Annotated in this window: 51 protein-coding genes and 2 riboswitches (2 of these 53 running past the window's edge); of the genes, 28 read left to right on the top strand and 23 right to left on the bottom strand. The window is 56.3% G+C overall.

Annotated elements, in window-relative coordinates; genetic code table 11:
* Positions 1 to 1536, top strand: the 3' portion of a protein-coding gene (locus A936_RS04965) for an ABC-F family ATPase (protein ID WP_008455235.1). The gene continues 60 nt to the left of window position 1, outside the view; only the last 1536 of its 1596 coding nucleotides appear in the window; the start codon falls outside the window, past its left edge; it ends in the stop codon at positions 1534 to 1536.
* Between the two features lie 102 nt (positions 1537 to 1638).
* Here A936_RS04965 and A936_RS04960 read toward each other — a convergent pair whose 3' ends face one another.
* The gene (locus tag A936_RS04960; protein WP_008455233.1) at positions 1639 to 4002 is read right to left on the bottom strand and encodes a glycoside hydrolase family 31 protein; all 2364 of its coding nucleotides are present in this window, start codon (positions 4000 to 4002) and stop codon (positions 1639 to 1641) included.
* Between the two features lie 14 nt (positions 4003 to 4016).
* On the bottom strand, positions 4017 to 5318 hold the full coding sequence (locus A936_RS04955; RefSeq protein WP_008455232.1) for an MFS transporter: 1302 nt from the start codon (positions 5316 to 5318) through the stop codon (positions 4017 to 4019).
* 295 nt (positions 5319 to 5613) lie between these two features.
* On the opposite strand from A936_RS04955, the gene A936_RS04950 reads away from it, so the two are divergent.
* Both A936_RS04950 and A936_RS04945 read left to right on the top strand, forming a co-directional pair.
* Positions 5614 to 6684, top strand: a complete 1071-nt coding sequence (locus A936_RS04950; protein WP_008455230.1) for a LacI family DNA-binding transcriptional regulator — start codon at positions 5614 to 5616, stop codon at positions 6682 to 6684.
* Between the two features lie 91 nt (positions 6685 to 6775).
* A riboswitch (M-box (ykoK) riboswitch) is annotated at positions 6776 to 6948 on the top strand.
* Positions 6949 to 7020: 72 nt separating this feature from the next.
* On the top strand, positions 7021 to 8067 hold the full coding sequence (locus A936_RS04945) for a magnesium transporter (protein ID WP_008455228.1): 1047 nt from the start codon (positions 7021 to 7023) through the stop codon (positions 8065 to 8067).
* 35 nt (positions 8068 to 8102) lie between these two features.
* Here A936_RS04945 and moeB read toward each other — a convergent pair whose 3' ends face one another.
* Positions 8103 to 8849, bottom strand: a complete 747-nt coding sequence (gene moeB, locus A936_RS04940) for a molybdopterin-synthase adenylyltransferase MoeB (protein ID WP_008455226.1) — start codon at positions 8847 to 8849, stop codon at positions 8103 to 8105.
* A 1-nt stretch (position 8850) separates the two neighbouring features.
* Positions 8851 to 10083 carry a molybdopterin molybdotransferase MoeA gene (gene moeA / locus A936_RS04935; protein WP_008455225.1) on the bottom strand — a complete coding sequence of 411 codons (1233 nt, stop codon included), beginning with the start codon at positions 10081 to 10083 and terminating at the stop codon, positions 8851 to 8853.
* A gap of 243 nt (positions 10084 to 10326) precedes the next feature.
* Here moeA and A936_RS04930 point away from each other — a divergent pair, with 243 nt between their 5' ends.
* The 7 genes from A936_RS04930 (at position 10327) to A936_RS04900 (ending at position 19598) form a co-directional block, all read left to right on the top strand.
* A complete protein-coding gene (locus A936_RS04930) occupies positions 10327 to 12270 on the top strand; it encodes an autotransporter outer membrane beta-barrel domain-containing protein (protein WP_442892837.1) in 1944 nt (647 codons plus the stop codon).
* A 214-nt stretch (positions 12271 to 12484) separates the two neighbouring features.
* Positions 12485 to 13438, top strand: coding sequence for a beta-aspartyl-peptidase (gene iaaA / locus A936_RS04925; protein WP_008455221.1), 954 nt, complete (start codon positions 12485 to 12487; stop codon positions 13436 to 13438).
* Positions 13438 to 15312, top strand: coding sequence for a glutathione ABC transporter ATP-binding protein GsiA (gsiA, locus tag A936_RS04920; RefSeq protein WP_008455218.1), 1875 nt, complete (start codon positions 13438 to 13440; stop codon positions 15310 to 15312). The genes iaaA and gsiA overlap by 1 nt, the downstream gene beginning before the upstream one ends.
* Before the next feature lie 12 nt (positions 15313 to 15324).
* Positions 15325 to 16863 (top strand): glutathione ABC transporter substrate-binding protein GsiB, encoded by a 1539-nt coding sequence (gene gsiB / locus A936_RS04915; protein WP_008455217.1) that lies wholly within the window; start codon positions 15325 to 15327, stop codon positions 16861 to 16863.
* A 123-nt stretch (positions 16864 to 16986) separates the two neighbouring features.
* On the top strand, positions 16987 to 17907 hold the full coding sequence (gsiC, locus tag A936_RS04910) for a glutathione ABC transporter permease GsiC (RefSeq protein ID WP_008455214.1): 921 nt from the start codon (positions 16987 to 16989) through the stop codon (positions 17905 to 17907).
* 2 nt (positions 17908 to 17909) lie between these two features.
* Positions 17910 to 18821, top strand: a complete 912-nt coding sequence (gene gsiD / locus A936_RS04905) for a glutathione ABC transporter permease GsiD (protein ID WP_008455211.1) — start codon at positions 17910 to 17912, stop codon at positions 18819 to 18821.
* 36 nt (positions 18822 to 18857) lie between these two features.
* On the top strand, positions 18858 to 19598 hold the full coding sequence (locus A936_RS04900; protein WP_008455209.1) for a MipA/OmpV family protein: 741 nt from the start codon (positions 18858 to 18860) through the stop codon (positions 19596 to 19598).
* A gap of 100 nt (positions 19599 to 19698) precedes the next feature.
* On the opposite strand, the gene rimO is transcribed toward A936_RS04900, so the two are convergent.
* Positions 19699 to 21024 carry a 30S ribosomal protein S12 methylthiotransferase RimO gene (gene rimO / locus A936_RS04895; RefSeq protein WP_008455208.1) on the bottom strand — a complete coding sequence of 442 codons (1326 nt, stop codon included), beginning with the start codon at positions 21022 to 21024 and terminating at the stop codon, positions 19699 to 19701.
* A gap of 243 nt (positions 21025 to 21267) precedes the next feature.
* On the opposite strand from rimO, the gene A936_RS04890 reads away from it, so the two are divergent.
* Both A936_RS04890 and A936_RS04885 read left to right on the top strand, forming a co-directional pair.
* Entirely contained in the window at positions 21268 to 21651 is a 384-nt protein-coding gene (locus A936_RS04890; RefSeq protein ID WP_008455207.1) for a biofilm formation regulator BssR, read from the top strand.
* Between the two features lie 111 nt (positions 21652 to 21762).
* Positions 21763 to 22884 carry a PQQ-dependent sugar dehydrogenase gene (locus A936_RS04885; protein ID WP_008455206.1) on the top strand — a complete coding sequence of 374 codons (1122 nt, stop codon included), beginning with the start codon at positions 21763 to 21765 and terminating at the stop codon, positions 22882 to 22884.
* Between the two features lies 1 nt (position 22885).
* Here the strand turns inward: A936_RS04885 and A936_RS04880 are convergent, their stop codons facing one another.
* Positions 22886 to 23512, bottom strand: a complete 627-nt coding sequence (locus A936_RS04880; RefSeq protein WP_008455205.1) for a glutathione S-transferase family protein — start codon at positions 23510 to 23512, stop codon at positions 22886 to 22888.
* 248 nt (positions 23513 to 23760) lie between these two features.
* Here A936_RS04880 and dacC point away from each other — a divergent pair, with 248 nt between their 5' ends.
* Positions 23761 to 24966, top strand: a complete 1206-nt coding sequence (gene dacC, locus A936_RS04875; RefSeq protein ID WP_008455204.1) for a serine-type D-Ala-D-Ala carboxypeptidase — start codon at positions 23761 to 23763, stop codon at positions 24964 to 24966.
* A 4-nt stretch (positions 24967 to 24970) separates the two neighbouring features.
* Here dacC and deoR read toward each other — a convergent pair whose 3' ends face one another.
* The 3 genes from deoR to A936_RS04860 form a co-directional block, all read right to left on the bottom strand.
* Entirely contained in the window at positions 24971 to 25735 is a 765-nt protein-coding gene (gene deoR / locus A936_RS04870) for a DNA-binding transcriptional repressor DeoR (protein ID WP_008455203.1), read from the bottom strand.
* 73 nt (positions 25736 to 25808) lie between these two features.
* The gene (ybjG, locus tag A936_RS04865; protein ID WP_034807788.1) at positions 25809 to 26417 is read right to left on the bottom strand and encodes an undecaprenyl-diphosphate phosphatase; all 609 of its coding nucleotides are present in this window, start codon (positions 26415 to 26417) and stop codon (positions 25809 to 25811) included.
* A complete protein-coding gene (locus A936_RS04860) occupies positions 26414 to 27136 on the bottom strand; it encodes a phosphatase PAP2 family protein (protein ID WP_008455200.1) in 723 nt (240 codons plus the stop codon). The genes ybjG and A936_RS04860 overlap by 4 nt, the downstream gene beginning before the upstream one ends.
* A 193-nt stretch (positions 27137 to 27329) precedes the next feature.
* Here A936_RS04860 and A936_RS04855 point away from each other — a divergent pair, with 193 nt between their 5' ends.
* The gene (locus tag A936_RS04855; RefSeq protein WP_008455199.1) at positions 27330 to 28562 is read left to right on the top strand and encodes an MFS transporter; all 1233 of its coding nucleotides are present in this window, start codon (positions 27330 to 27332) and stop codon (positions 28560 to 28562) included.
* 37 nt (positions 28563 to 28599) lie between these two features.
* Here the strand turns inward: A936_RS04855 and metG are convergent, their stop codons facing one another.
* Entirely contained in the window at positions 28600 to 30636 is a 2037-nt protein-coding gene (gene metG / locus A936_RS04850; protein ID WP_008455197.1) for a methionine--tRNA ligase, read from the bottom strand.
* A gap of 163 nt (positions 30637 to 30799) precedes the next feature.
* Here metG and apbC point away from each other — a divergent pair, with 163 nt between their 5' ends.
* On the top strand, positions 30800 to 31912 hold the full coding sequence (gene apbC, locus A936_RS04845) for an iron-sulfur cluster carrier protein ApbC (protein WP_008455195.1): 1113 nt from the start codon (positions 30800 to 30802) through the stop codon (positions 31910 to 31912).
* Between the two features lie 84 nt (positions 31913 to 31996).
* Positions 31997 to 32620, top strand: coding sequence for a glutathione S-transferase family protein (locus tag A936_RS04840; RefSeq protein ID WP_008455193.1), 624 nt, complete (start codon positions 31997 to 31999; stop codon positions 32618 to 32620).
* Positions 32621 to 32681: 61 nt separating this feature from the next.
* Here A936_RS04840 and A936_RS04835 read toward each other — a convergent pair whose 3' ends face one another.
* Positions 32682 to 33107 (bottom strand): GNAT family N-acetyltransferase, encoded by a 426-nt coding sequence (locus A936_RS04835; RefSeq protein ID WP_008455191.1) that lies wholly within the window; start codon positions 33105 to 33107, stop codon positions 32682 to 32684.
* 168 nt (positions 33108 to 33275) lie between these two features.
* Here A936_RS04835 and A936_RS04830 point away from each other — a divergent pair, with 168 nt between their 5' ends.
* Positions 33276 to 33749, top strand: a complete 474-nt coding sequence (locus A936_RS04830) for a YehS family protein (RefSeq protein WP_008455188.1) — start codon at positions 33276 to 33278, stop codon at positions 33747 to 33749.
* A gap of 68 nt (positions 33750 to 33817) precedes the next feature.
* Here A936_RS04830 and A936_RS04825 read toward each other — a convergent pair whose 3' ends face one another.
* Positions 33818 to 34747, bottom strand: coding sequence for a LysR family transcriptional regulator (locus A936_RS04825; RefSeq protein WP_008455185.1), 930 nt, complete (start codon positions 34745 to 34747; stop codon positions 33818 to 33820).
* A 71-nt stretch (positions 34748 to 34818) separates the two neighbouring features.
* Here A936_RS04825 and A936_RS04820 point away from each other — a divergent pair, with 71 nt between their 5' ends.
* The 3 genes from A936_RS04820 (at position 34819) to A936_RS04810 (ending at position 37541) form a co-directional block, all read left to right on the top strand.
* Positions 34819 to 35820 carry an aldo/keto reductase gene (locus tag A936_RS04820; protein WP_008455183.1) on the top strand — a complete coding sequence of 334 codons (1002 nt, stop codon included), beginning with the start codon at positions 34819 to 34821 and terminating at the stop codon, positions 35818 to 35820.
* Positions 35821 to 35890: 70 nt separating this feature from the next.
* Positions 35891 to 37114: an MFS transporter gene (locus A936_RS04815; RefSeq protein ID WP_008455182.1), complete on the top strand. Its 1224-nt coding sequence runs from the start codon at positions 35891 to 35893 to the stop codon at positions 37112 to 37114.
* A 10-nt stretch (positions 37115 to 37124) separates the two neighbouring features.
* Positions 37125 to 37541, top strand: coding sequence for a GlcG/HbpS family heme-binding protein (locus A936_RS04810; RefSeq protein ID WP_008455181.1), 417 nt, complete (start codon positions 37125 to 37127; stop codon positions 37539 to 37541).
* Positions 37542 to 37578: 37 nt separating this feature from the next.
* Here A936_RS04810 and A936_RS04805 read toward each other — a convergent pair whose 3' ends face one another.
* Positions 37579 to 38592, bottom strand: a complete 1014-nt coding sequence (locus A936_RS04805; protein ID WP_434082307.1) for a LacI family DNA-binding transcriptional regulator — start codon at positions 38590 to 38592, stop codon at positions 37579 to 37581.
* Positions 38593 to 38793: 201 nt separating this feature from the next.
* On the opposite strand from A936_RS04805, the gene ascF reads away from it, so the two are divergent.
* Both ascF and A936_RS04795 read left to right on the top strand, forming a co-directional pair.
* Entirely contained in the window at positions 38794 to 40251 is a 1458-nt protein-coding gene (gene ascF, locus A936_RS04800; RefSeq protein ID WP_008455179.1) for a PTS cellobiose/arbutin/salicin transporter subunit IIBC, read from the top strand.
* A gap of 12 nt (positions 40252 to 40263) precedes the next feature.
* A complete protein-coding gene (locus A936_RS04795) occupies positions 40264 to 41694 on the top strand; it encodes a 6-phospho-beta-glucosidase (RefSeq protein WP_008455178.1) in 1431 nt (476 codons plus the stop codon).
* Between the two features lie 89 nt (positions 41695 to 41783).
* Here the strand turns inward: A936_RS04795 and A936_RS04790 are convergent, their stop codons facing one another.
* Complete coding sequence (locus A936_RS04790) at positions 41784 to 43916, bottom strand: TonB-dependent receptor family protein (protein ID WP_008455176.1); 2133 nt, start codon at positions 43914 to 43916, stop codon at positions 41784 to 41786.
* A 190-nt stretch (positions 43917 to 44106) separates the two neighbouring features.
* On the bottom strand, positions 44107 to 45237 hold the full coding sequence (locus A936_RS04785; protein ID WP_008455175.1) for an ABC transporter substrate-binding protein: 1131 nt from the start codon (positions 45235 to 45237) through the stop codon (positions 44107 to 44109).
* A gap of 189 nt (positions 45238 to 45426) precedes the next feature.
* Here A936_RS04785 and hopBF1 point away from each other — a divergent pair, with 189 nt between their 5' ends.
* Complete coding sequence (gene hopBF1, locus A936_RS04780) at positions 45427 to 46038, top strand: T3SS effector protein kinase HopBF1 (RefSeq protein WP_008455173.1); 612 nt, start codon at positions 45427 to 45429, stop codon at positions 46036 to 46038.
* An 11-nt stretch (positions 46039 to 46049) separates the two neighbouring features.
* A complete protein-coding gene (locus A936_RS04775) occupies positions 46050 to 46505 on the top strand; it encodes a GNAT family N-acetyltransferase (protein ID WP_157141378.1) in 456 nt (151 codons plus the stop codon).
* Here the strand turns inward: A936_RS04775 and A936_RS04770 are convergent.
* Positions 46492 to 47427 (bottom strand): LysR family transcriptional regulator, encoded by a 936-nt coding sequence (locus tag A936_RS04770; RefSeq protein WP_008455169.1) that lies wholly within the window; start codon positions 47425 to 47427, stop codon positions 46492 to 46494. The genes A936_RS04775 and A936_RS04770 overlap by 14 nt on opposite strands.
* Before the next feature lie 255 nt (positions 47428 to 47682).
* Here A936_RS04770 and A936_RS04765 point away from each other — a divergent pair, with 255 nt between their 5' ends.
* Positions 47683 to 48294: an FMN-dependent NADH-azoreductase gene (locus A936_RS04765; protein ID WP_237717565.1), complete on the top strand. Its 612-nt coding sequence runs from the start codon at positions 47683 to 47685 to the stop codon at positions 48292 to 48294.
* Between the two features lie 65 nt (positions 48295 to 48359).
* Here A936_RS04765 and lpxO read toward each other — a convergent pair whose 3' ends face one another.
* The 4 genes from lpxO to A936_RS04745 all read right to left on the bottom strand — a co-directional run bounded on the left by lpxO (position 48360) and on the right by A936_RS04745 (position 51857).
* Positions 48360 to 49262, bottom strand: a complete 903-nt coding sequence (lpxO, locus tag A936_RS04760; protein WP_008455165.1) for a lipid A hydroxylase LpxO — start codon at positions 49260 to 49262, stop codon at positions 48360 to 48362.
* A gap of 137 nt (positions 49263 to 49399) precedes the next feature.
* Complete coding sequence (locus A936_RS22585; protein ID WP_083845840.1) at positions 49400 to 50374, bottom strand: YadA C-terminal domain-containing protein; 975 nt, start codon at positions 50372 to 50374, stop codon at positions 49400 to 49402.
* A gap of 248 nt (positions 50375 to 50622) precedes the next feature.
* Positions 50623 to 51012 (bottom strand): DUF943 family protein, encoded by a 390-nt coding sequence (locus tag A936_RS04750; protein ID WP_008455161.1) that lies wholly within the window; start codon positions 51010 to 51012, stop codon positions 50623 to 50625.
* Positions 51012 to 51857 (bottom strand): DUF3289 family protein, encoded by an 846-nt coding sequence (locus A936_RS04745; protein ID WP_008455159.1) that lies wholly within the window; start codon positions 51855 to 51857, stop codon positions 51012 to 51014. The genes A936_RS04750 and A936_RS04745 overlap by 1 nt, the downstream gene beginning before the upstream one ends.
* 779 nt (positions 51858 to 52636) lie before the next feature.
* Positions 52637 to 52733, top strand: a riboswitch (TPP riboswitch).
* 38 nt (positions 52734 to 52771) lie between these two features.
* Here A936_RS04745 and thiM point away from each other — a divergent pair.
* The 3 genes from thiM (at position 52772) to A936_RS04725 (ending at position 55190) form a co-directional block, all read left to right on the top strand.
* Positions 52772 to 53560: a hydroxyethylthiazole kinase gene (thiM, locus tag A936_RS04735; RefSeq protein ID WP_008455155.1), complete on the top strand. Its 789-nt coding sequence runs from the start codon at positions 52772 to 52774 to the stop codon at positions 53558 to 53560.
* The gene (gene thiD / locus A936_RS04730) at positions 53557 to 54357 is read left to right on the top strand and encodes a bifunctional hydroxymethylpyrimidine kinase/phosphomethylpyrimidine kinase (RefSeq protein ID WP_008455152.1); all 801 of its coding nucleotides are present in this window, start codon (positions 53557 to 53559) and stop codon (positions 54355 to 54357) included. The genes thiM and thiD overlap by 4 nt, the downstream gene beginning before the upstream one ends.
* An 86-nt stretch (positions 54358 to 54443) precedes the next feature.
* Positions 54444 to 55190, top strand: a complete 747-nt coding sequence (locus A936_RS04725; protein WP_008455149.1) for a GntR family transcriptional regulator — start codon at positions 54444 to 54446, stop codon at positions 55188 to 55190.
* On the opposite strand, the gene A936_RS04720 is transcribed toward A936_RS04725, so the two are convergent.
* The 3 genes in view from A936_RS04720 to A936_RS04710 are tightly spaced (at most 2 nt apart) and all read right to left on the bottom strand, a layout consistent with a single transcriptional unit that may run on beyond the window.
* On the bottom strand, positions 55164 to 56144 hold the full coding sequence (locus A936_RS04720; protein ID WP_008455147.1) for a PfkB family carbohydrate kinase: 981 nt from the start codon (positions 56142 to 56144) through the stop codon (positions 55164 to 55166). The genes A936_RS04725 and A936_RS04720 overlap by 27 nt on opposite strands.
* Positions 56131 to 57144, bottom strand: coding sequence for an ADP-ribosylglycohydrolase family protein (locus A936_RS04715; RefSeq protein ID WP_008455144.1), 1014 nt, complete (start codon positions 57142 to 57144; stop codon positions 56131 to 56133). The genes A936_RS04720 and A936_RS04715 overlap by 14 nt, the downstream gene beginning before the upstream one ends.
* A gap of 2 nt (positions 57145 to 57146) precedes the next feature.
* Positions 57147 to 57153 carry the 3' portion of a nucleoside permease gene (locus A936_RS04710; RefSeq protein ID WP_008455141.1) on the bottom strand. 1286 nt of this gene lie beyond the right edge of the window, so the window shows 7 of its 1293 coding nt (coding positions 1287-1293); the start codon falls outside the window, past its right edge; its stop codon occupies positions 57147 to 57149.

The raw sequence follows: 57153 nt of genomic DNA, 5'->3' as shown, positions 1-57153 counted from the left end.
TCCGTTAAATTTGGCGGCGGCAACCGTTACGGCCTGATTGGCGCGAACGGAAGCGGCAAATCCACGTTCATGAAAATCCTCGGCGGGGACTTAGAGCCAACGCTTGGCAACGTTTCTCTCGACCCAAACGAGCGTATCGGTAAGCTGCGTCAGGATCAGTTCGCCTTCGAAAAATTCACCGTACTCGACACCGTTATCATGGGCCACGGCGAGCTGTGGGAAGTGAAGCAGGAACGCGACCGCATTTATGCCCTGCCTGAGATGAGCGAAGAAGACGGTTACAAAGTTGCCGACCTCGAAGTGAAATACGGCGAGATGGACGGCTACACCGCAGAAGCGCGTGCCGGTGAATTGCTGCTTGGCGTGGGCATTCCGCTGGAGCAGCACTACGGCCCGATGAGCGAAGTCGCTCCAGGCTGGAAGCTGCGCGTGCTGCTGGCGCAGGCGCTGTTCTCTAACCCGGACATCCTGCTGCTCGACGAACCAACGAACAACCTGGACATCGACACCATCCGTTGGCTGGAGCAGACGCTGAACGAACGCGACAGCACCATGATCATTATCTCGCACGACCGTCACTTCCTGAATATGGTCTGCACCCATATGGCTGACCTGGACTACGGCGAGCTGCGCGTTTACCCTGGCAACTACGACGAGTACATGACGGCGGCAACTCAGGCTCGCGAGCGCCTGCTGGCGGACAACGCGAAGAAGAAAGCGCAGATTGCAGACCTGCAATCCTTCGTTAGCCGCTTTAGCGCCAACGCCTCCAAATCTCGCCAGGCCACCTCCCGTGCCCGTCAGATTGATAAAATCAAGCTGGATGAAGTGAAGGCGTCCAGCCGTCAGAACCCGTTCATCCGCTTCGAGCAGGATAAGAAACTGTTCCGTAACGCCCTTGAAGTTGAAGCCGTGACCAAAGGGTTTGAGAACGGCCCGCTGTTTAAAAACTTCAACCTGCTGCTGGAAGTGGGCGAGAAGATTGCCATTTTGGGTGCCAACGGCGTGGGTAAATCTACCATGCTGAAAACCCTGGTCGGCGAGCTGACCCCGGAAAACGGCAGCGTGAAGTGGTCTGAAAATGCTCAGATTGGCTACTACGCCCAGGATCACGAATACGAGTTCGAAAACGATCTGACCGTCTTTGACTGGATGAGCCAGTGGAAGCAGGAAGGCGACGACGAACAGGCGGTGCGCAGCATCCTGGGTCGTCTACTGTTCAGCCAGGACGACATCAAGAAGCCAGCCAAAGTCCTTTCCGGGGGCGAGAAGGGCCGTATGCTGTTCGGCAAGCTGATGATGGAAAAACCAAACATCCTGATCATGGATGAACCAACCAACCACCTGGATATGGAATCCATCGAGTCGCTGAACATGGCGCTGGAAATGTACCAGGGGACGCTGATCTTCGTTTCCCACGACCGTGAGTTTGTTAGCTCGCTGGCAACCCGCGTGCTGGAAATTACCCCAGAGCGCGTGATTGACTTCACCGGTGGCTACGAAGATTACCTGCGTAGCAAAGGGATCGACGGGTAATTTTACCCTCACCCTAACCCTCTCCCTAAAAGGGAGAGGGAATAGATTATGTACTGTTCTGCCCTGTTGTTTTCCCCCTCGTCCCTTTGGGCTGAGGGGCAATTACAGCCCCCATACCTCGCATTCCACGCCGTTCACCAGCAATCGACGTCTTTCTCCCTCAGGCAAAGACAGCTTAATCTCGCGCCACGCGGGCAAATAATCCCCCTTGCGGCTAAAGGCCACGTTAATCTCGTTGGCTGAGCAGGTTATTTCCCAGCGAAGCCAGAGCGCGTTGCCTTCTTTATAGCCCCAGGATTCTCCGTCATCCTCAAACAACACGCCGTGGGACGTCCCGGTGCCCTGCAGCGGGTAAATTTTTAGCTCACGGACGGTATCGTCCTGCGGGGAAACGTAGCTGATGCGTTCGCTGTGAGGCAGAGCCGCACCGGCGCGAACCAGCAATGGCAAACGCTCAAGCGGGGCGGGCAGGGTGATGGTCTGGCCGCCGCTAAACCACTGGCCGGAATAATAGTCGTACCAGCCGTGCTCATTGGCCGGCAGCCATAAAGTACGTTCGCGTTGTCCTGGTTCCACCACGCTTGCCACCAGAAGATCCCGGCCCAGCAGGAACTCATCGCATTCATCAAACGTCTTCACGTCATGTTCATGGTCGAGGAACGTCGGCCTCAGCATGGGTTCATCATCCGCGTGTGCCTGCCACAGCAGCGTGTAGAAATAGGGCAGCAGGCGATAACGCAGCTCAATGGCGCTGCGGATGGCCGGAGTCACCGCCGGATACATCCAGGGTTCGTTCACTGTGTGGTCATCATTCCACGAATGGATGGTGAAGCGCGGGTGCATCACGCCGTTCTGAACCCAGCGCACGAAAAGCTCGGCGTCAGGCTTGTCGCCCGAAAAACCGCCAACGTCATGCCCGACGTTAAACAGGCCGGACAGGCTCATGCCGACGCCCATCCGCGTGTTGTAACGCAGCGTATCCCAGCTGGTGCGGTTGTCGCCGCTCCACGTCTGGACGTAGCGCTGCATCCCGGCGCAACCGGAACGGGAAATCAGATATGGGCGTTTTTCCGGGGAAAATTTCTGCTGAGCCTCCATCGAAGCGCGCATCATTAGCAGCGGCATGACCGGGCGAATATGTTTGATGGCTATCGGCTGGCCAAAGCCGTGACAGCGCGCTTCCCCGTCCCACACTTCGTATTCGTTGTTGTCGTTCCAGGTGGAGCCAATGCCCATTTCCAGCAGCTGTGTGGTAACGCCAGCCTGCCACCATTTCACCGTGGCCGGGTTGGTGAAGTCCAGATGAGAGCCTTCATCGTCCCAGAAGCTGGAGTGTTCCGGCGCATCGGATTCCGAATCTTTGATAAACAGCCCGCCTTTGGCAACCTCCTCATAACGCGGATGATCCTGCAGCAGACAAGGCTTGATGTTGGCCGCAAGGCGGATCCCGGCCGCCATAAACGCCTGGCTCATCACCTTCGGCTGCGGCACCTTTTCATAATTCCAGTTAAACACGTAGCGTTTGTTATTGATGGAGGTGTAGCCCGACGAAAGCTGGAATGAGTCGCACGGAATCGCGTGCTGCTGACTCAGCCGAATAAAGTTCATCAGCTGATTTTGGGCGTCGGGTGCGTCGGTGTAATGCATCGTTGAGCCGCTGTAGCCGAGGCTCCATTTGGGCCCGAAGAAGGTTTTCCCGGTCAGGCGCACGAAGGCCTTGGTGACGTCCAGCACGCGCGGGCCGAGAAACAGGTAATAGTCCAGATCGCCGGCTTCTGCCTGCCAGCGGCGATAGGCCAGATGATAGTTGTCTATCTCGTTGCCCAGATCCAGCCAGCAGCTGCTCAGGTTGTCATAGAACAGGCCAAAGCTGACGTCGTCCCGGCGCGTAATGGTGAAGGGAATATGCTTGTAAAGCGGGTCGGTCGACACCGCGTTATAGCCCATTGCGTCCAGATTACGCATCTCATAGCGCCTGCCGGTGCGGTTAAGCGGCCCGGCTTTTTCACCCAGCCCGTAAAAGCGCTCCCCGGCAAAGCGCCGCTGATAGTGGGCCACGCCATCGCCGTGAGCGTTAAGCTGGTAAGCGCTGGTGGGGCGATCGCAGGTGAGGGGCAGCCATTCGCCCTGGGCGGATTTGTATTCCCACTCCAGATAAAGCGGCTGGCGCACGGTCACGCGCAGGCTTTCGCTACTGATGATGAGCCTATCCGATTGCTGTTCCAGCGTGAAGCCGGGCAGGGTAAACCCGGCGTGGCTTTCGCGGTCGCGTCCCTCCCACGGGACATCCTGCTGCGGGGCGATGCTCCAGGTGCGGTCCAGCGCCAGGCCCTGTTGACGTTTAATCAGCACGCGAAACAGCTTATCTTCCAGCACATACAGGTGCAGCGAATGCTTGCCGTCGAGGGTCAGGATAACCTGGCTGTCATCTTGTTTTGCGAGCGTCCAGTTCTTAAGTGTTTTCATGAGAGACCATCCATTCAGGTGCGTTTTGCGCGGCGTTCGGCGATAAATGCCACCAGGAACACCGCGCCGATCAGATCAAAAAAGCCCATGGCGATAAACAGCGGGTTGAAGCCAATCTTGTCGGCGGTCACGCCGATGATCAGAGAGAAGATAAAGCTGGCAATCCAGGCCGCCGAACCGCGCATGCCGTTGACGGTGGCCATCTGGCCTTTATCAAACGAGTCCACCACCAGCGCGCTGAGCATGCAGGAGATAATCTGGTGCCCGAAGCCGCCGATGGAGATAAGCAGGATGGCAATCCAGGGATCTTTGGTGACGGCGACCAGCGCCAGAGAAAGCATCAGGAACGCGCCGGTTACCGAACTCGCCACCACGGAATTGGTGCGCGAGCAGCCAAAAATACGGACGTAAACTTTGGTCAGATAGCCGCTGGCAATGCTGCCGATATCGGCAGCGAGGAACGGCAGCCAGGCGAACATAGCAATCTGTTTGAGATCCATTCCGCGTTCGTTGGCCAGGTAAAGCGGAACCCAAAAGCTCAGGACCGCCCAGGCGGGTTCCGCCATAAAAGCTGGAATGGCGATGCCGTAAAAGCGTTTATTTTTGGAGACGGTTTTCAGGGCGGTGAAAAACGGCAGTTTCACGGCGGGCGGCTCGTTGTCCTGCTTGATGAACGCCAGTTCTTCCTTGCTCAGGTTCGGGTGCTGTTCCGGGTTGTGGTAAAACAGCCACCACAGCACAACCCATCCTAGCGCCAGCGCGCCGCTGAACATAAAGGCACCCTGCCAGCCAAAAAAACTGTGGGCAAAATAGATAATCGGCGGAGCCAGCATTGCGCCGATGGAAAAGCCCACCCCGGCCCAGCCTGCGGCAATCGGTCGCTCTTTTTTCGGGAACCATTCACCCAGCGTTTTGGCGTTGGCGGGCGTGGCTGCGGCCTCCGCACCGCCCATCATGAAGCGCAAAATAGCCAGCTGTAACCAGCTCCCGGCGCCGGCATGCAGCATGCACATCACCGCCCAGATGCTGGCGCAGATCAGAAAGCCGATCTTCAGGCCAATCACGTCGATCAGCCAGCCGCAGAGAGGCTGGAACAGGGTATAGGCCAGCTGAAAAGCACCGACTATCCAGGAATATTGTTCGGTGGTAATGCCGAGAGAGGTTTTCAGTTCAGGCGCCAGGATCCCCAGCGCATTACGCGTGATGTAATTCACGGTGACGCCAAGTAAGAACAGAACCAGAACCCACCAGCGCAAATGTCGGAAAACGCGTCCTGCCTTAACGGCGGTTATCGGTTGGTCGATGCCATGACTCATAGTTCACTCCACCTTGTAGGGTAATTAGTAGAATTGGTATGCCACTATTTTTGGCGATGGATGTATTTTAATTATTTGATTTTTATGTATTTAATTTTATTTGTGCTTTCAGTGAGAACCTTATTGGTTTACAAAATGGAGCGTAATTGAGTTATCAGCCAACCAATAGCGCAATTTTTGCAAATATTTTCACTACCTCGATCCGACGCGAAGAAATAACGCTAAATCTCCGGCACTATGGCGTACTCGCAGTCATGAAAATTTTTTCATTTCACAAACGGGCGTCGATCACAAAATGAGTAAAACGCTAAAAATCACCGAAATTGCCGCGCAAACGGGGCTGTCGATAAGCACCGTTTCCCGCGTGCTGGCGGGTAAGGGGAATACCAGCGAGTCGGCCCGCCAGCGGGTACTGGCCTGCGCCAAAGCTAAGGGGGTATTGCAGGGCATTGCCGCGGGCAGATTATTGGTCAACAGCCTGGTGGTTTTTGCGCCCCGTCGGGCGTTTGATGAGCGGCTGGACGTCTTCTACTACCGGGTGATGCAGGGCATCGGCAAGGCGCTGGTGCCTCACGACGCCAGGCTGCGCTTCTGCGCGCTGGAAGAGAATGACAGCGATACCGGACTGTTTCTCAGCAAGATGAACGAGCCGGAAACCGAAGCGGCCATTCTGCTGGGGATTGATGATCCGCACATCCACGATCTGGCGGCGGATCTGGGCAAGCCTAGCGTGCTGATCAACTGCCAGGATCGCAAAATGCGTCTTTCAGGCGTGGCGCCGGATCACCTGATGACCGGCCGCTTTGCCGCAAATTATCTGTTCGACATGGGGCATAAAGGCGTACTGACGGTAATGTGCCTGCGTCGCTACACCATGGAACAGCGCCTGGCCGGGATTCGGGATGCGTGGGACAGCCGTAATTTGTCGTTTGATGAGACCCGGCATTTGTTAGTCGCCCAAAGCTTCGGTGCCAAAGAGAGCGAGGCCTTAATCAGCGACTATCTGGCCGTTACGCCGCGGCCGGCCTGGCCGAGCGCGCTGTTAGTCGGCGGCGACTTTATGGCAGCAGGTGCCGTTAGTGCTCTGCAAAAAGCAGGGCTGCGCGTGCCGCAGGATATGTCGGTAATGAGCATCGATGGCTTTAACCTGGCCGAAATCCATGACGTGCCTTTAACCTCGGTTCATGTTCCCAGGGACGAGCTGGGTGAGGAGGCGGTTCAACTGCTGCAGCAGCGCCTGATGCGCCCGGAAGCGCCGGTGGTGAATATTCTGTTGGGCGGTACGCTAAAGGTGCAGGCGTCAGTGCGGCGCGTGGGAGCGGGGAAAGGTCGACCGGCGGTGACCAGCGATAAACTCTACGACTGAGCAGAAAAAAAGCATAAATAAACCCTAAACAGCGCAGGTTCTTTGCCTTGCGCCCGAAGTTTAAATCCCTACTATAGGCCGCGGAAGACTTGCAGTATCTCGTTAGGCGAGGCTCCTGTACAAACATAGGTTGCTGATCTGACGACGTCGAGAGACGCCCAAGATTAGGACAGGTTATATCGAGCGAAGGTATAACCCCAGGTAACTTCCCCCGCTTTAGGGGATACGTTGTGCAGTGCTAAAACCGAGACATGGAGATAGCGTCAGCACTCTCATATCTTGCTTCGCCCCAGGATGAGGACTGTTTATTTTTAAAACAGTAACCGGGGAAAAATCATGACCTTTTCAACTAATACCTCAGCGCACACCCGCGCTTCACTGGCCGTGTCCGTCAAACTGCCATCCTCAGACTCACAAAACACCGTGCTGGCTTACCTGAGCCAGGATTACATCGCTTTACCGCCGGGCACTTCGGTGCAGGATGCGCAGGCGTTGTTCTGTTCGGGCATTAAAAATGAGCAGATCCCGTCGCAGATATTTGTGGTGGACGACGATGCTCATCTGTTTGGCCTCGTGCCGGTAAAATCACTGCTGCAGGCCGACAAAGAGGCGCTACTCAGCGATCTGATGCGGCCCGTGGCGTTCTCATTAACGCCGGAAAAAACGCGGCATGAAGCCTGCGTGGATATTAAAAAGGCGGGCGCTAACTACATCCCTGTTTTGAGCTACGGCAAGCTGAAAGGCGTGCTGGGCCCGCAGGAAATCGCTCAGCTGCTTGAGGACGAAAACACGCTGGACAGCCAGCTGCAGGGCGCGTCGTCGCCGCTGGAAACGCCCTATCTGCAAAGCAGCGTCTTTACGCTGTGGCGCAAAAGATCGGTCTGGCTGCTGCTGCTGTTTGTGGCCGAGGCTTACACCAGCTCGGTGATTAAATCGTTTGAAGATCAGCTTGAGGCGGCGATTGCGCTGGCGTTCTTTATCCCGTTGCTGATTGGCACCGGCGGCAATACCGGCACACAAATTACCTCGACGCTGGTCAGGGCGATGGCGCTAGGCGAAGTGGGGCTAAAGGATTTGGGCGCTATTTTGCGCAAGGAGATCTCGGCCTCGGTGCTCATTGCCTTAACCATTGGCACCGCCGGGTTTATTCGGGCCTGGATGTTGGGCGTGGGTATGGAAGTGATGATGGTGGTCAGCCTGACGCTCATCGCCATCACCGTCTGGAGCGCGATTGTTTCTTCGATTATTCCGATGCTGCTTCGTAAGGTGAATATCGATCCGGCCGTGGTGTCGGCGCCGTTTATCACCACCTTAATCGACGGAACCGGGCTGCTGATTTACTTCGAAATTGCCAAGGTGATGCTCACCGATCTGGCGGTCTAAAAATAACGGGGATAATGATATCCCCGTTTTCGTTTCTACCCGCACACTTCACACTGCGGGTTACGTGCCAGCTTCATCTCTCTGAACTGACAGGTCATCGCATCGTAAAGCACGATTTTCCCGCGCGCTGGGGTGCCGTAGTTTGCCAGCAGCTTGATGGCCTCCATGGCTTCCAGCGAGCCGATAATCCCGACCAGCGGGGCCATAACGCCAGCCTCAACGCAGCTCAGCGTACTTTCGCCAAACAGACGGCTCAGGCAGCGGTAGCAGGGCTCGTTATCCTGATACGTGAAGACGCTAATCTGGCCCTCCATGCGAATGGCCGCCCCGGACACCAGCGGGATCTTATGCTGATGGCAGCCGCGATTGAGCTGGTTGCGTATAGCCACGTTATCCGTGCAGTCCAGCACCACATCGTGGCGGGCGATTAACCCGGAAAGCTGAGGGTATTCGAGCATCGCATTGACGGTGTCGAGTTGGATATGCGGATTAATCGCCGCCAGTGAATCCCGCGCGGAATCCACCTTCGGTTTGCCAATTGTGGCATCGCTGTGCAGCGTTTGCCGCTGGAGGTTTGAGAGCGAAACGGTGTCGAAATCGAGCAGCGTGAGCTGGCCCACGCCCGCGGCCGCCAGATACTGTGCCGCCGCGCAGCCCAGCCCGCCCAGCCCGACGATGAGCACTCGCGAAGCCTTAAGCTTTTCCTGGCCGTCAAAGTCAAAGCCGCGCAGCACAATCTGGCGGTTGTAGCGCAGCATCTCCTCATCGCTAAGCTCGACCATTTCAGCCTCCGAACAGCGGATTAAACGGTTCGACCTCAACCCATTCCCCGGCCTCTACGTTGCCGCGTTCGCGCTCCAGCACCACAAAACAGTTGGCCTGGCTGAAGGAGCTGAAAATATGCGATCCCTGATGCCCGGTGCTTAACACCTCCAGGTCGCCTTGCTCATTGCGGCGAAGAATGCCGCGCTGGAAGTCGAGGCGGCCAGGGGATTTCTTCAGCTTGCCGACGGTGCGAACGCGCATGCGCGGCGGCAGAGGGCTGGCGATTTGCCCGCTCAGCTTCGCCAGCAGCGGCTGCACTAGCTGGTAGAACGTCAGAGCGGCGGAAACCGGGTTGCCCGGCAGACCGCAGAACCAGCTGTTTTTCAGGCGTCCAAAGGCAAACGGTTTGCCCGGTTTAATCGCCAGCTTCCAGAAGCCGACTTCGCCCAGCTCTTCGAGGATTTGTTTGGTGTAATCGGCTTCGCCCACGGAAACACCGCCGCTGCTGATGACCACATCTGCCCGGCTGTCCGCTTCGTTAAACACCGCGCGAAGGGCCGCCTGGTCATCCCGAACGATGCCGAGGTCGATCACTTCACAGCCCAGCTGCTCCAGCATGACGTGCACCGCCAGGCGGTTGGTATCGTAGATTTGGCCTTCGGCCAGCGGCAGGCCCGGAAGTTGGAGTTCATCGCCGGTGGAGAACACCGCCGCACGCACTTTGCGAAAGACCTTCACTTCCGGGATGCCCAGCGAGGCAATCAGCGGCAGTTCGGCGGCGGTTAATTTCACGCCTGCGGCCAGCACGCTGGCGCCCTGATGGATATCCTCACCGCGACGGCGAATATTCTGGCCGTTCTTCACCGGAGCGTTAAAACGCACGCCGCTTTCGGTGACTTCCGTCTCTTCCTGCATCACAACGGCTTCAGCTCCGACAGGGATCGGCGCGCCGGTCATGATGCGCACGCAGGTGCCTGCAGGCCATTCACCGCTAAACGGTTGTCCGGCGAAGGCTTTCCCGGCGACGGGCAGTGCGCCCCCGGCTTTGATATCCGCCAGCTGCACCGCGTAGCCGTCCATCGCTGAGTTATCGAAACCGGGGACATCCAGCGGCGAGACCACCGGGGCCGCCGTGACGCGGCCCGTTGCCAGCAGCAGCGGCAGGGTTTCTGTTTCAGACAACGGATGAATACGGGACAGCATCTGTTCAAGTGCGGTTTCAAGCGGGATCAGCCCGGCGGTAAATTCCATTCATGACTCCTGGGGCAGGGGCAAAATAAGGCCTTAGTATGGCAGAAAACGCCGCCTGACGGCATGTCTGGGATCAGCAAAAACCTTTCGTCAGTGGTCGGACATGCGTTACATCACGTTGTCACGTTTCTTCTTTACGCTCGGCCTGCGTGTCAATCGCCATTGGCTATAGTCATTGTGGCTAATAAAAAACCTTGCAAGGAAGAACTGATGATAAGCAAACAAAAAGCATTCAAATTCAGTATGCTGGCCGCCGCTGTGGGCTTCACCTCATCTGCATTTGCCTTTGATTCCCTCACCGTTTTTGGCGACAGCCTCAGCGATACCGGCAACAACGGGCGCTGGACCTGGAACAGCAGCCAGAACAAGCTCTATGACGAGCAGCTCGCCGCACATTATGGCCTGACGCTGACGCCTTCCCGCGAAGGTGGGAGCAACTATGCCGCAGGCGGGGGCACCGCTGTGCCCGCGCTTAATCCGGCCGATAATACGCAAAGCCAGGTTCAGCGCTACCTGAGCCAGACCGGTGGGCGGGCGGATGGCAACGGCTTATATATTCACTGGATCGGTGGCAACGATCTTGCCGCGGCCGCCACTCAGCCTGCGCTGGCGCAGGGGATAGCGGCCAACAGCGCGGCCAACGCCGCCGCTCAGGTGGGGGCTTTGCTTGATGCGGGCGCCGGGCTGGTGGTGGTGCCGAACGTTCCGAATATCGGCGCCACGCCAACGCTAATGGAACTGGTACTCAGCGCCGGGCTTGGGGCGGCGGCCACGCCTGCGATTCAGGCTGCCTATGCGTCTTTGGATGCGGCACAAACGCCTGACCTGGCGAGTCGTCAGCAGGCGATTCATCAGGCGCTGCAGGCGGCGGCTTCCGTTGTCAGTGCCAATCCGCTCGTTCAGCAAGGGGTAGCCGCGCAGCTGATAGCCGCCTACGATCGGGCCGTGCAGCAGGCCGCTTTGCTTACCACGTTCTACAACAGCGCCGAAGATCAGGCCCTGCTGCAGCATGGGGGGAATATCGCCCGGGCGGATATCAACGGCGTCTTCCAGGAGATTCTGGCTAATCCTCAGGCCTTCGGTCTGACAAACACCGCCGGGATGGCCTGCCCGCCGGGCGTGGCGGCGACCGACTGCACCAGCTCCACGCCGGGATTTAACGCCGCGCAGGATTATCTGTTTGCCGATCATTTCCACCCGAGCCCGCAGGTTCACAGCATCATTGCCCAGTACATTGAGTCGATTATCGTCGCGCCCGTCCAGGCCACACGCCTGAACCAGGGCACGCAGGCGATGGTGCGCGGCAGCCGGGCAACGCTCGACAGCCGCTATCAGCAGTTGCGGCAGGGCGATAACGCCACAGGTTCACTGGGCGTGTTTGGCGGCTACAGCGGCGGGTATCAGCGGTACAGCGGCAATAGCGAAACCGGCGACGGCAAAGGTAACACCAATAACCTGACGGTCGGTCTCGACTATCAGCTGAACGAAAACGTGGTGCTGGGCGGGCTGATCGCCGGTTCGCTGGACAATCAGCGCCCGGACGACGGCTACCGCTACGATACCCGAGGTTTTCAGGCGGCGCTCTTTGGCCAGCTTCGCGCGGGCCAGGCCTGGCTGAACGGGGACGTGCATTATCTCTCTGCCGACTTCACCAATATTCAGCGCGATATCACCCTGGGGCAGCTTACCCGCACGGAAAAAGGCGACACCGACGGCAGGCTGTATGGCGCGCGATTGACGGCTGGCTACGATATCCCCGTCACGGCCTGGCTAACCACGGGGCCGGTGCTGCAGTACGCCTGGGATTACAGCCACGTAAACGGCTACAGCGAAAACGGCAGCAGCAGCACGGCTATGCGCTTTGGCGACCAGAACGGCCATTCGCAAATCGGCAGCGCGGGCTGGCGCGTGGACACGAAGCTGGGCGTCATTAATCCCTGGGCGCAGGCAAGCTATCGCCATCAGTTCGGCGATGACAGTTATCGGGCGAACGGCGGCCTCAAATCCACGGCGCTGACCTTCAGCCGCACCGGTGCTCAGCTGGATAAAAACTGGGCTGATATCGCCGTCGGGGCCGATATGCCGCTCTCAAATACCGTGTCCGCATTCGCGGCGGTGGCACAAACGGCAGGCTTAAGCGACGGGAACCAGACCAGCTACAACGTGGGGATCAGCGCGAAGTTCTAAGATTTTGTTATTACCAAAGAAATAGCGGCTTTGGTTTGATTGGCCGCTATTTCTCCTTCCCGCCAGGGCGGCAAAAGGCTCATAGAGTAAAGTCAATTTTCTTTACAACACTTTTACGTCTTTCTATATTCAAAAATCGTATCAATGTTTGGCAACGATTCTGATATTTATAGAAAAAACGCTGCCGGATATCACTTTCTACAGGCAATGCCGAATGACCAAAGCCGTTATCGCTATTCATGGCGGGGCCGGAGCCCTGACCCGCGCCCACCTGACGTCGGAAAAAGAGCTGCAGTTTATTAGCGCACTCTCCGACATTGTTGAAGCCGGGCAGCAGATCCTTGAACGCGGCGGCAGCGCGCTGGACGCGGTGACCGAGGCGGTGCGCCTGCTCGAAGAATGCCCGCTGTTCAACGCCGGGATAGGATCTGTGTTCACCAGTGAAGGTACACATGAGCTGGACGCCTGCGTGATGGATGGCAACAGCCTGAATGCCGGGGCGGTGGCGGGCGTGAGCCATATTCGCAACCCGATCCTGGCGGCAAGATTAGTGCTGGAAAACAGCCCGCACGTGCTGATGATTGGCGAAGGGGCGGAGCGTTTTGCCGCGCAGAATGGGCTTGAGCCGGTCGAAGCCACGCTCTTTTCGACCGAAGAACGCTATCAGCAGCTGCTGCGCGCCCGTGAAAGTCAACAGACTCTGCTGGATCATGACGGGGCTGAGCCGATTGATGCCGATAAAAAATTTGGCACGGTAGGCGCAGTGGCGCTGGATAAACTGGGGAATCTGGCGGCGGCAACGTCCACCGGCGGAATGACCAATAAACTGCCGGGCCGGGTAGGGGATTCTCCCTTAGTCGGCGCGGGCTGCTATGCCAACAACGCCAACGTGGCCGTGTCCTGCACCGGCACGGGCGAAGTTTTTATCCGCACGCTGGCGGCCTACGATATTGCGGCCCTGATGGAGTATGCCGGACTAAGTCTGCAGCAGGCCGTTGACCGCGTGGTGATGGAGAAACTGCCCGCGCTGGGCGGCAGCGGCGGCATGATTGCCATCGACAATCAGGGGAACGTCGCGCTGCCGTTTAACAGCGAAGGAATGTACCGTGGCTTTGGCTTTGTCGGCGATGCCCCGAACGTAGGAATTTATCGTGACCAGGAGAGTTAATGCCGCACAGTCATGAGCTACCGGACGAGCAGGTGCTTGCCGTTAGCGACCTCAATATTCGCTTTCGCCAACAGCAGCAGGTTGCCGACGCGGTACGCCACCTGTCGTTGACCCTTAACCGGGGCGAAACGCTGGCTATCGTGGGCGAGTCTGGTTCCGGGAAGTCGGTCACGGCGATGGCGCTGATGCGCCTGCTGGAGCAGGGCGGCGGGCAGGTTAGCTGCGACAAGCTGCTGCTGCGTCGGCGTAATAAAGAGGTGCTGAACCTGCCCGAGCTGAGCAACGCCCAGATGCGTCGCGTGCGCGGGGCGGATGTGGCCATGATTTTCCAGGAGCCGATGACTTCGCTTAATCCGGTGTTCACCGTGGGCGAACAAATCGCTGAGTCCATCCGTTTACATCAAAAGCTTGATGGACGTGCGGCGCTGGCGGAAGCAAAGCGCATGTTAGAACGCGTGCGTATTCCTGAAGCACAGGCCATCCTGAACCGCTATCCGCACCAGCTTTCCGGGGGGATGCGCCAGCGAGTGATGATTGCTATGGCGCTCTCCTGCCGCCCGGCCGTATTGATCGCCGATGAGCCGACAACTGCCCTCGACGTGACTATTCAGGCACAAATCCTGCAGCTTATTCGCGTTCTGCAGGATGAAATGCAGATGGGCGTCATTTTTATCACCCACGATATGGGCGTGGTGGCGGACATCGCCGACAGGGTGCTGGTGATGTACCGGGGGGAAGCGGTTGAAACCGGCACCGTGGAGCAAATATTCCAGAACCCGCAGCACGCCTACACCCAGGCTTTGCTGGCTGCCGTACCAAGGCTTGGCGCCATGAACGGCAGCGATTTACCGCGCAAATTTCCGTTGATTGTCCCAGGCCAACCGAATCAGCAAGAGCCCGAAACCGAGCAGGATACGATTCCTCCCGGCGCGAAGCCGGTGCTTGAAGTTCGCGATCTGGTGACCCGCTTCCCGCTGCGTAGCGGAATATTCAACCGTGTGACGCGCCAGGTGCATGCCGTTGAAAAGGTGAGTTTTGATTTATTGCCCGGCGAAACGCTGGCGCTGGTGGGCGAGTCCGGCTGTGGTAAATCGACCACCGGGCGCTCGCTGCTGCGGCTGGTGGAAACCCAGGGCGGCACCATCACCTTTAACGGTCAGCGTATTGATAATTTGCCTAACGGCGAGCTGCAGCACGTTCGCAAAGACATTCAGTTTATTTTCCAGGATCCGTATGCCTCTCTGGATCCGCGCCAGACCGTCGGCTACTCCATTATGGAGCCGCTGCTGGTGCACCAGGCGATGCCTAAAGAAGAGGCCCAGCAGCGCGTCGCCTGGCTGCTTGAGCGAGTCGGTTTACAGCCTGAGCACGCGTGGCGTTACCCGCATGAGTTCTCCGGCGGCCAGCGGCAGAGGGTTTGTATTGCCCGCGCGCTGGCGCTGAACCCGAAGGTGGTGATTGCCGACGAGTCCGTCTCGGCGCTGGATGTGTCGATTCGGGCGCAAATCGTTAACCTGCTGCTCGACCTGCAGCGCGAATTTGGCATCGCTTTTCTGTTTATTTCCCACGACATGGCCGTCGTGGAACGCATCAGCCATCGCGTGGCGGTCATGTATCTGGGCCAGATTGTTGAAATTGGCCCGCGCCGCGCCGTGTTTGAAAACCCGCAGCATCCGTACACCCGCAAACTTATGGCGGCGGTACCGGTGGCTGACCCAACCCGCAAGGGACGCAAGCCTGTTTTAGTGTCTGATGAGATCCCCAGCGCCACACGCAGCCTGGGGGATGAACCGCACGTAGCACCGCTGGTTGCGGTGGGGCCGGGGCATTTTGTCGCCCGCCACCCCATCGGCAGCAGTGAAAATCGCCTATAAAGGAAAACAATAATGACAGCTAACACAACGCAAAAATGGCTGCTGGCGGCGGGACTTGCCTCCGCCGTTATCGCCACGCCCGCTTTCGCTGCTAAAGATGTCGTCGTAGCGGTGGCCTCAAACTTCACCACGCTCGACCCTTACGACGCGAATGACACACTGTCCCAGGCGGTGGCCAAATCGTTCTATCAGGGGCTGTTCGGGCTTGATAAAGACATGAAGCTGCAGAACGTGCTGGCAGAAAGCTACAAAGTGTCTGACGACGGCCTGGTGTACACCATCAAGCTGCGCACTGGCGTGAAGTTCCAGGACGGTACTGAATTCAATGCCGAGGCGGTAAAAGCGAACCTCGATCGCGCCAGCAACCCGGACAACCACCTCAAGCGCTACAACCTGTATAAAACCATTGCCAAAACGGAGGTGGTCGATCCTTCCACGGTGAAAATCACCTTAAAAGAGCCGTTCTCGGCGTTCATCAATATTCTGGCCCACCCTGCGACGGCGATGATTTCCCCGGCTGCGCTGCAAAAATACGGCAAAGATATCAGCTTCCATCCGGTGGGTACCGGCCCGTATCAGCTGGATACCTGGAACCAGACCGATTTTGTGAAGGTGAAGAAATTCGCCGGTTACTGGCAGCAAGGCCTGCCGAAGCTGGACAGCATTACCTGGCGCCCGGTCGTGGATAACAATACCCGTGCGGCGATGCTGCAAACCGGCGAGGCGCAGTTCGCGTTCCCGATCCCTTACGAGCAGGCGGGCGTGCTGGAGAAAAACAGCAAGCTTGAGCTGGTTGCCTCGCCGTCGATCATGCAGCGCTACATCAGCATGAACGTCACCCAAAAACCGTTTGATAACCCGAAAGTCCGCGAAGCCATCAACTATGCGATTAACCGCCAGGCGCTGGTGAAAGTGGCGTTCTCCGGCTTCGCTACGCCAGCAGAAGGCGTGGTGCCGCCGTCGCTTGCCTATGCCGAGAAATTCAAACCCTGGCCTTATGACCCAGCCAAAGCCAAAGCGCTGCTGAAAGAAGCGGGCTTCCCGAACGGCTTTGAAACCACGCTTTGGTCCTCGCACAACCACAGTACCGCGCAGAAAGTGCTGCAGTTTACCCAGCAGCAGCTGGCGCAGGTGGGTATCAAGGTGAAAGTGACGGCGATGGACGCCGGGCAGCGTGCTGCCGAAGTGGAAGCAAAAGGGCAGAAAGAGAGCGGCGTGAGAATGTTCTACACCGGCTGGTCGGCGTCAACCGGCGAAGCTGACTGGGCGCTGTCGCCGCTGTTTGCTTCCGAGAACTGGCCACCAACGCTGTTTAACACCGCGTTTTATAGCAATCCACAGGTGGACAAAGACCTGGCCGATGCGCTGAAAACTACTAAACCGGAAGAGAAGGCGAAGCTGTACAAAGACGCGCAGGATACGATCTGGAAAGAGTCTCCGTGGGTGCCGCTGGTGGTGGAAAAACTGGTTTCTGCCCACAGCAAAAATCTCACCGGCTTCTATGTGATGCCGGATACCGGGTTTAGTTTTGATAATGCGGATTTGAAGTAGCGTGATAATGACCCTCACCCCGGCCCTCTCCCTAAAAGGGAGAGGGGGGAAAGCTAAGCCTGTTGGTGCCTTGTCTCTTGATTCCCTCTCCCCTCAGGGAGAGGGTTAGGGTGAGGGGCTGCGATGTTTAACTATTTCCTCAAACGCCTTTTGGGCCTTATCCCGACGCTGTTCATCGTGGCGGTGCTGGTATTCCTGTTCGTGCATCTGCTGCCCGGCGACCCGGCGCGGCTGATTGCCGGGCCGGAAGCGGATGCCACGGTCATCGAACTTGTTCGCAAACAGCTGGGATTGGATCAACCGCTGTGGCGGCAGTTCCTGCATTACATCACGCACGTCGTGCAGGGGGACTTTGGCACCTCGCTGGTTTCGCGCCGCCCTGTGTCTGAAGAGATTGCCAGCCGCTTTATGCCCACGCTGTGGCTGACGCTGACCAGCATGGCATGGGCGACGTTGTTTGGCCTGGTGACCGGCATTGTGGCCGCCGTCTGGCGCAACCGCTGGCCGGATCGCCTGAGCATGACGATTGCCGTGTCCGGCATTTCATTCCCGGCCTTCGCGCTGGGAATGCTGCTGATGCAGGTTTTCTCGGTTGAGCTGGGCTGGCTGCCCACGGTGGGGGCCGACAGCTGGCAGCACTACATTCTGCCGTCCATTACCCTTGGGGCGGCGGTGGCGGCGGTCATGGCGAGATTCACCCGCGCGTCGTTTGTGGATGTGCTGCACGAAGATTACATGCGTACCGCCAGGGCGAAAGGCGTGAGCGAAACGCTGATCGTGGTAAAACACGGCCTGTGTAACGCCATGATTCCGGTGATCACCATGATGGGGTTGCAGTTCGGCTTCCTGCTCGGTGGGTCTATTGTGGTGGAAAAAGTGTTTAACTGGCCGGGATTAGGGCGTCTGCTGGTGGATTCAGTGGAGATGCGTGATTACCCGGTTATTCAGGCCGAGGTTCTGCTGTTTTCGCTGGAGTTTATTGTGATCAACTTAGTGGTGGATCTGCTGTATGCCGCCATTAACCCGGCCATCAGGTACAAATAAGGATGCGACTTTTAAACTGGCGACGCCAGGCCATAGTCAACGCGATGCCCGTGGTACGTGCCGGGCAAATTCGTACCCCGTGGAGCGAGTTTCTGCGGCGTTTTCGCCAGCAGCCCGTGGCGATGACTGCCGGGCTGTTTGTGCTTTTGCTGATAGTTATTGCGCTCATAGCACCGTGGATTGCTCCCTTTGATGCGGAAAACTATTTCGATTACGACAGGCTGAACGACGGGCCGTCGATGCTGCACTGGTTTGGCGTTGATTCGCTCGGGCGGGATATTTTTAGTCGTGTGCTGGTCGGGGCGCAAATCTCGCTGGCCGCTGGCGTCTTTTCGGTGCTTATCGGCGCGCTAATCGGTACCTTCTTTGGCCTGCTGGCGGGCTATTACGAAGGGTGGTGGGACCGCATTATCATGCGAATCTGCGACGTGCTGTTCGCTTTCCCCGGTATTTTGCTGGCAATTGCGGTGGTGGCGGTGATGGGCAGCGGCATGACCAATGTGATTATTGCGGTGGCGATTTTCAGTATTCCGGCCTTTGCCCGCCTGGTGCGCGGCAACACGCTGGTGCTGAAACAGCAAACTTTTATTGAGTCTGCTCGTAGCATTGGTGCCCCGGATGCGACTATCATCTTCCGGCATATTTTGCCGGGAACCGTTTCGTCGATTGTGGTGTATTTCACGATGCGCATCGGGACCTCGATTATTTCCGCCGCAAGTCTGTCATTTCTCGGCCTGGGGGCTCAGCCACCTACGCCGGAGTGGGGCGCTATGTTGAACGAGGCGAGGGCGGATATGGTGATTGCCCCGCATGTGGCTATTTTCCCGAGTCTTGCCATCTTTTTGACCGTGCTGGCGTTCAACTTGCTGGGGGATGGACTGCGGGACGCGCTGGATCCGAAAATTAAAGGCTAAGCTGAGGCAGTAGATTCGTTGCCCTGGAGTGAAGAAATGAGAAAAATAACCGGGGCACTTCTGCTAAGCCCGTTGCTGATTGCCACTGCCTGCCCGGCGGCCAACTGGTCGCTTGGCGCGCAGGGGGGCCTGTATCAAACCCCTTACCAAACCCGGCACCAGCTTCGCTGGGCGCTGCCCTACGTCGGCTACGACGGCAAAACCTGGTACCTCGACGGCACCGAAGCGGGCTATAACTTCATCAATACCGACACGCTGCTGCTGCGCGCTAAAGTCTATTACTACGATACCCTGTATCAGGCAGATACCGGGCAGACGCCCGCGCTGCGGGGGCTGAATAATCGCCATAGCACGATGATGGGCGGCATGACGATGCAATACACCACGCCGATAGGCGCGTTCAGCGCGACAATTGCGGGCGACACGCTGGGCGTCAGCAACGGCCTAACGGCCACTACGGCCTATATTGCAATGGCGCAGTGGGGCGATTTCACGCTGGTGCCGGAAGCGGGAATGGACTTTTCGAATGCGCAAAACACGCGCTATTACTATGGCGTTTCAGAGAAAGAGTCGGCAAAAACAGGCCTTGCGGCATGGCGGCCACAGGGCAGCATAGTCCCTTACGCGCAGCTGGCAATGAACTACGCCTGGACGCCGCTCTGGAACACCTGGGCGCAGTTCACCCAGCGTTTTTATCCGAGTGCTATCAGCGACAGCCCAATGGTGAATAAAAATAACCTGCGGGAGTTAACGGTGGGGATGAGCTATACGTTTTAAGTATTTTCTCCCCTCAGCCCAAAGGGGCGAGAGAAAACAAGGACAGAGGGGGGGATTATTCCCTCTCCCTTGTGGGGAGAGGGTTAGGGTGAGGGGCAAACTAAACCACTGAACCCCACAGATCGTACTCATCCGCGTTTTCAACTTTCACACGGACAACGTCGCCTGGTTTCAGCTTGGTTTCGCCATTCAGGTAAACCGCGCCGTCGATTTCTGGGGCATCCGCCATGCTGCGGCCGATGGCGCCTTCTTCGTCCACCTCATCCACCATGACCAGAATCTCGCGGCCCACTTTTTCCTGCAGGCGCTCGGCAGAGATTTTCTGCTGCAGCTGCATAAAGCGGTTCCAGCGCTCCTCTTTCACTTCTTCCGGCACCTGGTCAGGCAGCTCGTTAGCGGTTGCGCCGTCAACCGGGCTGTATTTGAAGCAGCCCACGCGATCCAGGCGCGCTTCTTTCAGGAAGTCGAGCAGCATCTCGAAGTCTTCTTCGGTTTCACCCGGGAAGCCGACGATAAAGGTCGAGCGCAGGGTCAGATCCGGGCAGATTTCACGCCACTGCTTGATGCGCTGCAGCTGACGATCCGCAGAACCAGGGCGCTTCATCAGCTTCAGAATACGAGGGCTGGCGTGCTGTAGCGGGATGTCGAGGTACGGCAGAATCTTGCCTTCCGCCATCAGCGGGATCACATCGTCAACGTGTGGATACGGGTAAACGTAGTGCAGGCGAGTCCAGACGCCCAGCTTAGCCAACTGTTCACACAGGCTAACCATGCTGGTTTTGACCGGAGCGCCGTTCCAGAACCCGGTGCGGTGCTTAACGTCCACGCCGTAAGCGGAAGTATCCTGGGAGATCACCAGCAGCTCTTTCACGCCTGCTTCAACCAAACGTTTTGCCTCTGCCAGCACGTCGCCGATTGGGCGGCTGTCCAGATCGCCACGCATGGACGGAATAATGCAGAAGGTGCAGCGATGGTTGCAGCCTTCGGAAATTTTCAGATACGCGTAGTGACGCGGCGTCAGCTTCACGCCCTGTTCCGGCACCAGGCTCAGGAACGGGTTGTGCTGCGGTTTGGGCACGTAATGGTGAACGTGCTGCAGAACCTGCTCGTAGCTGTGTGGGCCGGTGATTTCCAGTACCTTCGGATGCACTTCGCGGATCTGATCTTCTTTTGCACCCAGGCAACCGGTGACAATCACCTTACCGTTTTCATTCAGCGCTTCGCCGATGGCCTCCAGCGATTCCTGGACGGCGCTGTCGATGAAGCCGCAGGTGTTGACGATGACCATGTCGGCGTCGTCATAGCTTGGCACCACGTCATAGCCTTCGGTGCGCAGTTCAGTCAGGATGCGTTCGGAGTCCACGAGGTTTTTCGGGCAGCCGAGGGAGACAAACCCGATACGGGGTTGTTGGGTCACATTGCTCATAGCTTAAAAAGTGTTCAATTATTAGAAAGATTAGGGCAGGGATTCTACAGAGGTTGGGCGGGAATTTGTACTGGAGAATTGCAGTTTGCGTTAGACGTGATTTATTCCGCTTCGGTTTACCCACCGCATACCCCGGCTTGCCCGATAAATAGCATCAAATGCGAAAGATATTCGGTGCGAATCCCCACCCCTTGACCATACTTACTCTGTGGGTTAATGGGTAACCCACGAGGAGGATGCGCTATGTCCGGACGTACGCTCAAACACGACCTGCTGCAAAAGCTGCAGGTCGCGAAGGGGGAGATCGCCGCCTACCTGGCGTTGAGAAAGGCCAAAGGGTACATGTCTGTCAGCGAAAGCGAACAGCTGCGGAACCGCTTGCTGGATGTCTGCCACCGGAGCCGCGATGCTGCCTTTGTGCTGCAGGCGAGCCTGGCCGACGATGAAAAAGATGATTTTCGCCATGCCGTTGAGGCGTGTTCATCCGCCGCACTTTGCCTGATGAGCGGGCGTAAAGACTGCCCGCAATACATCGCGGTTGATGCGGCAAAGCTTGAAACCAGCCTGATGCAGCTCACCCGTAGCCTGAATGCACTGGCAGAACGCGGAAAGGCCATTGAAGCCTGACCCGAGCGCGGGGAGTCTGCCAGGCTCCCCGTTCTTAATGTTATGTAAAACCAGGCAGTCGATTATCTCCGGCGGCTACCCTTAAGGAATAGCCAAAACCAGGAGATTGCCATGCCGCCGTTCCCGTCCCGCACGCTTATTGCCGCCGCGCTACTTTTCTCTGCCTCTTATGCCCTGGCTGCCAAAACCAACGTTGAAGTCCTGCAAACCAACCTGCCCCACCCGTGGGCGCTGGACTTTTTACCGGATAACCAGGGCATGTTGATTACCCTGCGTGGCGGGGAGCTGCATCTGTGGCAGCAGGGCAAGGGACTGTCCGCTCCGATAGGCGGCGTGCCCGTTGTCTGGGCCCACGGACAGGGCGGTTTGCTGGATGTTGTGCTGGCCCCGGACTTTGCCAGTAGCCGCCGCGTGTGGCTTAGCTTTGCCGAAGGCGGCAGCGACAATAAAGCCGGTACTGCCGTCGGGTATGGAACGTTAAGCCGGGATCTGAAGCGGCTGGAAAACTTTAAGGTTGTGTTCCGCCAGACGCCAAAACTCTCCACCGGCAACCATTTCGGCGGACGCATGGCGTTTGACGGGCAAGGCCATGTGTTTATCGCGCTGGGGGAAAACAACGAGCGCGCTACGGCTCAGGATCTCGATAAGCTGCAGGGTAAAGTGGTGCGGCTTAATGCCGATGGTTCCGTCCCGCAGGATAACCCGTTTATAGGCAAACCAGGCGTCCGGCCTGAAATTTGGTCTTACGGGCACCGTAACCCGCAGGGATTAGCCATTAATCCGGCCAACGGGGAGCTGTGGCTAAACGAGCACGGGCCGAAAGGTGGCGATGAAATCAATATCCCGGCAGCCGGGAAAAACTACGGCTGGCCGCTGGCGACCTGGGGCATTAATTACAGCGGGCTTAAGATCCCCGAAGCCAAAGGAGGGGAAGTTGAAGGCACCGAGCAGCCGATTCATTACTGGAAAGTCTCTCCTGCCATAAGCGGCATGGCGTTTTATTCGGCTGACACCTTCCCGCAGTGGAAAGGCAAGTTGTTTATCGGCGCACTCAAAGAAAAGAATCTGATTGAGCTAACGCTGGACGGCGACAAGGTGACGGCCGAACAGCGGCTGCTGGGGGATCGTAAAAAGCGTATTCGCGATGTGCGCGTCGGCCCGGACGGCTATCTGTATGTCCTGACCGACGAATCTGACGGCGAGCTGCTAAAAATCAGCCCGGCCGAAGGCTAAATCAGGTCAGCGGGAGCATCACAATTTTCTTGAACGCCGGGCGCTGGGTCAGTTGCTGATACCAGCGTTGAAGATTTGGCACCGCATCCCACGGAATATCAAGGTTGAGCAGGCTGTAGATTTGCGGGCCAAAGGCGAGGTCGCCCAGGCCAAAGGCTTCGCCACCCAGCCAGGGCTGTTTAGCCAGTTCCGCATCTGCAATGGCAAACAGCTTGTTGCAGGCCACAATGCTTTGCTCAATCAGCTTCCGATCGCGCGCTTCCGGCGGGGTTCTGACCAGGCTGGCGTACACCCCACGGTAGGGGCCAGCGACCGCCGTAGCGGACCAGTCCATCCATTTTTCACCTTTGGCACGTTCCGCCGGGGCATTTACCCACAGCGAATCGCGACCATATTCAGCCGCCAGGTAGCGCACGATGGTGTTGGATTCCCACAGCGTCAGCCCGTGTGCGTCGTCGTGAATGCACGGCACCAGGCCATTCGGGTTCATCGCCAGGTATTCAGCGTCGTGCGTCAGGCCAAATTTCCCGCCCGCGGGCACGGAGCGGTACGGCAGTTGCAGCTCTTCCAGACACCACAGCACTTTCTTCACATTGGTGGAGTTATCTCTGCCCCAAACGGTAATCATGGTGGTTCCTTTTTTTGCAGGTGGACATCGAGTATGCCCGGCTCCGGTCACGAAAACACCACTGTTTCTCAACCGAAGCTAAAAAAAATGGCGTGACGGCGGCAACTCGCGCAGATATCGAATAAACTTAAAAAACTTTACCAACTCTATGTTTCTTTAAGTGGATTCGTGCGTTATTACTCACACCCTGACTTTTGGGTGGCGGTGCGCACCGTGAATTTTTTAAGAATGGATACTCAGGTGGTTTTATGACGATCTTGCAAATGCCTGCAACACTACGTGGTTTAGTCGCAGGGACAACCCTGCTGCTGATGGCGGCTCCTGCGCTAAGCGCTGAGCAGACCGCAGATGCGCCCCAGGTCGATGGCAGAGCCTGGATTTTGATGGATTACGCCAGCGGGAAGGTGCTGGCGGAAGGAAATGCCGACGAAAAGCTCGATCCGGCAAGTCTGACCAAGCTGATGACCAGCTACGTGGTAGGGCAGGCGCTGAAAGCAGGCAAGATTCACCTGACGGATATGGTGACTATCGGGAAAGATGCCTGGGCCACCGGTAACCCGGTGCTGCGCGGCTCTTCGCTGATGTTCCTGAAACCCGGCGATAAAGTCTCGGTGGAAGATCTGAACAAAGGCGTCATTATTCAGTCCGGGAACGACGCCAGCATTGCGATTGCCGACTATGTGGCGGGCAGCCAGGACTCGTTTGTCAGCCTGATGAACAACTACGCGCAGAAGCTCAAGCTCACCAACACCACCTTTAAAACTGTTCACGGCCTGGATGCTCCGGGGCAGTACAGCACCGCGCGCGACATGGCGCTGCTGGGCCAGGCGCTGATCCACGACGTGCCGGACGAGTACGCGGTACACAAAGAGAAAGAGTTCACCTTTAACAATATCAAGCAGCCGAACCGCAACCGCCTGCTGTGGAGCTCCAACCTGAACGTTGACGGCATGAAAACCGGCACCACGGTGGGCGCGGGCTATAATCTTGTCGCGTCAGCAACCTCCGGCGATATGCGCCTGATTTCCGTGGTGCTGGGGACAAAAACTGACCGCATTCGCTTCAACGAGAGCGAAAAGCTGCTGACCTGGGGTTTCCGCTTCTTCGAAACCGTAACGCCAATCAAACCTGACGCGACTTTTGTGACCCAGCGTGTCTGGTTTGGCGATAAGAGCGAAGTCAATCTGGGGGCAGGCGAGGGCGGCTCGGTGACTATTCCCCGTGGCCAGCTGAAAAACCTGAAAGCCAGCTTTACCCTGAATGAACCTCAGCTAACCGCGCCGCTGAAGAAAGGCCAGGCCGTCGGTACCATCGACTTCCTGCTGAACGGCAAATCCATTGAGCAGCGCCCGCTGCTGGTGATGGAGCCGGTTGAAGAGGGCGGCTTCTTCAGCCGCATGTGGGACTTTGTGCTGATGAAGCTCCACGGCTGGTTCGGGAGCTGGTTCTCTTAAGCGTCTACCACGTTAGCGTCAGGTTTTCCGCCGCGGCATAGTCTATAAACTCCGCGGCGGGAGGCCGGTTGGTAATAATCGTATCAAACGCCGTCAGCGGCCCCATGCAGGCGGCGCGAACCTTGCCAAACTTGGTGTCATCCACCACCAGAATATTACGCTGGGCCATGCTCAGCGCCCAATGCTTCACCGCCAGCTCATTCAAATTAAAGCAGGTTGCGCCGTAGCGCAGGTGGACGCCGGCCGCGGATAAAAAGGCAATATCCGGGCAGATATTCCCCAGGCACTCCTGGAAGTTAATCGGATTGAAAATCGCATTGCTGGCGTGAAACTCGCCGCCGCTTAAAATCACCCGGCAGTTCGGCTTCTCCTGCAGCGCCAGAAAAGTGTTGAGGGAATAGCACAGGCCAGTGAAAGGCAGATCGTCGTCAAGGGCGTCAATAATGTAAGGCGTGGTGGTGCCGCAGTCGAAGAACACGGTCTGGCGCGGGCGAACACGCTGCGCGGCGAGCCTGGCGGCGTGGCGTTTCTCTTCAACCTGGCGCGTTTTTTCATCGCTAAGCAGATAGTAGCTGGCCCCGGCGCTGCGAGGCTCCAGCACCACGTATCCCCCCAGCAGAACAACCTGACCCGGTTCGCTGTTAATGTCGCGGCGGATGGTCATTTCGGAGACGCCCAACAGCTGAGCGGCTTCTTTGAGATGAATTTTATCGCTGCGCTTCAGCGCCTGTAGCAGGCGGTTAATGCGCTCTTCACGGCGGGTTTCCATAGCGGCCTCTGAACATTAAAAAGCCCCGCTAAGGCAGGGCTTTAGTTAATGCATATTACCTGTGGCGCACAGCTTAGTCACGCACCCAGCCTTTACGGATGGGGAGCGCGAAACAGTAGCGGTAAATCTGATGCAGGCGCTGGTGGATTTGCGGCCCGCGCAGGTTCCAGACAATCTGCGACAGCAGACAGGCGCTCATGCCGACCAGCAGGCCGCCGAGCATGTCCAGCGGCCAGTGCACGCCGAGATAGACGCGGGACCAGGCAATCGCGCAGCCGATCGCAAACAGCATCACGCCGGACCAGATGCGGTGCCAGCATAAAAATGCCAGGGCGAAGGTGAAGATTACCGTGCCGTGGTCGCTCGGGAAAGAATCGTCCGGCGCATGATGCAGGAAGTTGTAGCCCAGCCCGACCACAAAAGGGCGAGGGTGCGGGAACACATGACCGATGATCCACGACAACGCCACGCTAATCACCAGCGCCATGCCGGTTTTGATCACCACCTGGCGCTGGGCCGGCATTTGCTTACGCTGGCCCCACAGCCAGAGCGCGACGATCAGCAGCGGGACGATGCTGATCAGATCCCGGGCGAAGAAAATCGCCAGTTTTATCATCCACTCCGGTGATGACGGGGTGGCATTTATGAGCAAAAACAGATTCTGGTTGAGCGTTTCCATTATGACTTGTCCTGTGCTTTAACTGACCAGGTGGATATCGCGCCGTAAAGCACCACCTGGGTTAACCATACCCACCAACCTGCCCACAGGTTGTGGCTGAAAAAGTGCGCGCCGCGCATCACCTGGCCGTACCCCATTCCCAGGCCGAGAAAAACGCCAAGGCCGAGGAAAAACCACGCCAGACGCGGGCGTTCACGGTAAAACAAAAAAAACAGCGCCATAACGCCAAAGCCGCTGGAAGCATGGCCGCCGGGAAAACATCTTCCTGGCCCGCTGTCTGCCGGAGCGGGGCTGAAAAGCGGGTACGAGGCGGCATTCCCGCCGTACTCCACCAGGCTCCACGGGCAGGAGTGGTGGCTAAACCCTTTCAGGACGCCGACCGTTAATGCCCCAAGCCCGATGAGCAACGCCACTACGACCAGCCGTGGCTGACGACGCCAGAGTCCCCATAGCAGCGCGATAACCCCGCCTGCAATCACCAGGTCCTTTAACAGGCGGTGATTGAGCAAATCCAGCCGCCGATCGTTTTGCAGCGGAAAACTGTGGCTGGCGGCATCAAACCAGAACCCGGTCAGCCAGCGATCCAGCTCTTCATTCCGGGAAAGCCAGCTAAAAACGGCAGCCAGTATTATCAGGATGCAAAGCTGGAAAAGATAGAAGCGGGACGATAGTCGGTAAAGCAGTTTTGTCTTATTTACCGTTGGTTTAGGAAAACATTTCATCTTGTAGTTGGCGAAGACCGTACTGACCTTAAATGCATGGCAGCAGAATATTCATCACAGATTAAGAAATCCTTAATAGAATTGAGGTATGATGTGCGCGGCTTTACACCCCGTGCTATTTGTCAGCCGCTGACTACCGCTGGTACGGGCAATTGAATACACTCTGCGCGTTTCTTTATCTTCTGAGTTCCTAATGCAACATAATACGATAGCTAACAAAACGTTAGGCCGTCAGGCGCTGCTGTTCCCGCTCTGCCTGGTGCTCTACGAATTCTCAACTTACATCGGCAATGACATGATCCAGCCGGGCATGCTGGCCGTGGTGGATCAGTTCCAGGCGGGCGTGGAATGGGTGCCGACCTCAATGACGGCTTACCTGGCGGGCGGGATGTTCCTGCAGTGGCTGCTCGGGCCGCTGTCTGACCGTATTGGCCGCCGCCCGGTGATGCTGACCGGCGTAGTCTGGTTTATTGTCACCTGCCTTGCAACGCTGCTGGCCCAGGATATTCAGCAGTTCACCTTCCTGCGTTTCCTGCAGGGCGTCAGCCTGTGCTTTATTGGCGCGGTGGGCTACGCCGCTATTCAGGAATCGTTCGAAGAGTCGGTTTGCATCAAGATAACCGCGCTGATGGCTAACGTGGCGCTCATCGCGCCGCTGCTTGGGCCGCTGGTCGGCGCGGCGTGGATCCACGTCGCTCCGTGGGAAACGATGTTCGTGCTGTTTGCGCTGCTGGCCGCTATCTCTTTCTTTGGGCTGCACAAGGCGATGCCGGAAACCGCGACGCGTCTTGGCGAAAAGCTTTCGCTGAAAGAACTTGGGCATGACTACAAGCTGGTGCTGAAAAACCTGCGTTTTGTCTCGGGTGCGCTGGCTACGGGCTTTGTAAGCCTGCCGCTGCTGGCGTGGATTGCCCAGTCGCCGGTGATCATCATCAGCGGGGAGAATCTCAGCACTTATGAATACGGTCTGCTGCAGGTACCCATCTTTGGCGCGCTGATCCTCGGTAACGTGGTTCTGGCCAAACTGACGTCCCGGCGCAGCGTGCGCAGCCTGATCATCATGGGCGGCTGGTGGATTGTGCCGGGCCTGATTGTGGCGGCAGTGGCTACGGTGGTTTCTTCTCATGCTTATTTGTGGATGACCGCTGGCCTGAGTCTGTACGCCTTTGGCATCGGCCTGGCGAATGCGGGCCTGGTGCGCCTGACGTTGTTTGCCAGCGAGATGAGTAAAGGCACGGTGTCGGCGGCGATGGGCATGCTGCAAATGCTGATCTTTACCGTCGGTATTGAGCTGAGCAAGCACGCCTACCAGTTCGGCGGCAACGGTCTGTTCAGCCTGTTTAACCTTCTTGGCGGGGTGGTTTGGCTTGGCCTGATGGTGTTGTTCCTGAAGGATAAAACTGTTGGGCAGGCAAGAGACGCCTAATAAGAAAAAACCCCGGATTTCCGGGGTTTTTTCTCGGTTACTTAACCGCCATGCCGGGCTGAGCACCGCTGTCCGGGCTCAGCAGGAAGATATCTTTCCCGCCAGGACCTGCAGCCATCACCATCCCCTCAGACACGCCAAAGCGCATCTTACGTGGAGCGAGGTTGGCCACCATCACGGTCAGGCGACCTTCCAGCTTAGACGGATCCGGGTAAGCGGGACGAATGCCGGAGAAGACGTTGCGTTTTTCGCCGCCGAGATCCAGCGTCAGGCGTAGCAGCTTGTCGGAGCCGTCCACGAATTCTGCTTTCTCAATCAGCGCAATACGCATATCCACTTTCGCGAAGTCATCAAAGGTGATGGTCTCCTGAATCGGATCGTCAGCCAGCGGGCCGGTTACCGGCGCCGCATTCAGCGCTTTCACTTCTTCTTTAGACGCTTCCACCAGGGCTTCCACCTGTTTGGTTTCGATGCGGTTATACAGCGCCTTGAAGCTGTTTACCTTGTGGTTCAGCAGCGGCGTAGCGATGCTGTCCCAGCTCAGTTCAGCATTCAGGAAGGCTTCTGTACGCTCGGTGAGCGACGGCAGAACCGGCTTCAGGTAGGTCATTAGCACACGGAACAGGTTGATGCCCATGGAGCAAATGGCCTGCAGATCGGCATCGCGACCTTCCTGCTTAGCCACCACCCACGGAGCCTGCTCGTCCACGTAGCGGTTAGCAATGTCCGCCAGCGCCATGATTTCGCGAATAGCACGGCCGAATTCGCGGCTGTCCCACGCTTCGCCGATGCTTTCTGCCGCGTCGGTGAAGGTTTGATACAGCTCTGCATCGGCAATCTCTGCGGCCAGCACGCCGTCAAAACGCTTGGCGATAAAGCCGGCGTTACGGGACGCCAGGTTAACCACTTTGTTGACGATGTCGCTGTTCACGCGCTGCACGAAGTCTTCCAGGTTCAGGTCGATATCGTCGATGCGGGAAGAGAGCTTCGCGGTGTAGTAGTAGCGCAGGCTGTCGGCGTCAAAGTGGTTCAGCCAGGTGCTGGCTTTGATAAAGGTGCCGCGAGACTTGGACATCTTCGCGCCGTTAACCGTCACATAGCCGTGAACAAACAGGTTAGTTGGCTTGCGGAAGTTGCTGCCTTCGAGCATGGCCGGCCAGAACAGGCTGTGGAAGTACACGATGTCTTTGCCGATGAAATGATACAGCTCGGTCGTAGAATCTTTCTTCCAGTATTCGTCGAAGCTGGTGGTGTCGCCGCGCTTGTCGCACAGGTTCTTAAAGGAGCCCATGTAGCCGATTGGCGCATCCAGCCAGACGTAGAAATATTTGCCCGGTGCGTTCGGAATTTCGAAGCCGAAGTATGGTGCATCGCGGGAGATGTCCCACTGCTGCAGGCCAGATTCGAACCACTCCTGCATCTTGTTCGCCACCTGCTCCTGCAGCGCGCCGCTGCGGGTCCACGCCTGCAGCATTTCGCTGAAGGAGGGCAGGTCGAAGAAGAAGTGCTCGGAATCACGCATTTCAGGCGTCGCGCCGGACACCACGGATTTTGGATCGATAAGCTCAGTTGGGCTGTAGGTGGAGCCGCACACTTCGCAGTTATCGCCGTACTGATCCGGGGCTTTACATTTCGGGCAGGTGCCTTTGACAAAACGGTCCGGCAGGAACATGCCTTTTTCCGGATCGTAGAGCTGAGAGATAGTGCGGTTTTTAATAAAACCGTTCTCTTTCAGGCGGCCATAAATCAGCTCCGACAGCTCGCGGTTTTCGTCGCTGTGGGTGGAGTGATAGTTATCATAGCTGATGTTAAAGCCTGCAAAATCAGTCTGATGCTCCTGACTCATTTCGGTAATCATCTGCTCTGGGGTGATACCCAGCTGCTGCGCTTTCAGCATGATAGGCGTGCCGTGGGCGTCGTCTGCGCAGATGAAGTTAACCTCGTTGCCGCGCATTCGTTGGTAACGGACCCAGACATCAGCCTGAATATGCTCCAGCATGTGACCGAGGTGGATTGAGCCGTTTGCGTACGGCAGGGCGCACGTTACCAATATTTTCTTCGCGGGTTGAGTCATAGTGGGAATTGCATCTTCTGATTTTAAAAAAGGGGACTTGATATTACCGGATTGGCAATTGTTTAGTAACCCCAAAGCCCGCAATAACCGTATATGAATCGGTGGTGTGGTTTCTGGTATGCTTAGCGGATTGCAATGTCCGATAAAAACATAAGGAGTCGGGATGAATTCGCAATCCCCGTCCAGCAAGTCCCCGGAACAGCTACGCGCGATGGTTGCCGGGACCCTGGCTAATTTTCAGCACCCTACCTTGAAACACAACCTCACCGCGCTGAAAGCGCTGCACCATGTCGCCATGCTTGACGACACGCTGCACGTTGAGCTGCAGATGCCGTTCGCCTGGCAAAGCGGATTTGACGCCCTGAAAGAGACCTGCAGTTCAGACCTGCTGCGGATCACCGGCGCGAAAGCAGTAGACTGGAAGCTAGGCCATCACATCGCCACGCTGAAGCGAGTGAAAAACCAGCCTGGCATTAACGGCGTTAAAAATATTATTGCCGTCAGCTCCGGCAAAGGCGGGGTGGGGAAATCAACCACCGCGGTAAACATGGCGCTGGCGCTGGCGGCCGAAGGGGCCAAAGTCGGCATTCTGGATGCCGATATTTACGGCCCGTCGATCCCAACCATGCTGGGTGCCGAACACGAGCGCCCAACCTCCCCGGACGGCAAGCACATGGCGCCGATCGTGGCGCACGGCCTGGCAACCAACTCGATCGGTTACCTCGTCACCGACGAAAATGCCATGGTGTGGCGCGGCCCGATGGCCAGCAAAGCGCTGATGCAAATGCTGCAGGAAACCCTGTGGCCGGATCTGGATTACCTGGTGATCGATATGCCGCCGGGCACCGGTGACATTCAGCTGACGCTGGCGCAAAACATTCCGGTTACCGGGGCGATGGTCGTGACCACGCCGCAGGACATCGCGCTGATCGACGCCCGTAAAGGGATCGTGATGTTCGAGAAAGTTGAGGTGCCGGTGGTAGGTATTGTCGAGAATATGAGTATTCATATCTGCAGTAACTGCGGTCACCAGGAGCCGATTTTCGGCACCGGCGGCGCGGAGAAGCTGGCGCAGCAGTATCACACCACGCTGCTGGGGCAGTTGCCGCTGCACATTACCCTGCGTGAAGACCTCGACGCCGGTAAGCCGACGGTCATTAATCGCCCGGAAAGCGACATCACTACGCTGTACCGCGACCTGGCGGGGTGCGTGGCGGCTCAGCTCTACTGGAACGGAGACGTAATCCCTAGCGAGATCGCCTTCAGAGCGGTGTAAAACGAGACGCCTCTCCCGTCATGGAGAGGCGTTTTTGTTTGCAAAAGTGAAACACCACGTTGTTGTGATTGAGGTTTGCAGGCGATGATAAGAATACTGGGTAAACGCTCATCAATTAACGTACGCAAAGTGCTGTGGACCTGCGAAGAGTCGGGGCTGGAATACCAGCAGGAAGATTATGGGAGCGGGTTCCGGTCGATTCAGTCTGCGGATTTCCTTGCCCTCAATCCCAATAGCCTGGTGCCGGTACTGCTGGATGACGATTTTGTACTGTGGGAGTCGAACAGCATCTGCCGTTATCTGGCGCGCAAAGCGGGGCGGGAAGATCTGCTACCTTCCACACCGCAAGGGGCGGCGGGCGTCGAGCGCTGGATGGACTGGCAGGCAACGGAGTTTAACACGGCCTGGCGCTATGCGTTCATGGCTCTGGTACGTAAGGATCCACGTTTTCAGGATGCGAATCAGATTCAGGAAAGCATTTCTGCCTGGACAGGTTGTGTGCAAATTCTCGATGAGCAACTTCAGAAAACCGGAGCATGGGTAACCGGCAGCCAGTTTACCCTCGCGGATATTGTCCTTGGCCTGTCGGTTAATCGCTGGAAGATGACGCCGTTCGCTCATCCTCTGATGGCGGAAATTGAGCGCTGGTATACCGCACTGAACCAGCGCCCGGCCTTTCGGCGTCATGGTAACAATGGCGTAGCGTAAGTAAAATTAGCCACGCTACCCTTTTCCTTTATTCTCTATTCAGTTACTGTCGGTGGGAGGACTACCTCAACACAAAATGCATCAAATAGTATTCACCGTCCGGCCCCTCTCCCGGCGCCTCAATATGCCAGCCGTTACGCCGATAAAACTCAATCGCGTGTTCATTTCTCGCCAGGCACTTTAGCGAACCCGTTGCGGTAAATTCACTCTGCACTTTCTTCAGCAGCGCCTTTCCCGCGCCCGTTCCCTGATGTTCCGGGCTGACGAACAGGTTATGCAGGAAGTTATCCTGCACCCAGACGGAAGCGAAGCCGATGCGGTGGCCGTTATCTTCGGCTACCCAGATGCGTTCATCTTGAGTGGCGCTGTCAAAGTCTTCGAGCTGCCAGGCGCTGCCGTCGAGCCAGGGCCAGGCTTTGCGGCGGGCGTGAAGGTAAAGGGTGCGTAAGAAGGGACGATCGGATTCTTGCCAAAGTCGTAGGATCAAATGATTGCCTTTTAGGATGAAAGTTAGCCCATTGAGTCTACCCTTAAGCCTGAAGAGTGCCAATTCACCGCCGGTAAATTTAGCTCCGGCGGACAAATCCGCGCGGTTTTTGTTACAACGCGTTCGCTTCTCTATATACTGCCCGCTTTTGAGCCCTGAGATTGCCCCATGTTGAATAATGACGTACTGCTTAGCGTTCGCTACATGCTGAACCTGAATAACGATGGAATCGTTAAGATCCTTGCCCTGACCGGCACCGACGTCCCTGCGGAACAGATCGTTCCGTGGTTAAAGAAAGAAGACGAAGAAGGCTTTAAAGCCTGCCCGGATCTGATCATGGCGAACTTTCTTAACGGTTTGATCTACTTCAAACGCGGCAAAGACGAAAGCAAGCCGGAGCCGAAGCTTGAGCGTCGGATGACCAACAACATTATTCTGAAAAAGCTGCGTATCGCCTTTGAGCTGAAGTCTGACGACGTGCTGGAGATCCTGACCGCCCAGCAGTTCCGCATTTCTATGCCGGAAATTACCGCCATGATGCGTAACCCGGATCATAAAAACTACCGCGAGTGCGGCGATCAGTTCCTGCGCTACTTCCTGCGTGGTCTGACTCAGCGCCTGAAGCCTGCGAAAGCGGAATAAGACGTTGGGCGGGTGAGCGCCTCTCACCCGCTTCATAACTAGTTGTTGTTTCTTCTACCCGAGAAAAATCAGTACAGCGTGGCCTCCCGCATCATCTCGATAAGCCGGCGTAGGCCGGGATGGAGCTGCCTGCGGCTGGGGTAATACATCACCATTGGTTCATCTTCACACACCCACTCCGGAATAACCTGCACCAGCTGCCCGCTCTCCAGCAGCGGCCGCACTCGCACATCCAGGCAATACGCCAGCCCGAAGCCGTTCAGGGCGGTATCAATGATCATTTCGCTTTCATTGAGGATCAGCGAGCCGGGTACATCCAGCGCCAGCGCCTCTTTGCCCCGGTTAAGCTCCCATTTATACAGCGTGCCGTTGCCGAGCCGCATCCGGATGCACTGGTGCTGAAAGAGATCGTCCGGGTGGTTCAGTGGGAGGTGCGCGGTAGAGGTTAAATACTGCGGCGAGGCCACCACAATCCACCTAAGCTTGCGCGTCACGGGCATCGCAATCATGTCTTTAGGGACGCTCTCCCCGTAGCGAATCCCGGCGTCGTAGCCGCTGCCGATAATATCAACCAGCGTGTTATCGACGGTAATCTCCATCTGCAGCCGGGGGTACATCGCCATAAATTTTGCCAGTACGGGCGCAAACAGCAGCTGGGCGGCGTCTCGCGGGATATTGATCCGCAGCCGTCCGACCGGGGATTCGCGGTAATGATCCAGCTCATCAAGCGCCATACGGATATGGGAAAACCCCGTTTCCAGATGCCCAAGCAGCGCTTCACCGGCGTCGGTAGGCACAACGGAGCGGCTGGTGCGGTTGAGCAGGCGCACCCCAAGTCGCTCCTCCAGACCGCGCATCGTGTGGCTTAGCGCGGAGGTAGACACGCCCAGCTCAGAGGCGGCGAGGCGGAAGCTTTTCCGGCGGCAGATGGTCAAAAAAACGTTGAGATCGGCGAGTTCACCACGGACCGGAACCGGCATAAAAGGGGCCTCTGTCATCAAGGGTTCGTTGAAATTAATTCAACTTAACATGAGTTACAATTGGTTCACAGAACAGACAGGGGTAAATCATGGCAATCGAAACAATTCACATCGCGGGCATCGCTGAGCCCGTCAGCCGTATCGGCCTGGGCACGTGGGCCATTGGCGGCAGCATGTGGGGCGGCAGCCACGACGGGCAGTCGATAGCGACGCTGCACGAGGCGCTGGAGCGCGGCATCAACCTTATTGATACCGCGCCGGTGTACGGCTTTGGGCATTCCGAAGAGGTAGTGGGCAAAGCGCTGGTGGGCCGACGGGACAAGGCGATTATTGCCACCAAAGTGGCGCTGGACTGGGACGACGCCGGGCGGGTGACGCGTAATTCCACGCCGCAGCGCATTCGTCAGGAAATTGAAGACTCGCTTCGCCGCCTGCAAACGGATTATATCGACCTGTACCAGGTACACTGGCCGGACGATTTAGTGGCGATAGACGAAACCGCGCGTGTGCTGGAAACGCTGCATCAGCAGGGGAAATTCCGCGCCCTCGGCGTCAGCAACTATTCCCCAGCGCAAATGGACAGATTCCGCAGCGCCGCGCCGCTGGCAACCATGCAGCCACCGCTCAACCTGTTTGAACGCGGCGCGACAGAAACGGACCTTCTGCCCTATGCGAAATACCATCAGATGGTGGTGCTGGCCTACGGCGCGATTTGCCGGGGCTTGCTGTCCGGCCGCATGACGCCGGAAACCGCGTTTGGCGAAGGCGACCTGCGCAGCTTTGATCCGAAATTCCAGCCGCCGCGCTTTGCGCAGTATCTGGCCGCAGTCGAAGCATTGAAAGCGTTTGCTGCAGAGCGCTACGGCAAGAGCGTGATGGCCCTGGCACTGCGCTGGGTGCTGGATGCCGGCCCAACCATTGCGCTGTGGGGCGCTCGTCGTCCTGAACAGCTCAACGGGGTGGAAGACGTGTCCGGCTGGACGTTGACCGCCGAAGACAAATGCGATATTGATCACATTTTAGCCAGGTATATTAGCACCCCGCTGGGGGCCGAATTTATGGCACCTCCGCACCGGAAAACATCGCTTTAGTTCTCTCCCGCGTCCCGCTGAATCGCGCCGGGGCGTATTTTGTTGTTCACCTGTACAAGTCAAAAAAACTATGTCATCACTGAATGAACAAACCCTGGAACAGGGGGCCGAGACGGTTTCCCTGTCGCGAGCGGGGCTGCTAAAAGCGCTGTTCGCGCTCGGCATGGGCGGCTTCGCCATCGGTACCGGCGAATTCGTCATCATGGGACTGCTACCCGATGCCGCAAACGGACTGCACGTTTCTATTCCTTCTGCAGGCCACCTGATCAGCATTTATGCGCTGGGCGTGGTGGTTGGCGCTCCGCTGCTGGCGGTGCTGGGTGCCCGCATGGCGAGGCGTGACTTTCTGATTGCCCTGATGGCGATGTTTGCCGTTGGCAACCTGTTGAGCGCTTTTGCACCAGGCTATTACTCCATGATGCTGGCGCGCTTCCTGGCCGGTTTCCCGCACGGCACGTTCTTTGGCGTCGCGGCTTTGCTGGCGGCAAGCCTTGTGGAGCGTTCGAAGCGGGCGCAGGCGGTGTCGATGGTGCTGCTCGGCCTGACGATAGCCAACTTACTGGGCGTGCCCGCCGTGGCGGCCATTGGGCAGCTATTCGGCTGGCGCAGCGCGTTTGCTATCGTGGGCGGGCTTGCCGTGCTGACGCTGATTCTGGTGTGGATCTGGGTACCGTGGCATGCCGGGGATAAAGACGCCAGCCCTCTGCGTGAGCTGACCGCATTGACCCGCAAGCAGGTGCTGCTGACGCTGGCTATCGGCGCGATTGGCAGCGGCGGAATGTTCTCCGTCTTCAGCTACGTTAAGCCAACGATGCTGGAGCTGGCGCACCAGTCGGTAGGCATGATCCCGGTGATCCTGTCGATGTTCGGCCTGGGCATGATTGTCGGCAATATCGTCGGCGGCCGTCTGGCGGATCGCGGGCTGGAGAAAACCATTCGCCTGCTGCTGATTTGGGCGATTCTGGTGCTCAGCGCTTACGTTTACACCTCGCACTATCCGTGGCTGGGCGCGGTCACCGTGATGCTGGTGGGCACAATGGTGTCGCTTTCTTCGGTGCTGCAAATTCGCCTGATGGACGTGGCCGGTGACGCGCAAACTATGGCGGCGGCGATGAACCACTCGGCGTTCAACATTGCCAACGCGTTAGGCGCCTGGCTTGGTGGGGTGACCATTTCCGCAGGCTTTGGCTGGGAGTCCACCGGCTGGGTCGGGGCAATTCTGGCGGTCTTTGGCCTGCTGATCCACACCTGGGCGGTTATTGACGCCAAAAAACATCCGCCGTTAGCACATTGAGGTTTTCATCATGACAGTCAGTTTAGTGCTTGCAGAAGCGCTGATCGCCGGCGTCAAAACGGCGGTGGAGGCCCACCGCTTTCCTCCGGTTTCCGTGGTGGTGTTGGACAGCGGCGGCCACCTGACGGCCTTTGCCCGCATGGACGGGACATTCCTGGCCACCATTGATATCGCCATTCGCAAAGCGCGTACGGCGGTGCTGTTCCAGGCCAATAGCGAAGATGTCGGCGCTAATTTGCACCCGAACGGCCCGGCGTATTCGCTGGAGAACAGCAACGGTGGGCTGGTGGGCATTGACGGCGGTATCCCGCTGCGCAACGCGGAGGGCGCGGTTATTGGCGCGATTGGCGTGTCGGGGGCCACGAAAGAGCAGGATGGGCAAATTGCTGCTTTTGCCGTAGAAGCGGTGTTTGGTAGCCGAGCTTAATGACAGAAAAGGAGCGAATTTCGCTCCTTTTTTTACCTTATTTTGGCTGAAAATACGGTCCTTTCGTCACAGAATCGCGCACGATCATCTCAGAACTGTACAAGTTATCCCGTGAGAAATAGCCGCCGTCCAGCATCGCCGTCAGGCGGTTAATCACTTCATGGATCATCTCGCTCACCGGCTCTTTCACGCTCGACAGCGGCGGGGTGAGAAAAGCCCCGGTCGGGACATTATCAAAGCCAATAACCGACACATCGCGCGGCACCGACAGTCCCGACTGGCCGAGCCTGCTGATAGCGCCGATAGCCATGTCATCGTTGCTGGCGACCAGGGCGCTAAAATCTAGTTTCGCTGAGAGCAGCGTTTCTACCGCCGCCGACCCGCTGGCAGGCGTCCATTTTCCGGTGGCGATAAGCTCGTCCCGGACCGGCAGCCCGGCCTGCTCCAGCGCTTCGCGGTAGCCAGACAGACGCTCTCTCGCCGTGGGGGAGTCGAGGACGCCGGTGATAAAGGCGATATCCCGATGGCCCTGGTCAATCAGGTAGCGCGTGGCCTTGAAGCTGGAGCCTTTGTGATCGCAGCAAATGCAGTGGCTCTGGTGTTTACGCAGCTTGCGGTTCATCACCATGATCGGCTGCTTATGCTGCTCAATCAGCGCATCCATCTCATCCACGCTTAAAAAACGCGGGTAAATGATCACCGCGTCGCAGTGCAAATCGAGCAGAAACTGCACGGCAGCCTGCTCTTCCTGAGCGCTGTGTTTGCCGTCGACCAAAATTAGCTGCCGCCCGCTGGCTTCGAGCTTCAGCGCAGCCTGGGAAAGCAGTTCGCTAAAATAGTTCCCGCTGTACAACGTGTTGGTCACCACCAGGCCGATGTAGCCTGATTTGCTGGTCGCCAGATTGCGTGCCAGCAGATTAGGGCGATATCCCGTTTCCTGAATGGCCTGGTACACCTGCGTTTTAGTGGCCTCGCTCACGTAGCCCTTGCCCGACAACACTCGCGAAACGGTCGCCTTTGATACGCCTGCTTTTTTCGCCACTTCTTGCATCGTCGACATAAAGGCTTCTCGTAAGTTCGTCATTTCTGACCATTTTACACTTTTCGCGGCCAGGACGCAGCGCAGCCTGTATTTCGATGTAAATCACAAAAATCGATCTCAATAAAAATAATCATTGTGATCTGATTTTCAACTACACATGATTGTGTGGAACCGGTTACCTACAAAATCATAACAAGAGAGTTTCACCTCATGGCTAACAAGTACGAGGCAGTATCCCGACAGATTGTTGAGGCTTTAGGCGGCGCGGAAAACGTGGTGGCGGTAACCCATTGCATGACGCGGCTGCGCTTTGTATTACAGGACGATGCAAGGGTGGACAGTGCCCGGCTGAAGGCCATTTCCGGCGTGCTTGGCGTGGTGAAAAACGACCAGCAATGTCAGGTCATTATCGGTAACACGGTGTCTCAGGCCTACGCTGAAGTGCTGAAATATCTCCCCGAAGGGGCTGGCGACAGGCCGCAGGCGGCAAAGGGCAAACTGACCCTGAAACGCATCGGCGCGGGCATCCTGGATGCGCTGATTGGCACCATGTCGCCGCTTATCCCGGCGATTATCGGCGGCTCGATGGTGAAGCTGCTGGCGATGATCCTCGCGATGACCGGGGTATTTGAAACGACCTCCTCGACGCTTACCATTCTTAACCTCATCGGCGACGGCGCTTTCTTCTTCCTGCCGGTGATGGTGGCGGCTTCTGCCGCCGTGAAATTTAAAACCAACATGTCGCTGGCGATTGCTATCGCCGGGGTGCTGGTACATCCGGCCTTTATTGACCTGATGGCGAAGGCGGCCCAGGGGCAGTCGGTTGATTTTATGGGCATACCCGTCACCGCCGTGAAATACACCTACACCGTGATCCCCGCGCTGGTGATGACCTGGCTGCTGTCGTACATCGAAAAAGGCGTGGATCGCATTACGCCAGCGGTGACCAAAAACTTCCTCAAGCCGATGCTGATTGTGCTGGTTTCCGCGCCGATAGCGATTTTACTGATTGGGCCGTTAGGTATCTTGATTGGCAGCGGGATCTCCTCGCTGGTGTACACCGTTCACGGTTATCTGGGCTGGCTTTCCGTCGCCATCATGGGGGCTATCTGGCCGCTGCTGGTGATGACCGGCATGCACCGCGTGTTTACGCCAACGATTATCCAGACCATCGCCGAAACAGGCAAAGAAGGCATGGTTATGCCGTCGGAAATTGGCGCTAACCTGTCCCTCGGCGGGTCGTCTTTGGCCGTCGCCTGGCGAACGAAAAACCCTGAACTGCGTCAGACGGCGCTTGCTGCCGCAGCCTCAGCAATCGTGGCTGGCATTTCAGAGCCTGCGCTTTACGGCGTCGCGGTGCGGCTGAAACGCCCGCTGGTTGCCTGCCTTATCAGCGGTTATATTTGCGGTGCCGTCGCCGGTATTGGCGGGCTCGCCAGCCATTCCATGGCTTCACCGGGGCTGTTCACCAGCGTGCAGTTCTTCGATCCTGCCAACCCGATGAGCATCGTTTGGGTGGGGGCGGTGATGATTCTGGCCGTGGTGCTGTCGTTTATTACTACGCTTATTCTCGGCTTTGACGATATTCCCGTCGAGGAGCCGAAAGCCAAAGAGCAGGGCAGCAGCACGGCGTTTGTACGACCAGATAATGCAGTAAAAACACTTTAAGCAGAGGTAAGCATGGCTGAGACAGTTTTTCCAAAAGGATTTTTGTGGGGCGGCGCTATCGCGGCTAATCAGGCTGAGGGCGCGTACCAGGCCGGCGGCAAGGGGTTAAGCACCGTCGATATGATCCCCCATGGCGACAACCGCCTTGGGGTAAAGCTCGGGGTGGAAAAGCGGTTTGCGCTGCGCGACGATGAATTTTATCCGAGCCACGAGGCCATAGATTTTTACCATCGCTATAAAGACGACATCGCACTGCTGGCAGAAATGGGCTTCACCGTTTTCCGAACCTCCATTGCGTGGAGCCGACTATTTCCCAAAGGGGATGAAACGACGCCGAACCCGGAAGGGATCGCGTTCTACCGCGACCTGTTTGCCGAGTGCAAGAAATACAACATCGAACCGCTGGTGACGCTGTGTCACTTCGATGTGCCGATGCACCTGGTGCAGGAATACGGCTCATGGCGCAACCGTAAAATGGTGAAGTTTTTCAGCCGCTATGCGCGCACCTGCTTTGAGGCGTTCGACGGCCTGGTGAAATACTGGCTTACCTTCAATGAAATCAACATCATGTTGCACAGCCCGTTCTCTGGCGCGGGGCTGGTCTTTGAAGCAGGCGATAACAAAGAGCAGGTGATGTACCAGGCCGCGCACCACGAGCTGGTGGCCAGCGCGCTGGTCACTAAAATCGCCCATGAAGTTAACCCGGTAAATCAGGTTGGCTGCATGCTGGCGGGGGGGAACTTCTACCCGTACAGCTGCAAGCCGGAGGACGTTTGGGCGGCGCTCGAGAAAGACCGCGAAAATCTGTTTTTTATTGACGTGCAGGCGCGCGGCGCTTATCCCGCTTACGCGGGACGAATGTTCCGTGAGAAAGGGATTAAGATTGTCACCGAGCCTGGCGACGACGAGATCCTGAAGAACACCGTCGATTTTGTCTCCTTCAGCTATTACGCCTCGCGCTGCGCTTCGGCAGACATGAACGAGGGGAATACCAACCCGGCTAACATCATTAAATCGCTCAAGAACCCGCACATTACTTTCAGCCAGTGGGGTTGGGGCATCGACCCGCTCGGCCTGCGCATCACCATGAACATGATGTACGACCGCTACCAGAAACCGCTGTTCCTGGTAGAGAACGGGCTGGGCGCGAAGGACGAGGTGAATGCCGACGGGGAAATCAATGATGAGTACCGCATCAGCTATCTGCGGGAACACATTAAAGCTATGGGTGAGGCAATTGAGGACGGTATTCCGGTCATGGGCTACACCTCGTGGGGCTGCATTGACCTGGTGTCAGCGTCAACCGGCGAGATGAGCAAACGCTACGGCTTTGTGTATGTCGATCGTGATGATGAAGGGCAGGGAACGCTGGCGCGCACGCCGAAGAAGTCGTTCTACTGGTATAAGAAGGTGATTGCCAGTAACGGCGGGGATCTGGCGTAATTTTCCCCTCTCTCTCCCCAGAAGGCAGGGGAGAAATACCGTTTTATCCCCTCTCCCTTTTAGGGAGAGGGTTAGGGTGAGGGTCGTTATCAGAACGCCATCGAAGCCTGTACGAAGTAGGTACGCGGCTCGCCTACGTATTTCCCGGAGTTATTGTCATTCGAACGCGTGTAATAACGCTGATCGAACAGGTTTTTAATCCCGGCACCCAGCTTCAGGTGAGACAGCGACGGCCCAAAGTCGTACTCGCCGCGCATATTCCACACCATATAGCCTGCGATATTACCAAACTGCCCGTCCGCGCTTTCGTCGGTGATGTAGTTCGGCCCGGTACCCGGAGAGCTCTGTTTAGACTGTGCAAAACTGTCCAGATTCCATACCCAGTTACCGGTCGCGTAGCGGGTGCCCACGGTGTACACCTGGCGAGAGTAGAACGGCAGATCTTTCCCGGCGAAGTCCCCTTTGTCACTGGTGGCTTTGGTGTAGGTGTACGTGGTGTAAACGCTCACGCCGTCCAGTGCGCGGTCGACTTCGCTTAGATCGTAATTTAGCGCCAGTTCAAGGCCCTGGTGTTTGGTTGCACCGAGGTTCGTCCAGCCCACAATGTTGTTGATGTACTGCAGCTGATCGTCGAAGTCGATGTAGAACAGCGTCGCTTCAGCCTTCAGCGCGGTGTCGTCATAACGGGTACCGAACTCATAGGTATGCGCTTTTTCCGGGGTCAGGCCGGCTGCCGGCTGATTGCCGCTGCCGCCGCGGGTCAGCTGGAAGTACTGCATACTGCCGAAGGAGGTGCTGGCGTTGGCGAACAGTTTCCAGGCATCAGACATATGGTACATCACGCTGATAGAAGGCAGCGGCTGGCTGTAGGTCTTCTCGCGATCGATGTTCTGGAAGGAGTCGCTGGTGTGCGTTTTGATGCTTTCATAGCGCAGACCCGGCGTAATCGTCCAGTCGCTGACGTTGATGGCATCATCAATATAGAAAGCGTTCGCTGCAGTACCGCCCGAGCTGTGCTGGTAGTACTCGGTCATGTCCGGTTTGGTGAAGGTTGTCGCAGGATCATACGCTTTTGGCGTGCGGTAACCTTTCTCGTCCGACGTTTCGTTCAGGTAGCGGTAGCCCAGGGTGACTTCATGAGACATATCCCAGAAGCGGAACAGCTGAGAATAGGTTGGCTCAATCGCCCAGGTGGAGTAGTTGCGAGGCGCTGAGTTCAGGGTACGTTTGTTGCCCTTGAAATACTCCAGATCGCTGCTGCGGTAGCTGTCGGTAAAGTAGGTCAGGACTTCCAGCTTTTTATCGTCTTCTGTGTGCTTATATTTGAAGGACATATCCTTGCGGCGGCCTTCAAAGCTGTCCCAGCGGCGGTCCGACTGGAACGGATCTTTTGCATACTGTGCGGTCGTCAGGCCGCCTGGCATACCTGACTGTGCTTCGTAATAGTGGAAGTTAGCCTGCAGCTCATCGCGATCGGTGAAGTTGTACTTGGTCTTCAGCATGAAATCGTCGATGTCGGTATTGTCGTTGCTTTCACGGTAGCCCTGGCCGTGCAGGCCGGAGTAGAGCAGTTCTGCACCAAAGCCGTTATCCGCCGTGCCGCCCACGGACGCGCTGGTCAGCGTTTTCAGGCCACCGTGGCTGGCGCCCTGGGTCTGCGCGCTGACGGTGCCGCCAAACTCTTTCGGAATGTCGCGAGTAACAAAGTTAATCACGCCGCCAACGTTTTGCGGCCCATAACGCACTGCGCCGCCGCCTCGAACCACGTCCACGGACTGAATGTTGCCCATGCCCAGCGGCGCCATGGAAAGCTGTGGCTGGCCGTAAGGGGCAACCGCGAGCGGCACGCCGTCCATCAGGATGGTTGAACGTGGGGACAGGCGAGAAGTCAGGCCGCGCACGCCAACGTTAAGGGAAATGTCGCTGCCGCCGGTGCCGTTGCTGTCACGCACCTGCACGCCCGGAATGCCTTTTAGCGCATCGGCTAGCGTCTCTGAACCTTGCTCACGAAGCTGCTGATCTGTAACGATCGAGCGTGCGCCGGGGTGGTTAAGCAGCACGGTGCTGGTGTCTGGGTTATCGAGCCAGTTGCCGACGACGGTAATGTCGTCAGCTTTTTTATCTGCGGGGGCTTTATCTGTTTGTGTGTTATCAGCGGCGAGCGCTGGCAGCGCAAATGCTATCGCGCTTGCCAGGAGAGAGACACGAAAAAGGGGGCGCATCATCATTCCTATAGAATTATGGGTTTGTCGTTATGAGTTTTTTTGGAAATGACAATCTTAATGATAATTATTTTCAAGTAAATAGTTTTGTTGCGGAATAATTCGGGATAAGGCGAAAAGTAAGCAAAAAAAACCGAGTGGTTGGATGACCGCTCGGCAGTACAGATGAACAGACCGGGAATTCAGGTTGTTAAGGGATAACCCAGAACACGCCGCTGTAATCCAGGGCGGTGAACTGCTTGTGAGCTTGCTCGATGTCGGCCTGTGGATCGATGTCTTTGAACAAATCCGGGTGCAGGAACTTAGCGATGGTTTCCACCGCAATATAGTTCAGCGGAGAGTCGTAGAATTGATGGTAAATCGCCATCACGCGCTTCTCTTTCACCGCCGTGAGCACGTTAATGCCGGTCCGGTTCATCAGCCCTTTGAGCTTCTGTTCGGCCACGGTTTTATCGGCCATATAGCCCAGCGGCACGGCTTTTGGCGAACGGTTGCCGCGGTTCCAGTCGGCACCCGTCATCAGGTAAAAGTCCGGGTTGCTGGTGATCACCTGCTCGGTATTCACCTGGCCGCTCATTTCAGGGAACAGCTTGCTGCCAATATTGTTGCCACCGGCGGTATCAATAAACTGGCCGTAGCTGCCCTTGCCGAAAGTCTGGCAACATTCGTCGCCGCGAATGCCCGCCGCGCGTTCAATAAACACGCTCGGGCGCTGCTCAGGTTTCAGCGTCGCCACGCGCTCGCGCACCAGGTTCATCCTCTGCTGGTAGTGCTGAATAAAGGCGTCTGCGTTTTTCTGCTCATCAAACACTTTGCCGAGTAACTCAATGCTGGGCAAAGTGTTGGTCAGCGGCTGCTGGCGGAAGTCGATAATCAGCACCGGAATACCCACTTTTTCCAGCTGGTTCAGCACGCCGCTGTTCTTCAGTTTGGCCAGCACGCCGATGTCAAAAATAATCAGATCCGGCTGTAAGGTGACCGCTTTTTCAACGCTGAAATCCGTGTAGTACGGATTTTCAAACATCGTGATTTTGCTTACCTGGGGGAATTTTCGCGCATAGGCGTCCGCCAGATCGGGCGCTTTGGTCTTCAGCGAGTTATCCCAGGCAATGATGTTTTCCAGCGGATCCTTCGGGTGAATAATATTCAGCGCCAGCAGGGCGCGCGCATCGGCCAGCATCACGCGCTTTGCCGGACGGGGCAGCGTCACTTCCCGGCCCGCTACGTCGGTAACAACAATCGGGGCGGCCTGGGCGGCGAAGCTCAGCAGGGCAACGGCGGCGAGCAGCCAGCGAGCTTTGGCGGTAAACACTGTGAACATGGATGACCTTCAGAACGGGAAAATTTAGGAAGGGAATGATAATCGATCTCATAGCGTTTGGAATGGGGACGCGGGAGTTTTTCTGGTTACGAAAGATGCCAGGGCGAGGCTGACGGGAACCTGTCGTCTGCTTTGGCCACTCAAGGGCTTTACTGAACCGTGGTGTTGAACCACACAGGAGAGTCCATCGTGTATAGCGTTTCAAACAATGCAGCCCAGGGGCGGCACTTTCATACGTCTAATGTACAGACACCGGCCACGGCGTTTCAGGATGTACCGTCGCTGGGGCAGAAAATTGGCGCAGGTAGTCAAAAAGATGTTTTTCACTCACGACAGGATCCGCGCAAGTGCCTGTGCCTGTTCAGACCCGGCACCACCGGCACCATTTCAGCGGAGCAGTACGCTTTAAAAGAGCTGGAAACGACCAAACAGCTTAAGCATCTCGGTTTTCCCGTGGTGGACGCTCATGCATTGATTAAACATGGCGGTCACGTGGGCGTGGAGAAAGACTACATTCACAACGCTTTTGATTCCGAAGATATCGTGAATAATAAGAAAAGCCTGCCGGACGATAAGAAATTCAATCAAAATGTCCTGGCCGACTGTAACGCCATTATTAACAAGCTGAAAAATCATGAATTGCACATCGACGATCTGCAATTCTTAGTCGACAGCCATGGCCGCGTGCTGATCAACGATCCGCGCGATGTGATTCGCTCCTCGCCGGAGAAAAGCATCAGTAAAGTTAACGAGCTGCGGGCTCATGCTTTAAATAACCTGCTGGATATTGATAGCGACTAGCAGTGGGATTAATGGGAGGGATAACCGTGCTGCGAATAATGTTGGTGACGCCGGATAACAAAGGCTTTGCCTCACTCAAAGCGCAAAGCGTTGAGGAACAGTACAATATGCTGCGCCGGCTTGAAGCCAACTGGCTTAGCGGAGAAAACCGTTTTGACTTGCCCGGAGAAAAACTACTGGGTGTCTTTGCCCGTGAGGAACTGGTCGGCATTGGCGGGCTTAATCGCGACCCGTTTTCAGCAGACGAACGCGCGGGGCGTATTCGACACCTGTACCTTAGCCTGGCCTGGCGGGGAAAGGGAGCAGGGCAGCAACTGCTGCAGGCCCTGGTTGCCGGCGGAGACCACTGGTTTGATTTTTATAACACCCATGCTCCCGAACACGCCTTTCGTTTTTATGAAGCCGCCGGGTTTCAGGCCGTTTTCGGTGAGGAGAGGGTGACTCACCGGTTGCTTACTCGCCGCTAGTTTTGGGCGAACTGGCGGCCAGTTTTGCCGGGCAGAGGTTTTTAAGCCGTTCAATCAGCCAGCGTCCGGCCGGGCCGGGCGGGGAGGCAATCGGGTAGACGCCAAACATCGGCAGTGCGAGCCCTGCCGGCGGAACATCCTCAATGTTCAGCCGCACCAGCCGCCCCTCGCGAATATCTCGTTCGACAACGTGTGACGGCATGCTGCCCCAGCCGAGGCCATCGAGCAAAAAGGCGTGTTTGGCCAGCAGATCGCCCAGCCGCCAGGTGGAAGGTGACATCACGCCAAACTCTTTCCCTTTGGAAAGCTCCGAGCGGTCGGTCAGCACCAGCTGAACGTGTTTGGTCAGTTCGGACTTTGGAATGATGCCTTCGAACTGCGCCAGCGGGTGATCGGGCGCGGCTACCATCACCAGCGAAACGCCGGTCAGACGCTCCCCGGTCAGCGAGGCCGGCATATCCGGCAGTGAGCCCAGAATACCAATCCCCGCGCTGCCGTTAAGCACCGGTTTGTAGCCCCCACCCAGCGCCTCTACAAACAGACGCAGCGGCGTGCCGGGAAACTGTTCGCGGAAGGCTTTGGCCGCCGAAGTCATCGCCTCCAGCGGGAAGAAAACGTCCACCACCACCGAAAGTTCAGATTCCAGCCCCGACGACATACCGCGCGCTCTCGCCTTCATAAAATCGACGCCAGAAACAATGCAGCGGGCATCGATCAGCAGCACTTCACCTTCTGGCGTTAGCTTTGGATAGCGGCCGGAACGGTCGAACAGCTGCACGCCGATCTGGGCTTCCAGCCCCTTAATCAAATCGCTGATCACCGACTGGGCGCGGTACATCTTGCGAGCAGCCGCAGAGAAGCTGCCTTCGTCGACGGCGGCAATAAACGTGCGAAGTTGGTCCAGCGAAATACCGTCCAGCATTGTGGTTCCTGCCTGGCTGTCAAGGGATGAAGCGCAATATAGCCCTTCGGCATGGGTTTGTCATTGGCGATGATGTATCGGACATGGCGATGGATTGCATCGAAATATAACGGCTATTCGGGTGGGAAAGGCGGTGGCATAGTGGCTGCCATGTCCAGAGAATCTTAAAGATTGAGCACACCTATGTTAACGGCTCTAAAAAAACTCTTAACGCGCTTATCCCCTAAATCAGACTCCATTTCAGAGGCCAAAACGATGTCGACTATCCTGCATATTGATACCAGTGTTCTGGGCGGTTATTCCGTCAGCCGCCAGCTGTCCGCGGAGATTGTTGCCCGCCAGAAAACGCTGCACCCCGGTGCCACCGTGATTTACCGCGACCTGGTGCAGTCCCCGGCTCAGCACCTGTCCGACAAGCACATTGCCGCTTTCCAGGGCGCGGAAGTGACCGACGCTGAGCTGGGCGCAGATCTCGCGGCCGGTGGGGCGTTTATTGACGACCTGTTCGCCGCAGACGTGATTGTCATTGGCGTGCCGATGTACAACTTTTCTATTCCATCCCAGCTTAAGGCGTGGATCGACCGCGTTTGTGTGGCTGGACGCACCTTCCAGTACGGCGCCAACGGCCCGGAAGGCCTGCTGCCAAAAGGCAAAAAAGTGTTTATCGCTTCTTCGCGCGGCGGCCAGTACACCGGCGACAGCCCGGCGGCATTCCTGGAGCATCAGGAATCCTATTTGAAAGCGGTACTGGGCTTTATTGGCCTGACCGATGTGACCATTATTCGCGCAGAAAACCTGAGCCGTGGCGACGAAGCGAAAAGCGCCGCACTCGCCGATGCGAAAAAACAGATTGCGTCACTGGCCTGATTACGGATAACGGATAACGAGCCCTGGCTATTACTGCAAAGGCTCGTTTATTTCGCGGATGTGAACTAAAACGCCCGCCAGATAAGCACGGCAATCCCGCCAAACAGGATCCATTTCACGATGTAATACACCGTTTTATTCCAGCTTTTTAACTTCTTGCCGACGATACGAATCTGATAGATGTAGCGGAAAGCGCGGTTGATCCCACCGATGCGGTCGTTTTCATCGTTAGGTGCCGACGCGGCGCTCATCAGGTTGCGCCCCAGCCAGTGGTTAACCGCCTGAGCCCAGCGGTAGCGCATCGGTCTTTCCACGTCGCAGAACAGAATCAGGCGATTTTCGCCGCTGGTGTTTTCCGCGTAGTGAATATAGGTTTCATCGAACAGCACGCCTTCACCGTCCCGCCAGCTATAGCGCTTCCCGTCCACTTCAATAAAGCAGCGATCGTCATTCGGGGTCGCAAGTCCAAGGTGAAAACGCAGCGAACCGGCGTACGGATCCCGATGCCTCGGCAGGCGGCTGCCGTCGGGCAGGGTGGCGAACATCGCAGCTTTGATGGAAGGAATGGTGCGCAGCAGTTCGGTGGTTTTCGGGCACAGTATGCTGGCCGACGGGTGGGCGTTTTCATACCATTTCAGGTAAAAGCGCTTCCAGCCTGTTTTAAAGAAGGAGTTGAAACCGGCGTCGTTAAATTTATCCGCGGCTTTTATCTGCTCCATTTGTTGCAGATGCATACCTTCGTCGCGAATCACTTCCCAGTTTTCCCGCAGCGTTGTCAGCTCGGGAAAGGTTTCCGGTGTTAAATAGGGCGTATTCGGCACCCTGGAGAAAAGATACATAAAACCGTTAAGCGGGGCGGTAAACGTGGAATGGTCCGAAAGCTGCCGCCAGAAACGAAAGCGAATCTTGCCGCGATAATGCACATAGACCACTGAAATAATAATGATGAGTAAAATAATATATTTCATGTTGTTCTCTGACCACTGTGTTTTTTTGCTCATTCCCTGCCGGGCCAAAGCCCCGACTGCCCAAAATGCGCCTTTGAAAAGGCGCTGAAATAGAGCTTAGCAGTGGTTTTAACGAAGTAAATGTTGCCTGGGAAAACTTACCAGCCTACAGATAACCCCGCGCCGTAACCCATATTGTTTTCTGTATCATCACTGACGGTGGCTTTCACAACAACAGCATTTCCGATACGTGTAGAGGCGCCCACGGCTAAAGCATTTTCACCTTCATAGCCGCCAATCCCTGCCCCTATAGCCACGGTTTGATTATTCATCACCTGCGGTATATTGCTCATTGCCATCGCGCCAGAGATACCCGCGTTGGCCTCTTTTTGATTATTGTTAACTTCGTCTTTTAATGCAGAAAATGCATTATTTAATTTGTCTATCGATAGGCTGTTGGCCTGAATCAGGCGGGTATTATTTTCTGCATGTTCCGTATTTAAAGAAATATTGTTAGCGTTAGTGGATACGCGTGCCTGCGTTGCCGTATCAAGTTTCGTTTCGGCGGTTATCAGGCCATTTTTGCCATTAATACCATTTGTTCCGTTTTTACCATCAGCGCCGTTTTTAACCTGAGACTGGACATATTCGATCATCGCTTTGTCCTTGGCTGCCTGGCGGTCGGCATCTGTCAGCGGGCTGTCCAGGTGTGAACTTTTATCGGCTGTGGACGGTACAACCGGATCCATAATTATCGCCGTTGAAGGGGTAAGCGTGCTGGCGACGATTGAGTGGGGAGCATCGAGATGCGGCGGAACGGGCTCTGAATGATTCCCGTCCATATGCGGGGTCGTCACCGTCCCACTCACAAAATCGCTGGTATAGTTTGTCTGATGGGCGCGATCGTAATCCCGTACAGCCTGCTGCTGCGACGCATCCATACTTTCAAAACTGGCCTTTGCTTCCTGCCAGGTAATAGATTTATTCACCATATTATTATAGAAGTCGCTTACCACATCAGCCCTGGCTGAAGTCGAAAGGACCAAAATACCAAACACCAAAGCCATTGATTGACCAAAGTTAAAGGATTTCATTTTTCTCTCACCATAAATAAATTGAACGGTCCAATGCATTATTGAGTGCACTAATAACGGCCATGAACTATCCCGAAATGTGACAATGCAATCCTTGATCTAAATCATAAGAAAATTCTTAGTGGAGAGTGTTTAAAAGCGATAAAACAGGTCGTTCACATTCATTATTTGCGCTGGTGCCAGGCTGCTCACACCGCTGTTACAATCGGGGTGAAAAGGGGTAAGGCGCTTACGTTTGAAAGTGCAGTTACTGGCGGGCCGCTTGATGGCAGAAGAGCGTGGAGCGCCTAAAAGTCATAGCTTGTGCTGCCATCGCGTTCACGCCAGATCTGCATGATAATATTTTTATCAATACAGTTTTTAGGTGGCTTTACATCCTTAAAGCATAATCGATCTTCTTTTCCTTCTTCCTGATAACCATCACCGAAAGCAAACACAGAAATAAGAAATGGGCCAGCCTTACCAGAAGGGATATGATATTGCTCTCTAATCTGGTTCTGATTGCGTTCCCACCAATGAATTTTTGCCGACTCAGTGAACGGCAGTCTATCAACGAGGATTACGGCAGTACTTCCATTGTAATGAGCGCCCTTAATCATCGCATTTCTATTACCTAAGACGTAATAACCACCATAACCCAATAAGGTTACCAGGATCAGAATTGTAAATATACGCATCAGCGTTTTCCTTCTATGTCGATCACTGCTTCCATATTTGTTAAAAATGGTTTAAAGCCAAATCGACTAAATCGCTGTAATACAAACCATATTTTAAAAAACTGGAATTGGTTGAATTTTTTCTTTCTTATGTCATCAACATCTAGCCCAAAATGGTCTTGCCCTGTAAATTTAACTCTTGATTTCCAACCGGAATCGTTCACATCAAAACTTATTATATCTATTTTTGTTGCGTAAACATCATGAACGGTGATCCCCATTCCGTTGATCTTATCATGTATAGGTGAGTTGAACTTAGGAAGAATAGATATTTCAATTGCAGCTTCAAGGTCTTTCAACCTATCTTGAGGGAATCCTTTATTTTGATAATCAACAAGTAACCCAATAGATTTTCGCATGTAAGTTACTGTGTTTTTTGTAGAATAATTAGAGTGTAATTTATGGCTATATGCAGCATTTAAGTGCTCATCATTAAACGGCGTTCCAGATGAACGATAAAAATGCCTTAGCATTTGATTAATCAAATATTTGTACGGACCTATACAAGAATACGGAAGAGATGTTTTTAGCATTTCTTCAAAAAGTAGCTTTGCACATTCTTGAATGCTTACAGTCCCGGAGTTATGCTTTCCACTGTATACGCCTGCAAATCTTGATTGGGGGTTATCGAACGCGGTAAGCCTGGTTAATGTGTAAGGGTCTACGACATTTGATACGTTTGTTAACCCAAACTCTCTTTTTAATCTGTCTTCTGACATATCGCCGTAACGCATATCATTAGCACTATAATCATTAAAAGGTTTAAGTGTAGTAAATACAGTTTTTGGAAATACAACATTAGCCATGTGGGGTGTTCCTTTCCCTTAAAAATATTAATACAGATATAATAGCACTGGCGAAAATCTGTGCAATTATTTAGATGGTGAATGAATTTGTGCGGTTTATTGATTTTGAAAATGAAAAAGCACGATATAGCAGAGGGTTAAACAGTCGCCTCAGGACTGTTTCAGTAACGCAGCCAGCACGCCGACGATGCGGGCTTCAGGATCCTGCTCGCGTTTTGGCTGCGTTGCCGATCTGCGCATTGGCACGGCCCAGAGCTGGAGGTACTTTTTCCATCTTGGTGCTGACGATATTAATTTTCTTGAACCTAATATCGACGATCGGACACTGCCCGGTTTGCCCGTCATTTCGGGTAATCTCGACAAGGTTCATTATGGGTTCAGCGATGAATTCGGAGTGCATATTATATTCCAGTTGATTGATAATGAAATTTTAAAAATTATTGATCAATAATAGAAATCAATAACTAAATAATTATCTATAAAAACGGTCAATGCATATAATTGATTTGATAATTTATTTTTAAGATTATTCTTGTAATTTCTGAGGCTAAACGGTTTTCTTCTTCACATTCAGATCTATGGATTTAAAAACAACAACGAAAACGACAACTGAACGAGGCTGGAGCAATCCGGTTTTTTTGTCGTTTGGCTGTGGGATACAGCGAGAGTCGCGATACCGCGCACATGCCGTTTTTGAGGGGGTTGCGGCTTTGGCTTTCCGCTGGCATGATCCAGAACAGGGATTAACGGGATGTTAATCGCAAGCTTTTGATTTTGATTTAAATGACTCGGGGTGCCCTTCCTTGTGAAGGCTGAGAAATACCCGTACCACCTGATCTGGATAATGCCAGCGTAGGGAAGTCAGATGCCTGTTCGGCGTCCCTTCTTTCACGCCGGACAGGAGCCTTACCGTTATGCAACCTGACCTGCTACCCGGCGCAACCGCCGCCTCTGTTTTGCACCACCTCCGTCAGCATTCGCCGCTGGTTCACTGCCTGACCAATGACGTAGTGCAAACCTTTACCGCTAACGTGCTGCTGGCGCTTGGGGCTGCCCCGGCGATGGTGATTGAAGCCGAAGAAGCGGCACAATTTAGCGGGCTTGCCAGCGCGCTGCTGATCAACATCGGCACCCTGACTTCAGAACGCGCGACGGCGATGCTGGCTGCTATTCACGCCGCCAATAGCGCCGAAACGCCGTGGGCACTAGACCCGGTCGCCGTGGGTGGTTTGGCTTTCCGCACGCGCTTCGCTCGCGAAATTATTCAACTGAAACCAGCCGCCATTCGCGGTAATGCGTCTGAAATCATGGCGTTGGCAGGGGAGCAGGCCGGAGGCCGTGGCGTAGACAGCACCGATGATGCACTTTCGGCGATCCCGGCGGCGCAAAAACTGGCGCGCGAAACCGGTGCAGTGGTTGCCGTAACCGGAGAAACTGATTACGTCACCGATAGCGAACGAACGTTTGCCGTGACCGGCGGGGGAGAACTCATGACGCGTGTGGTCGGCACCGGCTGCGCGCTTTCCGCCGTGGTTGCTGCGTGCTGTGCTTTACCGGGAGACAGGCTGGACAACGTCGCCAGCGCGTGCCGCTTTATGTCGCTTGCCGGCGAGCAGGCCATCGCCGCCAGCCGTGGGCCGGGCAGTTTTACCCCAGCCTTCCTCGACGCCCTTTATCTGCTTAACGCGGAGGGGCTGGCATGAAACGCATCAACGCATTAACTATTGCCGGAACCGATCCAAGCGGTGGCGCGGGGATCCAGGCCGATCTGAAAACTTTCTCCGCGCTCGGCGCTTACGGCACAAGCGTGATCACTGCGCTGGTGGCGCAGAATACCCGTGGCGTGCAGTCCGTTTATCGTATTGAGCCTGAGTTTGTGGCGGCGCAGCTGGATTCGGTATTGAGCGATGTGCGCATCGACACCACAAAAATTGGCATGCTGGCAGAGGCCGATATCGTTGAAGCCGTCGCAGAGCGACTGGCGTTCTATAAGGTACCAAACGTGGTGCTGGACACGGTGATGCTGGCGAAAAGCGGCGATCCGCTGCTGGCCCCGTCGGCGGTGGAAAGCTTACGTCGGAAGCTATTGCCGCATGTCGCGCTGATCACGCCCAATCTCCCTGAAGCGGCAGCGCTGCTGGATGCGCCCCACGCGCGCAGTGAAAAAGAGATGCGCGAACAGGGTGAAGCGCTGCTGGCAATGGGCTGCGAGGCTGTGCTGATGAAAGGCGGGCACCTCGACGACGCAGAAAGCCCGGACTGGCTATTTACTCGCCACGATGTCCAGCGCTTTACCGCGCCGCGCGTGCAAACAAAAAACACCCACGGCACCGGCTGCACTTTATCTGCCGCGCTGGCTGCGCTCCGCCCCCGCCATGACGACTGGGCGCAAACCGTGGCTGCCGCAAAAATCTGGTTGTCGAAGGCGCTGGCTCAGGCGGATTCGCTGGAGGTCGGGCACGGTATCGGCCCGGTACATCATTTTCACGAATGGTGGTAACTGTCGGTTAAGAGAGAAGTTTTTAGCCAGCGTAATACCAGTGGTACTATACTGGCTTCATCTTCCCTGCCGGACAATTGCGTACCATGGAACAGGCTCATCACCAGTTAGTTGAACAGCTCAAACAGCGCTTTTCCGCTCCGGATAACGCTCCTCTGTACCTCAGGTTTGCCGAAACGGTGAAAAACGCCGTGCGCGCGGGCCTGTTGCCGCAGGGCAACATCCTGCCGGGGGAGCGCGATCTCAGCCAGCTCACGGGTGTGTCACGCATTACCGTGCGCAAGGCGATGCAGGCGCTGGAAGATGACGGCGTGGTGACGCGTTCGCGCGGCTACGGGACGCAAATTAATGCGACGTTTGAGTATTCGCTGAAAGAGGCCAGGGGCTTTTCGCAGCAGGTTGTGCTTCGGGGTAAAAAGCCAAATACGCTGTGGGTGAACAAACGCGTGGTGAAATGCCCGGCAGACGTGGCTGAACAGCTCGCGATCCCGGCGGAAAGCGAGGTTTTCCTGCTCAAGCGCATTCGCTACGTGGATGAAGATGCGGTGTCTATCGAAGAGTCTTACGTGCCGACCGGGCTGATTGCCGACCCGGATGAGATTGGCGTTTCGCTGTACGACTACTTCCGCAGCCAGAACATTATTCCTCAGCGCACCCGCAGCCGGGTCAGCGCCAGAATGCCGGACAGCGAATTCCAGTCACACATCAAACTGGAAACGCCGGTGCCGGTTTTGGTCATCAAACAGGTGGCGTTCGACCCGCACAACCGGCCCATCGAGTACAGCATCAGCCATTGCCGCAGCGACTTATACGTTTTCGTCTGCGAGGAGTAAGGTTTGCTCGAGCTGCGCGAGTTTTGGCGCGCAGTCCCCGCCCCGGTGGCCGACCACGTAGCTGGCTACCGCATTCCCGAGGCAGACTGCTTCTTCCAGGCTCCAGCCTGCCGCCAGGCCCGCAATTGTGCCGCCCGCATGGCTGTCGCCCGCGCCGATGGTATCCACGACGGTAGTCGGGAAGGGCGCAGCGATCCCTATGTTATCGCCGGCCGCAAACCACGCGCCGTCCTTATCTAAACGAACGATTAGCGGGCTGCCGTAGCGGGTGAGCCATGTACGGCAAATCGCTTCAATATTTTCCGCTTCCACGTCAAGCCATTCGGCAACAATCGCCGCTTCCTGACGGTTGAGCGAAACAATCGGTTTGCAGGCCATAATCCGCGCCAGCAGCGGCTGCGGGATATCCGCGATACGCGGGCCAAAGTCGATGAACGGGGTAATTGCCCGCAGCGACTCCAGCCAGCTAACGAGCAGTTCCGCACACGGCCCGGCAAGCTGGTAGCCAGAGAGCGAGAGCAGGCTACCTGGCGGGATGGTCAGGCCGTCAAGCCAGGCCTGATTCCACTGATGCTCGACGCCGCGAAACGACATAAAGGTGCGTTCGCCGTCGGGTTCGACCAGTGCCAGGCACCAGCCATTGTCTCCCGTATCGGTGTGGATCTCGCTGCGGATGTGCTGTTTTTCCAGGCTGTTGCGAATAATGTCGGCCCAGGTGCCCTGGCCAATTGGCAGCGCGTTCTGCGAGTCAATGCCGAGGCGCGAAAGCGTGATGGCGATGTTCAGCGCGCAGCCGCCAATGTTCACGCCCTGCTGATGCAGTTCGATATCGCAACCGCGCCACGGGAGGGCGTAGGCGTCGGCGATGACGTCAATCACCGCCGAACCGAGCACGCAAACCGGGCGTTGAGCCTGCAGCTGGGGCAGTTTGCTCAGCAGTTCATTTGGCTTCATGGCTGGCCTCTCTTTGCTGGCGATAGGCCATAAAGATGCGGCTGTAGCGCGTGAAGTCGAGCTGGTTCTCTTCATCCAGCTCCTGTTTCAGCGCCGGGTCGATGCTTTCCACGCCGTTCAGCGCGCCGCAGATAGCGGTGGCCATAGCGCCGATGGTGTCGGTGTCTCCGCCGAGATTGGCGCACAGGATGGCGCAGCGGTTAGGGTCGGTTTTCGCCAGTTCGACCATCGCAATCGCCGCCGGTACCGACTCAACGGTGCTGGTACCGGTGCCGACCAACTGGTAAATCTCTTCCATGGCGGATTCGGTACCGCGCGCTTTTCTTGCCACGCTCAGCGCTAATTCCAGGCGTGCCGCGAGGGACGCGCTAAATGTCGTGATGCGTTTTTCCTGCGCGTGGCGGGCGATGGAGGGCAGCTCATCGCAAATTGTGGCCCAGCTTGCGCCGTCGATAGCGCGGGAAATGGCCCAGGCAATAACGACTGCCCCGGCAATGGCCAGATCTGATTTGTGCGTCGGGCTCGAAGCTAACGCGACCTCGTCCACAAACTCATCGAGACTGGCCGTGGGCAGCAGGCAGCCAAGCGGGGAGGCACGCATCGCCGCCCCGTTGGTTACGCCGTTGTTTTCCAGCTCGCTTACCGGCGTGCCTTGTTTAATCGCATTCAGGGCTATTTTCGACGTCGGGCCGAGCACGTTTTTGTTAAACGCGTCGAACCCTTCTGCCCACGCCAGAATATGGCGGCCAATGGCGTCCGGGTTGATAACCCCGTGGTGCTCGATGATGGCGTCCGCCAGCGCCAGCGCCATTGAGGTGTCATCGGTAAACTTAGCGCGGGCAAAATAACAGGCGGCGTTGTTTTCTGCCGGACCCGGCAGGAACTTGTCTATCCAGCCGAAGTGGGCCTTCACCCGCGAGCGCGGCCACAGTTCGGACGGCATCCCCATCGCATCACCTAACATCTGGCCGTAAAAGGCTCCCAGAATACGATTTTCCATTGTTACGCT

It is taken from the genome of Enterobacter sp. Ag1 (genome assembly GCA_000277545.1).
Classification (GTDB): Bacteria; Pseudomonadota; Gammaproteobacteria; order Enterobacterales; family Enterobacteriaceae; genus Cedecea.
This window is presented reverse-complemented; position numbering and strand designations above follow the sequence as displayed.

Bases quoted from the DNA above. Each gene is read 5' to 3' on its own strand.
- moeB (WP_008455226.1), bottom strand. From the start codon at position 8,849: ATGGTCGAGCTTAGCGATGAGGAGATGCTGCGCTACAACCGCCAGATT.
- A936_RS04950 (WP_008455230.1), top strand. From the start codon at position 5,614: ATGAGTAAAACGCTAAAAATCACCGAAATTGCCGCGCAAACGGGGCTG.
- A936_RS04715 (WP_008455144.1), bottom strand. From the start codon at position 57,144: ATGGAAAATCGTATTCTGGGAGCCTTTTACGGCCAGATGTTAGGTGAT.
- A936_RS04815 (WP_008455182.1), top strand. From the start codon at position 35,891: ATGTCATCACTGAATGAACAAACCCTGGAACAGGGGGCCGAGACGGTT.
- iaaA (WP_008455221.1), top strand. From the start codon at position 12,485: ATGACCAAAGCCGTTATCGCTATTCATGGCGGGGCCGGAGCCCTGACC.
- deoR (WP_008455203.1), bottom strand. From the start codon at position 25,735: ATGGAAACCCGCCGTGAAGAGCGCATTAACCGCCTGCTACAGGCGCTG.
- A936_RS04855 (WP_008455199.1), top strand. From the start codon at position 27,330: ATGCAACATAATACGATAGCTAACAAAACGTTAGGCCGTCAGGCGCTG.
- dacC (WP_008455204.1), top strand. From the start codon at position 23,761: ATGACGATCTTGCAAATGCCTGCAACACTACGTGGTTTAGTCGCAGGG.
- A936_RS04820 (WP_008455183.1), top strand. From the start codon at position 34,819: ATGGCAATCGAAACAATTCACATCGCGGGCATCGCTGAGCCCGTCAGC.
- A936_RS04750 (WP_008455161.1), bottom strand. From the start codon at position 51,012: ATGCGTATATTTACAATTCTGATCCTGGTAACCTTATTGGGTTATGGT.
- A936_RS04830 (WP_008455188.1), top strand. From the start codon at position 33,276: ATGTTGAATAATGACGTACTGCTTAGCGTTCGCTACATGCTGAACCTG.
- A936_RS04880 (WP_008455205.1), bottom strand. From the start codon at position 23,512: ATGATTACCGTTTGGGGCAGAGATAACTCCACCAATGTGAAGAAAGTG.
- A936_RS04795 (WP_008455178.1), top strand. From the start codon at position 40,264: ATGGCTGAGACAGTTTTTCCAAAAGGATTTTTGTGGGGCGGCGCTATC.
- A936_RS04770 (WP_008455169.1), bottom strand. From the start codon at position 47,427: ATGCTGGACGGTATTTCGCTGGACCAACTTCGCACGTTTATTGCCGCC.
- rimO (WP_008455208.1), bottom strand. From the start codon at position 21,024: ATGAGCAATGTGACCCAACAACCCCGTATCGGGTTTGTCTCCCTCGGC.
- apbC (WP_008455195.1), top strand. From the start codon at position 30,800: ATGAATTCGCAATCCCCGTCCAGCAAGTCCCCGGAACAGCTACGCGCG.
- A936_RS04955 (WP_008455232.1), bottom strand. From the start codon at position 5,318: ATGAGTCATGGCATCGACCAACCGATAACCGCCGTTAAGGCAGGACGC.
- gsiC (WP_008455214.1), top strand. From the start codon at position 16,987: ATGTTTAACTATTTCCTCAAACGCCTTTTGGGCCTTATCCCGACGCTG.
- A936_RS04860 (WP_008455200.1), bottom strand. From the start codon at position 27,136: ATGAAATGTTTTCCTAAACCAACGGTAAATAAGACAAAACTGCTTTAC.
- gsiD (WP_008455211.1), top strand. From the start codon at position 17,910: ATGCGACTTTTAAACTGGCGACGCCAGGCCATAGTCAACGCGATGCCC.
- A936_RS04775 (WP_157141378.1), top strand. From the start codon at position 46,050: ATGGGAGGGATAACCGTGCTGCGAATAATGTTGGTGACGCCGGATAAC.
- A936_RS04725 (WP_008455149.1), top strand. From the start codon at position 54,444: ATGGAACAGGCTCATCACCAGTTAGTTGAACAGCTCAAACAGCGCTTT.
- A936_RS04840 (WP_008455193.1), top strand. From the start codon at position 31,997: ATGATAAGAATACTGGGTAAACGCTCATCAATTAACGTACGCAAAGTG.
- A936_RS04785 (WP_008455175.1), bottom strand. From the start codon at position 45,237: ATGTTCACAGTGTTTACCGCCAAAGCTCGCTGGCTGCTCGCCGCCGTT.
- A936_RS04930 (WP_442892837.1), top strand. From the start codon at position 10,327: ATGCTGGCCGCCGCTGTGGGCTTCACCTCATCTGCATTTGCCTTTGAT.
- lpxO (WP_008455165.1), bottom strand. From the start codon at position 49,262: ATGAAATATATTATTTTACTCATCATTATTATTTCAGTGGTCTATGTG.
- A936_RS04885 (WP_008455206.1), top strand. From the start codon at position 21,763: ATGCCGCCGTTCCCGTCCCGCACGCTTATTGCCGCCGCGCTACTTTTC.
- A936_RS04805 (WP_434082307.1), bottom strand. From the start codon at position 38,592: ATGCAAGAAGTGGCGAAAAAAGCAGGCGTATCAAAGGCGACCGTTTCG.
- metG (WP_008455197.1), bottom strand. From the start codon at position 30,636: ATGACTCAACCCGCGAAGAAAATATTGGTAACGTGCGCCCTGCCGTAC.
- A936_RS04945 (WP_008455228.1), top strand. From the start codon at position 7,021: ATGACCTTTTCAACTAATACCTCAGCGCACACCCGCGCTTCACTGGCC.
- A936_RS04745 (WP_008455159.1), bottom strand. From the start codon at position 51,857: ATGGCTAATGTTGTATTTCCAAAAACTGTATTTACTACACTTAAACCT.
- moeA (WP_008455225.1), bottom strand. From the start codon at position 10,083: ATGGAATTTACCGCCGGGCTGATCCCGCTTGAAACCGCACTTGAACAG.
- A936_RS04825 (WP_008455185.1), bottom strand. From the start codon at position 34,747: ATGACAGAGGCCCCTTTTATGCCGGTTCCGGTCCGTGGTGAACTCGCC.
- gsiA (WP_008455218.1), top strand. From the start codon at position 13,438: ATGCCGCACAGTCATGAGCTACCGGACGAGCAGGTGCTTGCCGTTAGC.
- thiD (WP_008455152.1), top strand. From the start codon at position 53,557: ATGAAACGCATCAACGCATTAACTATTGCCGGAACCGATCCAAGCGGT.
- A936_RS04810 (WP_008455181.1), top strand. From the start codon at position 37,125: ATGACAGTCAGTTTAGTGCTTGCAGAAGCGCTGATCGCCGGCGTCAAA.
- A936_RS04890 (WP_008455207.1), top strand. From the start codon at position 21,268: ATGTCCGGACGTACGCTCAAACACGACCTGCTGCAAAAGCTGCAGGTC.
- gsiB (WP_008455217.1), top strand. From the start codon at position 15,325: ATGACAGCTAACACAACGCAAAAATGGCTGCTGGCGGCGGGACTTGCC.
- A936_RS04720 (WP_008455147.1), bottom strand. From the start codon at position 56,144: ATGAAGCCAAATGAACTGCTGAGCAAACTGCCCCAGCTGCAGGCTCAA.
- A936_RS04765 (WP_237717565.1), top strand. From the start codon at position 47,683: ATGTCGACTATCCTGCATATTGATACCAGTGTTCTGGGCGGTTATTCC.
- A936_RS22585 (WP_083845840.1), bottom strand. From the start codon at position 50,374: ATGCATTGGACCGTTCAATTTATTTATGGTGAGAGAAAAATGAAATCC.
- A936_RS04960 (WP_008455233.1), bottom strand. From the start codon at position 4,002: ATGAAAACACTTAAGAACTGGACGCTCGCAAAACAAGATGACAGCCAG.
- ascF (WP_008455179.1), top strand. From the start codon at position 38,794: ATGGCTAACAAGTACGAGGCAGTATCCCGACAGATTGTTGAGGCTTTA.
- A936_RS04900 (WP_008455209.1), top strand. From the start codon at position 18,858: ATGAGAAAAATAACCGGGGCACTTCTGCTAAGCCCGTTGCTGATTGCC.
- A936_RS04790 (WP_008455176.1), bottom strand. From the start codon at position 43,916: ATGCGCCCCCTTTTTCGTGTCTCTCTCCTGGCAAGCGCGATAGCATTT.
- thiM (WP_008455155.1), top strand. From the start codon at position 52,772: ATGCAACCTGACCTGCTACCCGGCGCAACCGCCGCCTCTGTTTTGCAC.